This window comes from Pseudomonas sp. TAE6080 (assembly GCF_018732265.1).
Lineage (GTDB): Bacteria > Pseudomonadota > Gammaproteobacteria > Pseudomonadales > Pseudomonadaceae > Aquipseudomonas > Aquipseudomonas brenneri.
Map to the genome: position 1 here is coordinate 1 of NZ_JAHIDY010000044.1, position 51326 is coordinate 51326.

Annotated in this window: 47 protein-coding genes; 16 read left to right on the forward strand and 31 right to left on the reverse strand. The window is 60.7% G+C overall.

Going from position 1 to position 51326, the window contains the following annotated elements; genetic code table 11:
- Positions 1–115: 115 nt before the first annotated feature.
- The 3 genes from KL786_RS24670 to KL786_RS24680 are packed head-to-tail and all read right to left on the reverse strand — an operon-like array spanning position 116 to position 2621.
- On the reverse strand, positions 116–889 hold the full coding sequence (locus KL786_RS24670; RefSeq protein WP_215519287.1) for a MetQ/NlpA family ABC transporter substrate-binding protein: 774 nt from the start codon (positions 887–889) through the stop codon (positions 116–118).
- A gap of 50 nt (positions 890–939) precedes the next feature.
- A complete protein-coding gene (locus KL786_RS24675) occupies positions 940–1614 on the reverse strand; it encodes a methionine ABC transporter permease (RefSeq protein ID WP_029290333.1) in 675 nt (224 codons plus the stop codon).
- Complete coding sequence (locus KL786_RS24680) at positions 1614–2621, reverse strand: methionine ABC transporter ATP-binding protein (RefSeq protein WP_032862641.1); 1008 nt, start codon at positions 2619–2621, stop codon at positions 1614–1616. Before KL786_RS24680 ends, KL786_RS24675 begins: the two co-directional genes overlap by 1 nt.
- A gap of 193 nt (positions 2622–2814) precedes the next feature.
- Here KL786_RS24680 and katE point away from each other — a divergent pair, with 193 nt between their 5' ends.
- Positions 2815–5028, forward strand: a complete 2214-nt coding sequence (gene katE, locus KL786_RS24685) for a catalase HPII (protein ID WP_353844684.1) — start codon at positions 2815–2817, stop codon at positions 5026–5028.
- Positions 5029–5123: 95 nt separating this feature from the next.
- Here katE and KL786_RS24690 read toward each other — a convergent pair whose 3' ends face one another.
- The 4 genes from KL786_RS24690 to zur are packed head-to-tail and all read right to left on the reverse strand — an operon-like array spanning position 5124 to position 7929.
- Positions 5124–5843, reverse strand: coding sequence for a PA5502 family lipoprotein (locus tag KL786_RS24690; RefSeq protein WP_215519288.1), 720 nt, complete (start codon positions 5841–5843; stop codon positions 5124–5126).
- 37 nt (positions 5844–5880) lie between these two features.
- The gene (gene znuB, locus KL786_RS24695; protein ID WP_215519289.1) at positions 5881–6669 is read right to left on the reverse strand and encodes a zinc ABC transporter permease subunit ZnuB; all 789 of its coding nucleotides are present in this window, start codon (positions 6667–6669) and stop codon (positions 5881–5883) included.
- A complete protein-coding gene (gene znuC / locus KL786_RS24700; RefSeq protein WP_065942455.1) occupies positions 6662–7447 on the reverse strand; it encodes a zinc ABC transporter ATP-binding protein ZnuC in 786 nt (261 codons plus the stop codon). Before znuC ends, znuB begins: the two co-directional genes overlap by 8 nt.
- Positions 7447–7929, reverse strand: a complete 483-nt coding sequence (gene zur / locus KL786_RS24705; RefSeq protein ID WP_373347638.1) for a zinc uptake transcriptional repressor Zur — start codon at positions 7927–7929, stop codon at positions 7447–7449. The genes znuC and zur overlap by 1 nt, the downstream gene beginning before the upstream one ends.
- Positions 7930–7987: 58 nt before the next feature.
- Between zur and KL786_RS24710 the strand changes: the two genes are divergently transcribed.
- Positions 7988–8917 carry a zinc ABC transporter substrate-binding protein gene (locus KL786_RS24710; RefSeq protein ID WP_215519290.1) on the forward strand — a complete coding sequence of 310 codons (930 nt, stop codon included), beginning with the start codon at positions 7988–7990 and terminating at the stop codon, positions 8915–8917.
- Positions 8918–9024: 107 nt separating this feature from the next.
- On the opposite strand, the gene KL786_RS24715 is transcribed toward KL786_RS24710, so the two are convergent.
- Positions 9025–9978: a homoserine kinase gene (locus tag KL786_RS24715; protein ID WP_215519291.1), complete on the reverse strand. Its 954-nt coding sequence runs from the start codon at positions 9976–9978 to the stop codon at positions 9025–9027.
- A 56-nt stretch (positions 9979–10034) separates the two neighbouring features.
- Positions 10035–10325: a DUF2782 domain-containing protein gene (locus KL786_RS24720; RefSeq protein ID WP_104911281.1), complete on the reverse strand. Its 291-nt coding sequence runs from the start codon at positions 10323–10325 to the stop codon at positions 10035–10037.
- A gap of 74 nt (positions 10326–10399) precedes the next feature.
- On the opposite strand from KL786_RS24720, the gene polA reads away from it, so the two are divergent.
- Complete coding sequence (gene polA / locus KL786_RS24725; protein ID WP_215519292.1) at positions 10400–13201, forward strand: DNA polymerase I; 2802 nt, start codon at positions 10400–10402, stop codon at positions 13199–13201.
- Between the two features lie 270 nt (positions 13202–13471).
- On the opposite strand, the gene yihA is transcribed toward polA, so the two are convergent.
- Positions 13472–14113: a ribosome biogenesis GTP-binding protein YihA/YsxC gene (yihA, locus tag KL786_RS24730; RefSeq protein WP_065891259.1), complete on the reverse strand. Its 642-nt coding sequence runs from the start codon at positions 14111–14113 to the stop codon at positions 13472–13474.
- Positions 14114–14305: 192 nt separating this feature from the next.
- Between yihA and KL786_RS24735 the strand changes: the two genes are divergently transcribed.
- The 6 genes from KL786_RS24735 (at position 14306) to KL786_RS24760 (ending at position 19904) form a co-directional block, all read left to right on the forward strand.
- The gene (locus KL786_RS24735; protein WP_032862651.1) at positions 14306–14596 is read left to right on the forward strand and encodes a c-type cytochrome; all 291 of its coding nucleotides are present in this window, start codon (positions 14306–14308) and stop codon (positions 14594–14596) included.
- 46 nt (positions 14597–14642) lie between these two features.
- Positions 14643–15257, forward strand: coding sequence for a c-type cytochrome (locus KL786_RS24740; protein WP_032862652.1), 615 nt, complete (start codon positions 14643–14645; stop codon positions 15255–15257).
- Between the two features lie 187 nt (positions 15258–15444).
- Entirely contained in the window at positions 15445–16080 is a 636-nt protein-coding gene (gene dsbA, locus KL786_RS24745) for a thiol:disulfide interchange protein DsbA (RefSeq protein WP_038444850.1), read from the forward strand.
- Positions 16081–16090: 10 nt separating this feature from the next.
- Positions 16091–16969 carry an endonuclease/exonuclease/phosphatase family protein gene (locus KL786_RS24750; RefSeq protein WP_032862654.1) on the forward strand — a complete coding sequence of 293 codons (879 nt, stop codon included), beginning with the start codon at positions 16091–16093 and terminating at the stop codon, positions 16967–16969.
- The gene (locus KL786_RS24755; protein ID WP_215519293.1) at positions 16966–19038 is read left to right on the forward strand and encodes a GGDEF domain-containing protein; all 2073 of its coding nucleotides are present in this window, start codon (positions 16966–16968) and stop codon (positions 19036–19038) included. Before KL786_RS24750 ends, KL786_RS24755 begins: the two co-directional genes overlap by 4 nt.
- 89 nt (positions 19039–19127) lie before the next feature.
- Positions 19128–19904 (forward strand): N-acetylmuramoyl-L-alanine amidase, encoded by a 777-nt coding sequence (locus tag KL786_RS24760; RefSeq protein WP_215519294.1) that lies wholly within the window; start codon positions 19128–19130, stop codon positions 19902–19904.
- A 177-nt stretch (positions 19905–20081) separates the two neighbouring features.
- On the opposite strand, the gene KL786_RS24765 is transcribed toward KL786_RS24760, so the two are convergent.
- Together KL786_RS24765 and algB are read right to left on the reverse strand one after the other, a co-directional pair.
- Complete coding sequence (locus tag KL786_RS24765) at positions 20082–21869, reverse strand: KinB sensor domain-containing domain (protein WP_215519295.1); 1788 nt, start codon at positions 21867–21869, stop codon at positions 20082–20084.
- Positions 21870–21879: 10 nt separating this feature from the next.
- The gene (gene algB, locus KL786_RS24770) at positions 21880–23226 is read right to left on the reverse strand and encodes a sigma-54-dependent response regulator transcription factor AlgB (RefSeq protein ID WP_032862658.1); all 1347 of its coding nucleotides are present in this window, start codon (positions 23224–23226) and stop codon (positions 21880–21882) included.
- Positions 23227–23625: 399 nt separating this feature from the next.
- Between algB and KL786_RS24775 the strand changes: the two genes are divergently transcribed.
- The 5 genes from KL786_RS24775 (at position 23626) to KL786_RS24795 (ending at position 27986) form a co-directional block, all read left to right on the forward strand.
- A complete protein-coding gene (locus KL786_RS24775) occupies positions 23626–23910 on the forward strand; it encodes a hypothetical protein (protein WP_215519296.1) in 285 nt (94 codons plus the stop codon).
- A 78-nt stretch (positions 23911–23988) separates the two neighbouring features.
- Positions 23989–24153 (forward strand): DUF1328 domain-containing protein, encoded by a 165-nt coding sequence (locus tag KL786_RS24780; protein ID WP_003170804.1) that lies wholly within the window; start codon positions 23989–23991, stop codon positions 24151–24153.
- A 2-nt stretch (positions 24154–24155) separates the two neighbouring features.
- Positions 24156–24623, forward strand: a complete 468-nt coding sequence (locus KL786_RS24785; RefSeq protein ID WP_032862660.1) for an inhibitor of vertebrate lysozyme family protein — start codon at positions 24156–24158, stop codon at positions 24621–24623.
- 706 nt (positions 24624–25329) lie between these two features.
- Entirely contained in the window at positions 25330–26661 is a 1332-nt protein-coding gene (gene gltP / locus KL786_RS24790) for a glutamate/aspartate:proton symporter GltP (protein ID WP_032862661.1), read from the forward strand.
- Between the two features lie 95 nt (positions 26662–26756).
- Positions 26757–27986 (forward strand): spore maturation protein, encoded by a 1230-nt coding sequence (locus KL786_RS24795; protein ID WP_032862662.1) that lies wholly within the window; start codon positions 26757–26759, stop codon positions 27984–27986.
- Positions 27987–28078: 92 nt separating this feature from the next.
- On the opposite strand, the gene KL786_RS24800 is transcribed toward KL786_RS24795, so the two are convergent.
- The 19 genes from KL786_RS24800 to KL786_RS24890 form a co-directional block, all read right to left on the reverse strand.
- Positions 28079–28690, reverse strand: coding sequence for an ABC-type transport auxiliary lipoprotein family protein (locus KL786_RS24800; RefSeq protein ID WP_215519297.1), 612 nt, complete (start codon positions 28688–28690; stop codon positions 28079–28081).
- Complete coding sequence (locus KL786_RS24805; RefSeq protein ID WP_032862666.1) at positions 28687–29625, reverse strand: MlaD family protein; 939 nt, start codon at positions 29623–29625, stop codon at positions 28687–28689. The genes KL786_RS24800 and KL786_RS24805 overlap by 4 nt, the downstream gene beginning before the upstream one ends.
- 1 nt (position 29626) lies before the next feature.
- A complete protein-coding gene (locus KL786_RS24810) occupies positions 29627–30430 on the reverse strand; it encodes an ABC transporter ATP-binding protein (RefSeq protein WP_154842572.1) in 804 nt (267 codons plus the stop codon).
- On the reverse strand, positions 30427–31575 hold the full coding sequence (locus KL786_RS24815; protein WP_032862668.1) for an ABC transporter permease: 1149 nt from the start codon (positions 31573–31575) through the stop codon (positions 30427–30429). Before KL786_RS24815 ends, KL786_RS24810 begins: the two co-directional genes overlap by 4 nt.
- Positions 31576–31630: 55 nt before the next feature.
- A complete protein-coding gene (locus tag KL786_RS24820) occupies positions 31631–32662 on the reverse strand; it encodes a DUF5924 family protein (RefSeq protein WP_215519298.1) in 1032 nt (343 codons plus the stop codon).
- Between the two features lie 72 nt (positions 32663–32734).
- Positions 32735–34117 (reverse strand): M16 family metallopeptidase, encoded by a 1383-nt coding sequence (locus KL786_RS24825; RefSeq protein ID WP_215519299.1) that lies wholly within the window; start codon positions 34115–34117, stop codon positions 32735–32737.
- A 91-nt stretch (positions 34118–34208) separates the two neighbouring features.
- A complete protein-coding gene (locus tag KL786_RS24830; protein WP_215519300.1) occupies positions 34209–35867 on the reverse strand; it encodes a Na/Pi cotransporter family protein in 1659 nt (552 codons plus the stop codon).
- A gap of 291 nt (positions 35868–36158) precedes the next feature.
- Complete coding sequence (locus tag KL786_RS24835; RefSeq protein WP_215519301.1) at positions 36159–36926, reverse strand: TerC family protein; 768 nt, start codon at positions 36924–36926, stop codon at positions 36159–36161.
- 65 nt (positions 36927–36991) lie between these two features.
- A complete protein-coding gene (locus KL786_RS24840) occupies positions 36992–38299 on the reverse strand; it encodes a CitMHS family transporter (RefSeq protein ID WP_215519302.1) in 1308 nt (435 codons plus the stop codon).
- Between the two features lie 377 nt (positions 38300–38676).
- On the reverse strand, positions 38677–40638 hold the full coding sequence (locus tag KL786_RS24845) for a DUF7844 domain-containing protein (RefSeq protein ID WP_215519303.1): 1962 nt from the start codon (positions 40636–40638) through the stop codon (positions 38677–38679).
- A complete protein-coding gene (locus tag KL786_RS24850; RefSeq protein WP_032862675.1) occupies positions 40635–40955 on the reverse strand; it encodes a DUF2388 domain-containing protein in 321 nt (106 codons plus the stop codon). The genes KL786_RS24845 and KL786_RS24850 overlap by 4 nt, the downstream gene beginning before the upstream one ends.
- Before the next feature lie 26 nt (positions 40956–40981).
- Positions 40982–41290, reverse strand: coding sequence for a DUF2388 domain-containing protein (locus KL786_RS24855; RefSeq protein WP_032862676.1), 309 nt, complete (start codon positions 41288–41290; stop codon positions 40982–40984).
- 186 nt (positions 41291–41476) lie between these two features.
- Entirely contained in the window at positions 41477–41797 is a 321-nt protein-coding gene (locus KL786_RS24860; RefSeq protein ID WP_215519304.1) for a DUF2388 domain-containing protein, read from the reverse strand.
- Between the two features lie 330 nt (positions 41798–42127).
- Positions 42128–42343, reverse strand: coding sequence for a DUF1127 domain-containing protein (locus KL786_RS24865; protein ID WP_007911656.1), 216 nt, complete (start codon positions 42341–42343; stop codon positions 42128–42130).
- A 318-nt stretch (positions 42344–42661) separates the two neighbouring features.
- Positions 42662–44155 (reverse strand): succinyl-CoA:acetate CoA-transferase ScpC, encoded by a 1494-nt coding sequence (gene scpC, locus KL786_RS24870; protein WP_215519305.1) that lies wholly within the window; start codon positions 44153–44155, stop codon positions 42662–42664.
- Positions 44156–44335: 180 nt separating this feature from the next.
- A complete protein-coding gene (locus KL786_RS24875; RefSeq protein WP_215519306.1) occupies positions 44336–45772 on the reverse strand; it encodes an NAD(P)(+) transhydrogenase (Re/Si-specific) subunit beta in 1437 nt (478 codons plus the stop codon).
- The gene (locus tag KL786_RS24880; RefSeq protein ID WP_003233786.1) at positions 45772–46092 is read right to left on the reverse strand and encodes an NAD(P) transhydrogenase subunit alpha part 2; all 321 of its coding nucleotides are present in this window, start codon (positions 46090–46092) and stop codon (positions 45772–45774) included. The genes KL786_RS24875 and KL786_RS24880 overlap by 1 nt, the downstream gene beginning before the upstream one ends.
- A gap of 15 nt (positions 46093–46107) precedes the next feature.
- Positions 46108–47229: a Re/Si-specific NAD(P)(+) transhydrogenase subunit alpha gene (locus tag KL786_RS24885; RefSeq protein ID WP_065942441.1), complete on the reverse strand. Its 1122-nt coding sequence runs from the start codon at positions 47227–47229 to the stop codon at positions 46108–46110.
- A gap of 449 nt (positions 47230–47678) precedes the next feature.
- Positions 47679–48578 carry a LysR family transcriptional regulator gene (locus tag KL786_RS24890; RefSeq protein ID WP_215519307.1) on the reverse strand — a complete coding sequence of 300 codons (900 nt, stop codon included), beginning with the start codon at positions 48576–48578 and terminating at the stop codon, positions 47679–47681.
- 157 nt (positions 48579–48735) lie between these two features.
- On the opposite strand from KL786_RS24890, the gene KL786_RS24895 reads away from it, so the two are divergent.
- A complete protein-coding gene (locus KL786_RS24895) occupies positions 48736–49917 on the forward strand; it encodes an acyl-CoA dehydrogenase (protein WP_215519308.1) in 1182 nt (393 codons plus the stop codon).
- A gap of 13 nt (positions 49918–49930) precedes the next feature.
- The gene (locus tag KL786_RS24900; RefSeq protein ID WP_032862682.1) at positions 49931–51151 is read left to right on the forward strand and encodes a CaiB/BaiF CoA transferase family protein; all 1221 of its coding nucleotides are present in this window, start codon (positions 49931–49933) and stop codon (positions 51149–51151) included.
- The last annotated feature ends 175 nt before the right edge of the window (positions 51152–51326 follow it).

A 51326-nucleotide genomic window follows, 5' to 3' on the forward strand; every position in this document is an offset into this window, starting at 1 on the left:
TGAGTTTGAATTGATCTGAATACTTGCTCATGTGAACACCCCAAGAAATTGGATTTGTGTCCAACTTCTTGGGGGCAGTCCATTCGATCTCCAGTGTTTTGGAGATAGTGCTCGATCAGAACGCCGGCAGAATCGCGCCTTTGTACTTCTCGTTGATGAATTTCTTCACTTCTGGGGTGTGCAGGGCTTTGACCAGCTTCTGCACCGCGTCCGAATCCTTGTTGTCCTCGCGGGTCACCAGGATGTTGACGTAAGGCGAGTCGTTGCCTTCGATCGCCAGGGCATCCTTGGCAGGATCCAGCTTGGCTTCCAGGGCGTAGTTGGTGTTGATCAGCGCCAGGTCGACCTGGGTCAGCACGCGCGGCAGGGTGGCGGCTTCCAGTTCGCGGAATTTCAGGCCTTTTTCGTTGCCGGTGATGTCCTTGATGGTCGACAGGATATCGGTCGGGTTCTTCAAGGTGATCAGGCCCTTGCTGGCCAGCAGCAACAGCGCGCGGCCGCCGTTGGTGGCGTCGTTGGGGATGACCACGTTGGCGCCGTTTGGCAGCTCGGCCAGGGTCTTGTACTTGCTGGAGTACGCGCCCAGGGGTTCCAGGTGCACGCCGGCCACACTCACAAGGTGAGTGCCCTTGGCCTTGTTGAACTCATCCAGGTACGGCTGGTGCTGGAAGAAGTTGGCGTCCAGGCGCTTCTCGGCCACTTGTACGTTCGGCTGCACGTAGTCGGTGAACACTTTGACCTTCAGGTCCACGCCTTGCGCGGCCAGGGCCGGCTTCACGAATTCAAGGATCTCGGCATGCGGCACCGGTGTGGCGGCGACCGTCAGGGTCTCGGCGGCATGGGCGGAAAACGCGGCAACCGCGGCGAAAGCAACCAGTAGTTTTTTCATCCAACAAGCTCCTTGTTCGGGCATCTGCCGGCGGGGGCCGGCAATGGCCGTTATTTTCGAGAGTAGTGTGTCACCAGCTTATCGCCGATGGTTTGCAGAATCTGCACCAGTACAATCAACATCACCACGGTGACGACCATCACGTCATCCTGGAAACGCTGGTACCCATAACGGATCGCCAGGTCGCCCAGGCCACCGGCACCCACCACACCCGCCATGGCGGTGTAGCCCACCAGGGCAATGGCGGTCACGGTGATTGCCGCAATGATGCCGGGCTTTGCCTCGGGCAGTAGCGCCTTGGTGATGATCTGCCGGGTGGTCGCGCCCATGGCCTGGGTCGCTTCGATGATGCCGCGATCGACCTCGCGCAGGGCGGTTTCCACCAGCCGGGCGAAGAACGTCGAAGCGCCTACCACCAGCGGTGGAATGGCGCCGGCGACACCCAGCGAGGTGCCGGTGAGGAACACCGTCGTCGGGATCATCACAATCAGCAGGATGATAAACGGCAGGGAGCGGATGGCGTTGACCACGAAGGCCAGGGCGGCATAGGTGGTTTTCTGCTCCAGCAACTGGCGTGGGCTGAACAGAAACAGCAGGATGCCCAGCGGCAGGCCCACCAGTACGGTGAAAAACAGCGAGGTGCTGAGCATCAGCATGGTGTCGCTGGTGGCCACCCAGATATCAGCCCAGTCGACGTTGTCGAAATAATGCAGTAGCACGTCCATTAACGCAGGACCTCCATGTGCACATCGGCTGCGGTAAAGCGTGCGAATGCCGCTTCCATGTCACCGCCGGTGATGGCCAGGGTCAGTTGCCCGTAAGGGGTATCTTTTATGTGGTCGATGCGACCGGCAAGGATGCTGTAGTCCACGCCTGTTTCGCGGGCGACGGTACCCAGCAGGGGCGCGTAGGTCGCTTCGCCCTGGAACGTCAGGCGCACGATGCGCCCTGGTACATGGGCGAAGACATCGCGCTGCTCGCCTTCATCGACCTGCTCGGCTTCTTGCACGAACCGTTTGGTGGTCGCGTGCGTGGGGTGCAGGAACACCTGGGCCACCGGGCCTTGCTCGACGATCACACCGGCATCCATCACCGCGACCTGGTCGCAGACACGGCGGATCACGTCCATTTCATGGGTGATCAACACGATCGTCAGGTTCAGCTCGCGGTTGATCTCGGCCAGCAGTTGCAGGACCGAGGCGGTGGTCTGCGGGTCAAGGGCGCTGGTGGCCTCGTCGCACAGCAGGATCTTGGGTTTGGTGGCCAGGGCGCGGGCGATGCCGACGCGCTGCTTCTGGCCGCCGGACAACTGCGCCGGGTACTTCTTGGCGTGGTCGGCCAGGCCGACACGGTCCAGCAGTTCGGCCACGCGTGCATCGATTTCGCGGCGCGACAACTCGCCCGCCAGGGTCAGCGGCAGCGCGACGTTGTCGGCGACGGTCTTGGAGGCCAGCAGGTTGAAGTGCTGGAAGATCATCCCGACCTGTTGCCGGAAACGGCGCAGGCCGTTGGCATCCAGGGCGGTGACTTCTTCGCCGTCGACCTTGATCTGGCCGCCCGAAGGTTCTTCCAGACGGTTTATCAGGCGCAGCAGAGTACTTTTTCCCGCACCAGAGTGGCCAATCAGGCCGAACACCTGGCCGTTCTCGACGCGCAGGCTGGTGGGGTGCAGTGCGGGGATATCCTTGCCGGCGACCCGGTAGGTTTTATGGACGTTATGAAACTCGATCACGTAGCGAACCTTGTGGGGCGCATTGAAAAGGGATCAGCGGTTAGCCGGGCGCGCATTTTAGCCTGTCCATCTAGTGTTTCTTAGCATTTATTTCGTATTCAACCAGCGATTTGGCAATAACGCGATCAAAGGTCATAAAAAAGGAACGGTCAAAAACCGTGTCAGTCACTACTTAGGCAACTCGATTTCCCAGGTGCCGTGCCTGGGGTTTTGCTCAAACGAGCCAGGGACCGCTCTGGCCTACGCAAACGAGGAGTTTTGTCTGATGAGTACCAAGAAACCCGCAAGGGCGGCCAAGAGCGAGCTTGCCGGCACCGATACCCTGGACCGTGGCAACACCAATGCCAAGCTGCAAAGCCTGGAAAAACTCCGTTCCGACGCCACTGGCCAGGCGCTGCGCACCAATCAGGGGGTGAAAATCTCCGATAACCAGAACAGCCTGAAGGCCGGCGCTCGCGGGCCTTCGCTGCTGGAAGATTTCATCATGCGTGAAAAGATCACGCACTTTGACCATGAGCGTATTCCGGAGCGCATCGTGCACGCCCGCGGCACTGGCGCCCATGGCTACTTCCAGACCTATGAAAACCACTCGGCGCTGACCAAGGCGGGTTTTTTGCGTGACCCTGGCCATAAAACCCCGGTGTTCACGCGTTTTTCCACGGTGCAGGGCCCACGTGGTTCGGGCGATACGGTGCGTGACGTGCGTGGTTTTGCCGTGAAGTTCTTCACCGAAGAAGGCAACTTCGACCTAGTGGGCAACAACATGCCGGTATTTTTCATTCAGGACGCGATTAAGTTTCCTGACTTCGTGCATGCGGTAAAACCTGAGCCGCACAACGAAATTCCTACCGGCGGCTCGGCCCACGACACGTTCTGGGATTTTGTCTCGCTGCAGCCGGAATCGGCGCACATGGTGATCTGGGCGATGTCCGACCGCGCCATCCCAAAGAGCCTGCGCAGCATGCAGGGTTTTGGTGTTCATACGTTCCGCCTGGTCAATGCCGAGGGTAAGTCCAAATTCGTCAAATTCCACTGGCGGCCGACGGCGGGCACCTGTTCCCTGGTGTGGGACGAAGCGCAGAAACTGGCGGGCAAAGATACCGATTTCCACCGTCGCGACCTGTGGGACGCCATCGAGATGGGCGATTACCCGGAGTGGGAACTGGGGGTGCAGATTATTCCCGAGGATAAAGAGCATGCCTTCGACTTCGATATCCTCGACCCGACCAAGCTGATTCCCGAAGAATTGGTGCCCATCACCCCGTTGGGCAAGATGGTGCTCAACCGCAACCCGGATAACTTCTTCGCGGAAGTCGAGCAGGTCGCCTTCTGCCCAGGCCATATCGTGCCGGGTATCGACTTCTCCAATGACCCACTGCTGCAAGGTCGGTTGTTTTCCTACACCGACACGCAGATCAGCCGTCTAGGTGGGCCGAACTTTCACCAGTTGCCGATCAACCAGCCGGTGACGCCACTGCATAACAACCAGCGCGATGCCATGCACCGCAGCACCATCGACAAAGGCCGTGCGGCTTACGAGCCGAACTCCATTGACGGCGGCTGGCCGAAGGAAACGCCTCCGGCCGCGCAGGACGGCGGTTTCGAATCTTACCCGGAGCGCATCGACGCGCACAAAATCCGTGAGCGCAGTGAGTCGTTCAGCGATCACTTCTCCCAGGCGCGCCTGTTTTTCAACAGCATGAGCAAGCACGAGCAGGAGCACATCATCGCGGCCTACAGCTTTGAGCTGGGCAAGGTCGAGCGTGAGTTTATCCGGGCGCGCCAGGTCAACGAGATCTTGGCCAACATCGACCTGGAGCTGGCCAAGCGCGTGGCGCAGAACCTGGGCCTGTCGGCGCCGAAAAAAGGCACCGTGCCGGTGCGCAAGACTGCGCCAGAGCGCTCGCCGGCCTTGAGCCAGGCCAACCTGCTGCCAGGGGGCATCAAGACGCGCAAGGTGGCGATCCTGGCGGCCAATGGTGTTGATGGTGCAGCCATCGCAGCGTTGAAAAAGGCGCTGGCCGCGCAAGGTGCCCATGCCAAATTGCTGGGGCCGACCTCGGCGCCGGTGACCACCGCAGATGGCAAGAGCCTGGCGGTGGATGCTTCGATGGAAGGCTTGCCGTCGGTCGCGTTCGACGCAGTGTTTGTGCCGGGTGGGGCGAAGTCGATCCAGACGTTGAGCGGTGATGGTGTGGCGTTGCACTACCTGCTGGAGGCCTACAAGCATTTGAAGGCGATTGCCTTGGCCGGTGAGGCGAAGCAGTTGTTGGCGGTGTTGAAGCTGGAGGCGGATGCGGGCTTGATTGTTGGCGGGGATGCCAAGGCGTTGAAGGCGTTTATTGCGGCAATTGCCCAGCATCGGGTTTGGGAACGCGAGCCTCGGGCCAAGGCGGTTCCGGCTTAAGTTTTTGGTTGTTTGATAGGGCGCCATCGCGGGCAAGCCCGCTCCCACATTTGAAATGTATTCCAATGTGGGAGCGGGCTTGCCCGCGATTGGCGTCAGTCGGCTTTACGCGGAATCAGTACAACCTGCGCCGGAATATGCTTGAGGATCTGCCGGTGAATCTTCAGGTCATACCCTGAATCTATCCGCTTCACTCGTTTGCTCAGCAGCGTGTTCAGCCACGGGTAATCCTGGGTGCGCGGCACCTGGATGCTCACATCACACTGGTAATTCACCACATCGGTGGCGATGGCATCCAGTTGATGGCGCAACTCCTGAATATCCGTGAGGTTCAGCGCAACCGTGGTGCTCTCGGCAGTGGGGTCGATGACCTTGGCCGGTGGCTTGGCTTCGGCGGCCTTGAGGGCGGCTTCGGCTTTATCCAGCTCGGCCTTGCGTGCGTGGGCGATGGCGCTGTTGACCCCACCCGTCAGCGCTGGCGCCTTGGGCATCAAGGCGCGGGCGCGGCTCAGGGCGGTGGCGGCGGCGTTGACATCACCTTTTTGCAGGACGATCTGGCTGCGCTGCAAATAGGCTTCGGCCAACTGACGCTGATAAGGCTCCAGGGCCGGGTCGTCGGGCGACTGGGCCTGCAACGCAGCCAGTTGGTCCTCGGCGGTGGCCAGCTCGCTGCTGGCCAGGTTTTGTTCCAGTTGTGCAATGGCCGCAGCGCGCGCATCCGGAACCTCGGGGGCGACGGGCGGGGTGCTTTGGCAGGCGCCCAGCAGCAGGGAAAATGCGGCAAGGAGCAGATAACGGGAGGTGAACGGCTTCATTCCTGCGACTCTCTAATTGCGCAAAAAGCGAGCAAGTCTACACCCCTCGACGGGGCAGGACAAAACTCAGCAGAAACAGTGCGGCGGCCGTGACCACAATCGACGGCCCGGCCGGGGTGTCCTTGAACCAGGACAGCGCCAGGCCGCCACACACGGCAAGCATCCCCAGCAGACTGGCGCCGACCGCCATCTGTTCCGGCGAGCGTGCATGACGCTGGGCGGCGGCGGCGGGGATGATCAATAGCGACGTGATCAACAATACGCCGACAATCTTCATTGCGACAGCAATCACCACGGCAATCAGCAGCATCAGGGTCATGCGCAGTGCTGGCACGGGCAAGCCTTCGACGGTGGCCAGTTGTTCGTGGACGGTAATTGCCAGCAGCGGGCGCCACAGGGCCACCAGTAGGATCAATACCGCTGTGCTGCCGCCGAGAATCCAGGCCAGGTCTGTGGGGCTGATCGCCAGCAGGTCGCCGAACAGATAGGCCATCAGGTCGATACGCACTTCGTGCATAAAGCTCAGGACTACCAGGCCCAGGGACAGCGTGCTGGGCGCGAGGATCCCCAGCAGGGTGTCCGAAGCCAGGGGCTGGCGCTGTTGCAGGGTCACCAACAGCACGGCGAGCAGCAGGCAGCCAACGGTCACGGCGATGGTCGGGCTGACGTCCAGCAAGAAGCCCAGGGCTACGCCGAGCAGGGCCGCGTGGGACAAGGTGTCGCCAAAGTAGGCCATGCGCCGCCAGACCACGAACGAACCCAGCGGGCCCGCCACCAGCGCCAAAGCCAAGCCTGCAAGCAGGGCGTAGAGCAGAAAATCAGCCATGCTTGCAGCTATCTCCGTGGACGTGGGTATGAGGGGCGGTCGGATCGGCAACCACGGCGCCATGCAGGTCATGGGCATGGTCGTGATGGTGGTGATAAATCGCCAGGCTCTGGGCATTCTTGCCAAACAGCTCGACGAAGGCCGGGTCGCCGCTGACCTGCTCCGGGTGGCCGGAGCAGCAGACGTGGCGATTGAGGCACACCACCTGGTCAGTGGTGCTCATTACCAGGTGCAAGTCGTGGGACACCATCAGCACGCCGCAGCCATGACGGTCGCGCAGGCGGGTGATCAGGCTGTACAGCTCGGCCTGGCCGGCGACGTCGACGCCCTGCACGGGTTCGTCGAGTACCAGCAGCTCAGGTTCGCGCAACAGGGCGCGCGCCAGCAGGACACGCTGCATTTCACCGCCGGAGATGCTTTGCACCGGGCTGTCGATTACCTGTTCGGCGCCGACTTCCTTGAGCGCGGCCAGGGCCCGGGCGCGATCCACGCCAGGCACCAGGCGCAGGAAGCGCAGCACCGACAACGGTAAAGTCGGGTCGACGTGCAGTTTTTGCGGCATGTAGCCGATGCGCAGCCTGGGCTTGCGCCAGACACTGCCGCTGTCGGGCTTGAGCAGGCCCAATACCGCACGCACCAGAGTGGTCTTGCCGGCGCCATTGGGGCCGATCAGGGTCACGATCTGCCCTGGCTCGACGCTCAGGTGAATGTTGTCCAGCACGTTCTGGCCGGCGAACGAGACCCCGACCTGCTCCAGGCGGATTAGCGCAGTGCTCATCAAGCCCCCTGGCAGCCCGAGCAGATACCCACCACTTCGACGGTCTGCCCTTCGACCCGAAAGCCCACATCGCTGGCGCTCTTGATAATCGCGTCGCTGATGCTTTTTTGTTCAAGCTCGATGGCGGCGTGGCATTCACGGCAGATCAGGAACTGGCCCTGGTGCGCATGCTCCGGGTGATTGCAGCCGACAAAGGCGTTCAACGAGGCGATGCGGTGCACCAGGCCGTTTTCCAGCAGGAAGTCCAGCGCACGGTACACCGTCGGCGGCGCGGCGCGGCGGCCGTCCTGCTCGCTGAGCACGCCGAGAATGTCGTAGGCACCCAGCGGTTTGTGGCTCTGCCACACCAGCTCCAGCACCCGCCGGCGCAGGGCCGTCAGGCGCAGGCCTTGGCGTGCGCACAGGGCGTCGGCCTCTGACAGTGCGTTGTGGACGCAGTGAGAGTGGTCGTGGGGACGGCTGGCAAGCGGTGTTTTAGGCATGAGCGGCGACAGATATTTGTGAGAGACGTTATTATGTTACCCGTTCCTGCCGCCTTGAGTGCTCATCGTGTCCCGACTTTTTCCCGTTTTTGTCGTATTTGTCACCAGTTTGTTCGTCATCGGTGCTGCTCAGGCTGAGGTTCGGGTGCTGACCAGCATCAAGCCATTGCAGTTGATTGCCGCCGCAGTGCAGGACGGCGTGGCGGTTCCAGAGGTTTTGCTGCCGCCGGGAGCGTCGCCGCATAACTATGCGCTGCGCCCTTCCGACGTACGGCGTGTGCAATCGGTGGAACTGCTGTATTGGATCGGGCCCGACATGGAAGGCTTTCTGCCACGCGTGCTCAAGGGCCGCAGCTTGCCGACCGTTGCGGTGCAGGAGCTGCCGGGTCTGAAATTGCGGCATTTCGCCGAAGATAACCACTCCCACGCCGAAGAAGCCGACGAGCATGATCACGACCATCGCCCGGGCAGCCTGGATGCTCACTTGTGGTTGTCGCCGGTCAATGCGCGGGTGATTGCGGCGAAAATGGCGGCGGACTTGAGCGTGGCCGATCCGGCCAACGCAGCGCGCTACCAGAGCAACCTGCAAGCCTTCGACGGCCGCCTGGATGCCTTGGATATGCGTCTCAAGGCGCGCCTGGCGGGGATCGCCGGCAAGCCTTACTTCGTGTTCCACGAAGCCTTCGATTACTTTGAAGACACCTATGGCCTCAAGCACACCGGTGTATTCAGCGTGGCCGCCGAGGTGCAACCCGGCGCCCAGCATGTGGCGGCGATGCGCACGCGCCTGCAGGAAGTAGGCAAGACTTGTGTGTTCAGCGAGCCGCCATTGCGCCCGCGCCTGGCTGAGACCCTGGTGGCGGGCCTGCCGGTGAAACTGGCGGAGTTGGATGCGTTGGGCGGCTACACCCCGGCCACCGCTCAAGGCTATGAGCAGTTGCTGGAGAAGCTGGGCAATGATTTGGCAGGGTGCCTGGAGTCACTGTAGGCACAGCGCCAAACCAATGTGGGAGCGGGCTTGCTCGCGAATGCGGTGTGTCAGTCACCCGCTACTTGGCTGACACACCGCATTCGCGAGCAAGCCCGCTCCCACATTTAGAGGGCGAGCGGCAGTTGGAGCGTGACCTGCTGGCGCTGCTCCAACCGCTGCTGGAGCTCCCGTGGGTCGTGAATCAACACGTCCTGCCCGGCAAACGACTCTGCCGCAATCAGGCGTGACAGCCAGAACCGCACACACGCGACCCGCAACATTGTCGGCCACAGCTCGGCTTCCCTGGCGCTGAACGGTCGCAGTGCTGCATACGCCCCCAGCAGCGCGCGGGCGCGGTGGCCATCAATCACGCCGTCAGCGTCCGAGCACCAGTCATTCAGGGCGATTGCCACGTCGTACAGCATCGGCCCGGAACAGGCGTTGTAGAAGTCGATCAACCCGGTCAGGTGAGTGCCTTCGAACATCGCGTTGTCACGAAACAGGTCAGCGTGGATGTTGGCGCGGGGCAGCGTGAGGATGTGTGCCTTGTGTTGCTGGATTTCATCCAGGGCCGCTTGCAGCAGGTGCTGTTGCTCTGCGTCGAGGTGCGAGATCAGTTGCGCGCCTTCATTGAGCATCCAATCGAGCCCGCGATCGGTCTTGCGTTCCAGCACCTTGTCGCCCTGGGTGGCCAGGTGCAGGTGAGCGAGCAGTTCACCCACTTGCACGCAATGCTGGGCGTTGGCGTCCTGGATGTGCTTGCCCGCCAGGCGCGGTTGCAGCAGCGCCGGCTTGCCTGCCAATTCGCGCAGGGCCACGCCGTCGGTGGTGCGCAGGGCGTAAGGCACCGGCAGGTCGGCGTCGTGGAGTACGTCCAGCAGTTCGATGAAGAACGGCATTTCGTCCACGGGGCCGCGCTCAACCAGGGTCAGGACAAATTCGCCCTGCTCCAGGCTGATAAAGAAGTTGGTGTTTTCGCTACCCGCGGCAATCCCCTGGAAATCGAGCAGGCGGCCGAGCCCATAAGGGGCGAGAAAGGTTTCCAGCTCGGGCCGAGCCAGGGGGGTGAACACAGACATGGTTAAAACTGCCAGTACGGGCGCCGCGGGCCGCGGCGCCGATTAAAATTAAGAAATCATTTCCATTCGAAGATCTTCCATGACGGGATCAGCATATCCGGCTGGTCCGAGCGGATGAAGTTCGCATCGGTTCCGTCCGCGCGCACCAGGAAATACGGGGGCGCGCCTTTCGGGGTTACCTTGATTGCATACAGGAAGCCATTTTGGCGGTATTCCTGGATGGTCTTGTCGCCTTCCGTGCGAATGGTGACTTGCGGATCCCCCGAGGGAGCGTCGTCTGCCGCCATGGCAGCCATCGGAGCGAGTGCAATCAAGCCGGTCAACAGCAGGCGATTGAATGTACGCATGATAACCTTGTCCCTTTGTTGTCATTGGTCCGGCTATTCTAGCGCCTGACCCGCCGAAAAGGTTGATCCTGCTCATGAGCCAAGCCCCCCTCGTCCTGGTGGACGGTTCTTCATATCTGTACCGTGCCTTCCACGCGCTGCCGCCGCTGACCACGTCCAAAGGCCTGCCGACCGGCGCGGTCAAGGGCGTGTTGAACATGCTCAAAAGCCTGCGCAAGCAGTACCCGGGCAGCCCGTTCGCAGTGGTGTTCGACGCCAAGGGCGGGACATTTCGCGATGACATGTACGCCGAATACAAGGCCAACCGCCCGAGCATGCCCGATGACATGCGCGTGCAGATCGAGCCGCTGCACCAGAGCGTGATCGCCCTGGGCTTCCCGCTGCTGTGCGTCGAAGGCGTTGAAGCGGACGACGTGATCGGCACCCTGGCCCGCAGCAGCGCGGCCGCTGACCGCCCGGTGGTGATCTCTACCGGCGACAAGGACATGGCGCAACTGGTCGACGGGCACATTACCTTGGTCAACACCATGACCGGTAGTGCGATGGACATCGAAGGCGTTAAGGAGAAATTCGGCGTCGCTCCCGAGCAGATCATCGATTATCTGGCGCTGATGGGCGATTCCTCCGACAACATTCCGGGCGTTCCGGGGATTGGTCCTAAGACTGCTTCGGGCTTGCTGGTGGGTGTGAACGGCGGCCTGAAAGAGCTTTACGAGCAGCTCGACATTGTCCCGACCTTGCCGATCCGTGGGGCCAAGACCCTGCCGGCCAAGTTGGAAGAACACAAAGAGATGGCATTCCTGTCCTACCAGTTGGCGACCATCAAGGTCGACGTGCCACTGGAGGTTGGCCTGGAAGACTTGCACTTGATCGAGCCTGATCGTGAAAAGCTGCTGGAGCTGTACACCCTGCTGGAGTTCAAGAGCTGGATCGATGAGATTCAGCGCGATGCCAAGCGGGTCGAGCTTAAAGCGGCTGCCGACGTAGCGCCGGTGCAGCCTTCGACTGAGCCTGAGGCCGCAGAGACGCAGGCCCCGGTCGAAGCGCAGTACGAAACCATCCTCGACCAGGCCCGCTTTGACGTCTGGCTGAAGAAGCTCAATGACGCGAAGCTGTTTGCCTTCGATACCGAAACCACTGGCGTCGATGCCCAGCAGGCGCAACTGGTAGGGGTTTCGTTCGCCGTACAGGCCAATGAAGCGGCCTACATCCCGCTGACCCACTCCTACATCGGCGTACCCGAGCAACTGGACCGCGATACAGTACTGCTGGCCTTGAAGCCGCTGCTGGAAGACCCGCAAAAGCTCAAGGTGGGCCAGCACGCCAAGTTCGACATGAACATCCTGGCCAATTGCGCCATCGGCGGCGACCCGGCGCAGGGCATCACCGTGCGCGGCATCGCCTTCGACACCATGCTCGAATCCTACGTGCTGAACTCCACCGCGACCCGCCACGACATGGACAGCCTGGCCAAGAAGTACCTGGAGCATGACACCGTCAGCTTCCAGGACATTGCCGGCAAAGGCGCCAAGCAACTGACCTTTGACCAGATTCCCCTGGAACAGGCAGGCCCCTACGCTGCCGAAGATGCCGATGTGACCCTGCGCCTGCACCTGGCATTGCACGCACAACTTGCGGCGCTGCCGAGCCTGGCCAATGTACTGACGGATATCGAGATGCCGTTGGTGCCGGTGCTGGCGCGGATCGAGCGCCAGGGCGCCCTGGTGGATGCCGCGCTGCTGGGCGTGCAAAGCATCGAGCTGGGCAACAAGATGGTGGAACTGGAGCGCCAGGCATACGAGATCGCCGGCGAGGAGTTCAACCTTGGTTCACCCAAGCAGTTGGGGGCGATCCTCTACGAAAAACTCGGGCTGCCGGTGTTGAAGAAAACCGGCAAGGGCCAGGCCTCGACCGCCGAGGAAGTCTTGGCCAAGTTGGCTGAAGATGACTTCCCGCTGCCTAAGGTACTGATGCAGTACCGCAGCATGAGCAAGCTCAAAAGCACCTACACCGACCGCTTGCCAGAGCAGATCAACCCACGTACCGGGCGCATCCACACCTCTTACCACCAGGCCGTGGCGGCCACCGGGCGTTTGTCGTCCAGTGATCCGAACTTGCAGAACATCCCGGTGCGCACCGCTGAAGGCCGGCGGATCCGCCAGGCATTCGTCGCGCCCAAGGGCTACAAGCTGCTGGCGGCAGACTATTCGCAGATCGAACTGCGGATCATGGCGCACCTGTCCAAGGACGAGGGCTTGCTGAACGCGTTCCGCGACAACCTGGATGTGCACACGGCCACGGCGGCCGAAGTGTTCAAGGTCGAGTTGGGTGAGGTCACGTCCGACCAGCGCCGCAGCGCCAAGGCGATCAACTTCGGCCTGATCTACGGCATGGGCGCGCAGAAGCTGGGCAAGGATATCGGCGTCGATACCAAGACGGCCAAGGCCTATATCGATGTGTACTTCGCCCGCTACCCGGGGGTGCGCGAGTACATGGAGCGCACCCGCGCCCAGGCTTCCGACCAGGGCTATGTAGAAACCCTGTTCGGGCGTCGCCTGTACCTGCCGGACATCCACTCCAACAAGCCGCAGGAGCGCGCGGGCGCAGAACGTACCGCGATCAACGCGCCGATGCAGGGCACTGCCGCTGACATCATCAAGAAGGCGATGGTCAAGGTCGACAACTGGCTGACGGAGTCGGGGCTGGACGCCAAGGTCATCCTGCAGGTGCACGATGAATTGGTGGTCGAGGTCCGTGAAGACCTGGTGGATGAGGTCAGCGAGAAGATTCGTGAGCACATGAGCGGTGCGGCGAAGCTGGATGTGCCGCTGCTGGTTGAGGTCGGGGTGGGTGATAACTGGGACGAAGCGCACTGATCATTTGGTATTGCTGCGGCATGAGGTCGCAGCAATGCCTATAGATCGGAAACGGCTGAAGGTTATTTCCAATAGTTTTTCCGTGGCGCCGGAACTTAACCCATGAAACGTCACTCAGAGTTACTGAATGGGTGGTGAAGCCCTTCAATGCTCCTATGTTGTGTTAAGTGTTGGCAGATATCTGGACCCCGCCCTAGCGGTCCGGAGTACTTAGATCCCGAACTTCCCCTCCCCATACGAAGTTCGGGATTTTTTTTGCCCGCTACAAAGTCACTCAGCGATTTCTGCACCTTTGTCCGCCAGCTCCATCCAGCCTGCCAGCACGGTATAGGCGTCTTCCAGGCCCAGGCGCTTGGGCGCCGAGAACAGCTGGATCGTAATCGCGTCACCCCAGCCTTTACGGATTTCGGCCTGCACTTTGAGCAACGTGTTCTTGGCGGCACCGTAGGTCAGCTTGTCGGCCTTGGTCAGCAAAATGTGCATCGGCATGCCGCTGGCAACCGCCCAATCGAGCATCAACAGGTCGAAATCGGTCATTGGATGACGGATATCCATCATCAGGATCAACCCTTTCAAACTCTCGCGACCACCCAGGTAGGCTTCCAGGTGACGCTGCCAGTGCAGCTTCAATGGGATAGGTACTTTTGCGTAACCGTAGCCCGGCAGGTCGACCAGACGCCGATCATCGTCTAGCTTGAAGAAGTTGAGGAGCTGTGTGCGGCCCGGGGTTTTCGAGGTGCGAGCCAGGCTGGCATGGGTCAGGGTGTTGAGCGCGCTGGATTTGCCGGCGTTGGAGCGCCCGGCGAAGGCCACTTCAAAGCCTTCGTCGTCGGGGCATTGGTCGACTTTGGCAGCGCTGAGCATGAAGGTGGACTGTTGGCACAGACCGAGGATGGGGTTCTTGAGTTGCATGGGATTTCCGATGTGGGCGGTGCCGGGAATGGGTGCGGCAAGTAGTGTCGTTCCCGTTTCAGTAGCGCCAGTATATAATGCCGCAGATTTTGTGTGTGCTTTGTCCCAGCGAAGGATGAAGTTCACGGGAGCGATAGACCTTTATTGCGCATTAGAACGCAAAACGCTTCCAAACCCTGAAAAGGTCGACGTATGACCAGGTGGCTGCTAGCTGTCGGTGTCCTGATACCACTTTACAGTGCTCAGGCTACACAGGATCCGGAAGCTGTGTACAACCGCGTTTGTGCGGCTTGCCATGCCGGACAGTTGCCAACGGCCCCCAAGCGGGGTGACCAGGCAGCCTGGGCGCCGAGACTGGCGCAAGGCATGGAGACGCTGGTGCAGCACGTGACCGAGGGTTTCAAGGCGATGCCGCCGCGTGGTTTGTGCATGGAATGCCGTGCCGAGGATTACCAGGCCATCATTCTTTTGATGAGCGAGTAGACCCGGTCCATAACTCTATAACCTTTAGCCGTAATTGGATTAGCTGATGAACAAATTGATCGTGAGTCTGCTGTTGACCTTGGGCATCACTGGTGTTGCCCATGCTGCAGGTGACGCTACTGCTGGCCAGACAAAGGCCGCCGTATGTGGTGCCTGCCATGGACCGGATGGCAACAGCCCGGCACCCAACTTTCCAAAACTGGCGGGCCAGGGTGAACGTTACCTGACCAAGCAGATGCACGACATCAAGGACGGCAAGCGCACGGTTCTGGAAATGACCGGCTTGCTGACCAATCTCAGTGATCAGGACCTGGCGGATATCGCGGCGTATTACGCCAGCCAGGCCGGCAGTGTCGGTGCGGCGGATCCAAAAATCGTTGCCCGTGGTGAAGCACTGTTCCGTGGCGGCAACCTCGAAAAAGGCCTGCCAGCCTGTACCGGTTGCCATTCCCCGGATGGTTCGGGTAACGCGGCTGCCGGTTTCCCGCACCTGGGTGGCCAGCACGCCCAGTACATCGCCAAGCAACTGACTGATTTTCGCAAGGAAGAGGCCGGTCGTGCCAACGATGGCGATGCCATGACCATGCGTACCATCGCCCGTAAGCTGAGCGACGAAGACATTGCGGCGGTGTCCAGCTACATCCAGGGCCTGCATAAGTAAGGCGCGGATGACCTGACGTTGCCTGCGCAACGTTAACGCTCGATTAATCCGTCGATGCAAGCATAAAAAGGGTGGCTCAGGCCGCCCTTTTTTGTGGCCGCTACCGTTACACTAACGAACTCATGCCCGTGTAGACCTGTCATAAAAAAGGTCGCGCGAGGCGACTTTATTTGTCCAGGAGTAAAGCATGCGTAATCTGATCCTCAGCGCCGCTCTCGTCACTGCCAGCCTGTTCGGCATGACCGCACAAGCTGCCGACGTGCCGCTTGAAGCGGGTAAGACCTATGTTGAATTGGCCAATCCTGTGCCGGTTTCCGTGCCAGGCAAGATCGAAGTCGTAGAGCTGTTCTGGTATGGCTGCCCGCATTGCTATTCCTTTGAGCCAACCATCAATCCCTGGGCCGAGAAGCTGCCGTCGGATGTGAACTTCAAGCGTATCCCTGCCATGTTCGGCGGTCCTTGGGATGCCCACGGCCAGATGTTCCTGACCCTGGAAGCCATGGGCGTGGAGCATAAGGTCCACAACGCAGTGTTCGAAGCGATCCAGAAGGATCGCAAGCCGCTGACCAAGCCTGATCAAATGGCCGATTTCCTCGCCACCCAAGGCGTGGACAAGGACAAGTTCCTCGCCACTTTCAACTCCTTTGCCATCCAGGGCCAGATCAAGCAGGCCAAGGAACTTGCGCAAAAATATGGCGTGCAAGGCGTTCCAACCCTGATCGTCAACGGCAAATACCGCTTTGACCTGGGCTCCACCGGCGGTCCTGAAGCGACCCTGAACGTTGCCGACCAGTTGATCGCCAAAGAGCGCGCAGCCAAGTAAGGGGCTCGCCATGCGTCGCTGGGGTACCGAACGCGTCGTTGGCCGGCATGATCCGCAGGTCAACGAACATCACCTCGCGTCCACCGGCCTGCCGGCGGACAGCCGGCTGCGCTTGCTGAGCTTCAATATCCAGGTTGGCATCAGTACCGAGAAATACCGTCATTACCTGACCCGTGGCTGGCAGCATTTGTTGCCCCACAACGGTCGGGCCGGCAACCTGCAAAAGATCGGCGACCTGCTGGGTGACTTCGATCTGGTGGCCCTGCAGGAAGCCGATGGTGGCAGCCTGCGTTCGGGCTACGTCAATCAGGTCGAGCACCTGGCTCAGTTGGGTGCTTTTCCCTACTGGTACCAGCAACTCAATCGCAACCTCGGACGCCTGGGCCAGCACAGCAATGGTGTGCTCAGCCGCCTCAAGCCCTGGGTGATCGAAGACCATCCCCTGCCGGGCCCGAAAGGGCGCGGGGCGATCCTTGTGCGTTTCGGCGAGGGCCCCGAGGCGCTGGTAGTGGTCATGATGCACCTGGCGCTGGGTGCACGTACCCGGACCCTGCAACTGGCCTACATCCGTGAGCTGATTGGCGGATACAAACACCAGGTGCTGATGGGGGACATGAACACCCATGCCAGCGACCTGCTGCAAAATTCTCCGTTGCGCGATTTGGGGCTGCTGGCGCCGCAGGTCGAAGCCACTTTCCCCAGTTGGCGCCCGCAACGCTGTCTAGATCACATTTTGTTAAGCCCGACCCTGACGCTGGAACGCGTGCAGGTGCTGGCGCAACCCATTTCCGATCACCTGCCGGTCGCGGTAGAGATTCGTCTGCCGGGTTCGCTCACGGCTGATGCATTACCCGCGCTGAGCCCCGGCCTTCGCGGACCCCTTGCATGAGCGACGACGCGCAGCGCTGGAAAGAAAAATACCTGTTAAGCATCGAGCAACAAGAAAAGCTCGAACGCCGTTGGGCTGCGCGCCTCGACTTGCTGCGCCGTGGGCTGGTGCGCAGCACGCTGGCGGCCGAGGGCACGGACCGGGCCGTCGACCAGTGCATGAAAGAGATGCGCGATGTGGTGCGCACCGATGACATGGACGCTGCGCTCGCTGCGTTGTTGCCGCGCCTGGAAAAGGCCGTGCTGGACTCCGAGCAGCGCCGGGAGACACGGGTTGATCAAATCAGTACCGCGCTGACCGCGCTGGTCGCGCAATTGCAGGCGCTGCCGTTGCCCCGGGAAGTCAGCCGCCCGTTGAAGAGCTTTGCCAAGCAGTTGGACAGCCGCGTCGGCCAGGCACGGGAGATTCCCCTGCTGCTCAGTGAGTTGAGCAGCCTTCAAGGGCAGGCCCTGAGCAATCTTGAGTCCGATGATGAGCCTGCTCGCCCGGGGCTGTTGCAGCGCCTGTTTGGCGGCAAGGAGCCGGATGCAGAAGTCGCGCCGGTCGGGTCCACGGTTTCTCCGCCCTCGCGGCCAACCCCGGCGGTAGCCGCAAGTCCGGTTGCCCAGGCGGTTGAGGATGCTCCCGAGCTGGCCCAGGCCCTGCGAGCCTTTGCACCACCAGCCCAGGCCTCGCAGCCGGCAGTGCTTGAGGCGGCACCTGCGTCTATTGCCATTGCGTCCCGGGTCGTCGATGTCGATGAGCGCGTGGTACCACAGCCTCAGGTTTACGCTCCCCGCTTATCGCCGGTCGAAATGCCTGCTGTCGCGGCCCTGGCCCCGGAACTGTCTCAGCCTGTGGAGGTGAGCGTTGCGCCGGTGTCTGAAGGTGCGGTCGCTACGGCGGTAGTTGTACCCCAGGTTCCGCCGCAGGCGCCGCAACCGACAGCGATCGGCAGTCTGTCGTTGCCGCCGGTGATGGATGACGAGCCGACTGAAGTCGATCCCGAGGCGCTGTACGCCCTGCCCGACTCGCCTGAGCCGTCCTACAGCTCCGTAGCCAAACATATCGAAGACACTCTGCTCGGCCTGCTGGGCGACCTCGACCTGCCCGAGCATCACCGGCCCCAGGCGCAAGCCATGCGCGAACGCCTGGCCCACGGGCTGAACTGGTACGAGTTGCTGCCGATCCTCGATGATCTGGCGGTATTGATGCTGGCCATCACCGACAGTGGCCAGCATGAGTTTGAAGCCTACTTAAAGCGCCTAAACGAGCGGCTGGAAGCCTTCCAGAGCAATTTGCAGGCGGCCAGCGACGGGCACGCCGACAGCCGCAGCGCCGCGCGCGAGATGGATACGCAAATCCGTGAGCAGATGGATGGCTTGCAAAGCAGTGTCCAGGAGGCGGCCGATCTTGATGACCTCAAGCAAGTGCTGGAAAGCCATCTTGAGGGGCTGCTGGGCGCCATGGACGAGCATCAAAAGCAGCGTGACCAGCGCGAACATGAAGTGGCCGAGCGGTTGCAGGGGTTGGCCGAACGCGTGGCGAGCATGGAGCAGGAGGCCCAGGGCTATCGCGACCACCTTGAGGTCCAGCGCCAGAAAGCGCTGATCGACCCGCTCACCGGCCTGCCCAATCGTGCGGCCTGGAGTGAACGCCTGGAATACGAGGTCAATGCGTGGCATCAACAGGGCAACAACCTGTCACTGGCGATGTTGGACCTGGATCACTTCAAGCGCATCAACGACAGCTACGGCCATCTGGCGGGCGACAAGGTGCTGAAGATCATCGCCAATGTGTTGAGCAAGCGCTTGCGAGCGACAGATTTCATCGCGCGGTTTGGCGGTGAGGAGTTTGTCCTGCTGATGCCGGATTCGGCGTTGGGCGATGCGCTGGAGCTCGGCGAGCGCCTGCGGGCGGCCATTGAGGCGTGCCCGTTTCACTTCAAGGGCGAACGGGTGACCATCACCATGTCCATTGGCATGGCGCAGTTTCAGCCCGGCGAGCGCAGCGACCTGGCCCTCAAGCGCGCGGACGAAGCCTTGTACCGGGCCAAGGCGGCGGGGCGCAATCAGGTGCAGGCGGCCTGAAAAGTTGTTCCATTTTGTAAGCCGGCCGCTGATCGGCAAACGATACGTTACACTGTTGCATTATCGTCTTTAGCGTACCGTCTGTTGCCATGAAATTTCTCGTTGCTGCTCTTCTGTTCCTCACACTCGCTGGCTGTGCAAGTGGCCCGCGGCTGAATACCAGCCACCCGTCGGTGAACTTCGATAATCGTGTCCAGTTCGTCGTCCTGCACTACACCGCTACCAGCCTTGAAGGTTCGCTGGCGCTGTTGACCAAAGGCCAGGTCAGCAGCCACTACCTGATTGGCGATGACGCGCGCGCGACCATCTATAAGCTGGTGGATGAAGACAAGCGTTCCTGGCATGCCGGGGAAAGTGAATGGATGGGGCGTACCTGGCTCAACTCCAGCTCCATCGGTATAGAGATCGTCAACCCGGGCTACCGTGATACGCCCACCGGGCGGGTCTGGTATCCGTACTCCGAAGCGCAAGTCCAGTCCCTGGTGACCTTGCTCAAGGACATCAGCCAGCGCAACCGGATCAACCCGAAGTTCATTATCGGTCATAGCGATATCGCCCCCGGTCGCAAACTTGATCCGGGCCCGCTGTTCCCGTGGAAGCGCCTGGCGGATGAAGGCCTGGGGATCTGGCCCGAGGCCCAGGCGGTCGCGCGGTATCAGGCGCAGTACGCTGCACAGCTACCGAGCATCACCTGGTTCCAGGAAGAATTGGCACGCTTGGGGTATGCCACGCCGCAGACCGGTGAGCTGGATGTGGCAACGCGGCGTGTGCTGGCCGCCTTCCAGATGCGCTTCCGGCCGGCACTGTTCGATGGCACGCCGGATGCGCAAAGCGCAGCGATCCTGAGGGTATTAAACCACCGCTAAGGTATTTAAGAGCTGCGAGCAATTCATGTGGGAGCTGTCGAGCCCCGGCGAGGCTGCGATAGCGGTGTGTCAGGCAACATAAGTAGTGACAGTCGCGCCGTCATCGCAGCCTCGCCGGGGCTCGACAGCTCCCACCTTTGATCTTTGCTGCCCTTGAGTGGCGTGCCTGACTGATAGTTACAGCGGCAACGCCATATAGAACTGCGTGCCCTGCCCTGGCCGGGAATAGACCCCCATGCGGCCGCCGTGCAACTGCACGATCTCCTTGCACAGCGCCAGCCCCAGGCCGGCGCCACCTTTCTTGCGGCCTACCTGGACAAAAGGTTCGAAAATCCTGCCCTGCTGGCCGTAGGCGATGCCTTCGCCATTGTCCTCGACACTGATGATCAGCCGTTCGCCATGGCGACGTGCTTGCAGGCGAATCTGCCCGCCGTCACTGGTGTGGCGCAGGGCATTGCCGAGCAGATTGTCGAGCACCCGCTCCAATTGCGCCTGGTCGGCATGCAGCCTGGGCAGTTGCGCCTGCGCTTCTACCACCAGTTCGATGTTTTGCGCATTCGCCAGCTCGGCAAAACGCGTGCGGGCCTGTTCAAGCAGCTCGTTGATGTCGCAAGGCGCCAGAGTGAGTTTTTGCAGGCCGTTCTGGTAGCGGGAAAAGTTCAGCAAGTCATTGATCAGTTGCATCAAGCGCTGCATTTCTTCGTTGACCGTATTCAACAGGTCGGCTTCGCGGGACTCAGGGGGGAATTTCGCCCGTTCCTGGAACAGGCCGAATGCCATATGCATGCCCGTGACTGGCGTACGCAGTTCGTGGGAGGCACGCAACACGAATTCACTGCGCACTCGTTCGAAGGCCCGTTGTTCGGTCACGTCATGCAACACCATCACCGCGCCGAGGATATGCCCCTCGTGGTGGCTGACGGGCGTCATGCTGTAGGTCAGCAGGCGCGATTCGCCCTCTACCTCCACTTCCAGGTCGTCAGGTGCGCGTTCCAGGTTGCCGCCGCGCAGCACCAGATGCAGTTGCTCATCCAGTTCCGGGCGTTGCAGCGCTTCGCCCAGGCCCTCGCCCAGGCGGCTTTCGTCCCAGCCCAATTGGCGCTGGGCGACCGGGTTGAGGTGTTCCAGGCGGCCTTGGCGGTCGATCATCAGCAGGCCGTCGTCGATACTGTCGAGCACTGCCTGCAAGCGCTGCTGGCCGGCGAGCAATTCGTCGACATTCGTGGCCTGATGCTGGCGCAACGCTTCAGCCATGATGCCAAAACGTTTGGTCAACTGGTTCATTTCGGCTGCCGAAGAAATCGGCAAGGTGACATCAAAATTGCCCTGGCCGATTTTATCGGCCGCCTTGGCCAGGGCTTCGATCGGCCCGCCAAAGCGCCGGGCGATGCCATGGGCGGTGATGAAACCGATGATCAGCACCGCCAGGCCCACCAGCCCCAGCAGCCCGGCGATCCACAGCGCGCGCTCGCGCGACAGGCGTTCGGTCTCGTTGATGTTTTCCAGTGCGTTTTTATGCTCGCTGATCAGCCCGTTGCGCAGCACGTTGAAACTGGCGGTCAGTTTTTGGTTATTGCGCAGGGAAGGCGGCGTATTTTCATTTTCCTCGAACGCGTCCAAAAACGTCAGGTAGTCGGCCTTGGCCTGAGTGAAGCCACCGACCCTGGCGACACTCATTTCATGGGCGATGCCTTCGTCCAACAACTTGAAATACTGTTGGCGCGACGTATTCAGGGCGACCGGGTCCGGCCGGTCGTTGAGCATCAAGATCAACTGGTCGCCCAGGGTCTGGCGCAGCTTGAGCCCCAGATCCAGGGTAATGAAGTTGCTGCGGATCAGGGATTCCTGGGCCTTGGCCATTTGCATGACACTCACCAGCCCCAGCAGCAGCCCAAGCAGGGCCACGGTGATCAGCGCAGAAATGCTCAGGAACAGCCGCGTGCGCAGTTTCATCGCCAGCTTCATAAGGTGCAGCTCACAGGTTGTATTGCTTGCGTTTGCGATACAGCGTCGAGGCATCGATGCCCAGGGTCTTGGCCGCCTGGTCCAGGGTATCGCTGGTGGCCAGCACGGCGCCGATATGGGCTTTTTCCAGTTCGTCCAGGCTCAACGCCGCGCCGATACGCGGTGAGTTGTTGGTCGGTTGCTCGGCCATCCCCAAATGGCTGATTTCGACCTTCTCCTGGGCACAGATGATGCTGGCGCGTTCCACGACGTTGCGCAGTTCACGGATATTGCCCGGCCAGCGGTAGTTGAGCAGTGCTTCACGGGCCTCATCGCTGAAGCCGCGGGCTGGCCGCGCGTACTCTTTGACGAAGCGCGCCAGGAAACGGTCAGCGAGGGCGAGGATATCCTCGCTGCGTTCGCGCAGGGGCGGCAGGTGCAAGGTGATGACGTTCAGGCGATACAGCAAGTCTTCGCGAAAACGGCCGTCGCGCACCATGTCTTCCAGGTTCAGGTTGGTCGCCGCCAGGATACGCACATCGGCGCGGCGGGTGACCGGGTCGCCGACCCGTTCATATTCCTTGTCCTGGATAAAGCGCAACAACTTGGGTTGCAATGTCAGGGGGAAATCGCCGATCTCGTCTAGAAACAGGGTGCCGCCGTCCGCCTGGTTGACCCGGCCGAGGGTGCTTTCGCTGGCGCCGGTAAAGGCGCCGCGACTATGGCCGAACAGCTCGCTTTCCATCAGCTCTGCGGTCAAGGACGGGCAGTTGATGGTGACGCAGGATTTCTTCGCCCTTTTACTCCAGCCATGAATCGCCCGGGCCAGTTCACCTTTACCGGTGCCGGACTCGCCCAGAATCAGGATATTGGCATCGGTGCCGGCCACTTGGCGGGCGGTCTCCAGTACCACCATCATCGAGGGGCTATGGGAGTCGAGGCCATCCTTGGGCTGGCGTACTTCACCTTCCAGCGCTTCCAGGCGTGCTGACAACTGGCGCACTTCCAGCTGCTTGGCGGTGGCCAGGCGCAATTGGTCCGGGCTGCAGGGCTTGACCAGGTAATCGGCCGCGCCAGCCTGGATCGCATCCACTGCCGTATCGACGGCCGAGTGCGCGGTGACAATCACCACGCGCATCCAGGGGGCCTGGATACGCATTTGTGCCAGCACATCCAGGCCGTTGTCTTCGCCCAGGCGCAGGTCCAAAAAGCACAGGTCGAACACCTGGCGTTGCAACAGGGCATCGGCCTGGGCCGCGCTGTTGGCAGTGGCTACGGTATAGCCTTCATCTTCCAGGCAGTAGCGGAAGGTGCGCAGGATTGCGGACTCGTCGTCCACTAAAAGAATGCGGCCTTGAAGCTCCTTGGCTGATTCCATCTGTCCCGCGCTCCTTAACATACGAATGAGTGATCTTGTTTAGTCCCAGAATAATCGGGCAAGTTGCATGGTTTATTCTGATTGATTCAAAGCCTTATCGCGCAGCTATCTGAGACCCTTCCTACTTATAGCCACGGGCAGCGCGTTTTTGACCCTTCTTGATGCTTCGGCAGTCCTGCCGGCCCTTTTGATCCCTTGATCCGACCACTGACCATCGTGCATTTCGCACGGTGAGGATAGGCGCATCGTGCAGGATGCTGTTAGGAAGAAACCAGGTGCTCTTATAACCTACTGATTTTATTAGTTTTTATTCGTCATAAAAACTGGCATGCACTCTGCAATACCTCTCCTACAAGCGTGATCAACGAACAAGACAACATGATGCGGGAGAGATTCAGGATGACTCGCCAAAGCCTCAAGCCATTGCGTGTATCGCCACTGCGCCTTCAACAGGGGCTGTTTGCCAGCCTCGCCTTGATGGTGACCTTGATCGGTGCTCAGCAGCTGCAGCATTGGCAGCAGAGCCCGCAGTCCGCCCCGCAGTTCGAGCGCACACCCATGACACAGACCCATTTTCGTTCGGTTGGCAGCAGCACCGCCGACGTGACAGCCCCGCGCATGATGGCGGTTGAACAGGACATTGCCCTGTACGACGAGCCTGTCCAGGAACGCTGGGTGTTCTAGGCATGAACCTGCCGTCCATTGGGTGCGGCAGGGTGGCGACACAGCAGTCCTCTTAATAGATGTAAAAGGAGAATCACCATGTTGAGTTGGGCAATCACATTTCTGATCATTGCCATTGTCGCTGCAGTCCTGGGCTTCGGTGGTATCGCGGGCACCGCCACGGGTATCGCCAAGATTCTCTTTGTCGTCTTCCTGGTGATGTTCATCGCTTCCTTCTTCTTTGGCCGTCGTGGTCGAGGCTGAACATGGTCAACTTGTCTCTCAAAACCCTGGCTGCCGCCCTGCTGTTGGGCGGTAGTGGCTTGGTCATGGCCGCCAATGACGGTCAGGCGCGTGCCAATGAACTGCTCAATGCCGATCCGCAGTACCGCGAAACCTGGCAGGGTGTGGTCAAGAAGGAAGAGCGCCTGCCTGAGTGGGTGATCAACCTGTCGGGCACGTCTGAGCAAATGAATGCCGTGACGGAAGACGGTGACGGGTATTTGGTCGGGCCGCTGTGTGAAACGGCCGATACCTGCCTGAATAAACGTTTGATCGTTGCGTTCAGCATGGATAAGGAAGATGCCTACGCGATGTTGGTCGAAGTCCCTGCCGGGCTTCCGGCGGACAAGTCGCCAACACGGCATGCGGACTATCGTTTCATCGGCAAGCCCGATGAAGGCATGCAGAAGTTGCTGATGGAGCAACTCAAGAAAGATCCGAATTGGTACTAGGCCCGTCTGTGGGCCTGCCCAACAGGGGAACAGGCCAACTGTCTGTTTCTGTTTGCACCGCCGCCTGACGGCGATGCATGACCAGGGGGCCGGGTTGCTCTGATCAAGGGATCGGCGCGACCTACGGGTACAGGGAGTACCTGCGCAAGGGCCAGGTCGGGAGAAAAGCTGCGACGCAAGTCCGCAGGCCGTTATGGCCTGACGGGCTTGCGACGGGCTTGTGAGTCATCACACGGCACTTATGCCGCATGTAGCTGCAAATTTCCTTTCTGCTTCATCACAACCGTTTCGTGGTGTTACGGCGCGACCATCTATCGAGAAAGTTTGCCCTCGGCCAGACGTGTTTTTCGACGGTATGCGTAGGAATTTTCAAGAGTTTTTCCCGCCTGGCAAAAAAACCGAAAATCCCTGAGCGAGCCTGAAATGGCCGGTTCACGGCATGTATGCCTGACAAAATGTCGCATTCGAACTGACCAAACAGACAGTTTTATTTAAAAAAACCCATGCCGATTCGGCATAGGGTAGGCGTTTACGGCATTAGACTATGCCCCCCCGCATCGGAATAGTTGCGCCTTTTTTCGCTTGCCAGTAAGCCATATCGGCCATCTGCGGTGACCTTCTACGGAGGCTGATGCTCACACTTTTTCGCTTCCGGGCGTTCCAGCTGGCGCATCTGCCTGAGTCCACTTGAAACAAGGGTAATGACATGAAGAAGGCAAAACTAAGCCTCGCCTGGCAGATCCTCATCGGTCTGGTGCTAGGGATTGCAATCGGTGCTGTACTCAACCACTTCAGTGCCGAAAAAGCCTGGTGGATCAGCAACGTGTTGCAACCGGCGGGCGATATCTTTATCCGCCTGATCAAGATGATCGTGATCCCGATCGTGATTTCGTCGCTGATTGTCGGAATTGCCGGTGTAGGGGATGCGAAAAAGCTCGGTCGAATCGGCGTAAAGACCATCGTTTACTTCGAAGTGGTCACTACCATTGCGATTGTGGTCGGTCTGCTGCTGGCCAACCTGTTCCATCCAGGTGCCGGTATCGACATGAGCACCCTGGGTACCGTGGATATCTCCAAGTACCAGGCGACTGCCGCCGAGGTGCAGCATGAGCATGCGTTCATCGAGACCATCCTCAACCTGATCCCGTCGAACATCTTTGCCGCCGTGGCCCGTGGCGAGATGCTGCCGATCATCTTCTTCTCCGTGTTGTTCGGCCTGGGCTTGTCGAGCCTCAAGCCAGACTTGCGCGAACCCCTGGTGACCATGTTCCAGGGCGTGTCCGAGAGCATGTTCAAAGTCACCCACATGATCATGAAGTACGCCCCTATCGGTGTATTCGCCCTGATCGCCGTGACCGTGGCCAACTTCGGCTTCGCCTCGCTGCTGCCATTGGCCAAGCTGGTGATCCTGGTTTACGTCGCCATCCTGTTCTTCGCCTTTGTGATTCTCGGCCTGATCGCCCGCCTGTTTGGCTTCTCGGTGATCAAGCTGATGCGCATCTTCAAGGATGAACTGGTACTGGCCTACTCCACCGCCAGCTCCGAAACCGTGCTGCCGCGCGTGATCGAGAAGATGGAAGCCTACGGTGCGCCGAAAGCCATCTGCAGCTTCGTGGTGCCGACCGGTTACTCGTTCAACCTCGACGGTTCGACCCTGTACCAGAGCATCGCGGCGATCTTTATCGCCCAGCTGTATGGCATCGACCTGTCGGTTGGCCAACAACTGATGCTGGTACTGACCCTGATGGTCACCTCCAAAGGTATTGCCGGCGTGCCGGGCGTGTCCTTCGTGGTGCTGTTGGCGACCCTGGGCAGCGTGGGCATCCCGCTGGAAGGCCTGGCGTTCATCGCCGGTGTCGACCGCATCATGGACATGGCGCGTACTGCGCTGAACGTGATCGGCAACGCCCTGGCCGTGTTGGTCATCGCGCGTTGGGAAGGCATGTACGACGATGCCAAGGGCGAGCGCTACTGGAACTCCCTGCCGCACTGGCGGACCAAGACTGTGCAGCCAGTGGGCGAGACCAGCCAGGGCTGATCGCGGCTTGAAGTGAACAAACCCCGGTAAATCCGGGGTTTGTCGTTTCTGCCAGCCCCGCTATCATTCGCCACATATTTAAAGGGGTGTGACTGATGCTCAATGGCCTGTGGCTTGGCTTCTTTGTCGTGGCAATGGTATCGGCGCTGGCGCAATGGCTGGTGGGGGGGAACGCCGGGATCTTTGCGGCGATGGTGGAGAGTATCTTCGCCATGGCCAAGCTGTCGGTGGAAGTGATGGTGTTGCTGTTCGGCACCCTGACCTTGTGGCTGGGCTTCCTGCGCATCGCCGAGAAGGCCGGGATTGTCGAATGGCTGGCCAAGGCCCTTGGCCCGCTGTTCCTGCGGCTGATGCCGGAAGTCCCGGCCGGTCACCCGGCCATCGGCTTGATCACCCTCAACTTTGCCGCCAACGGCCTGGGCCTGGACAACGCGGCCACGCCCATCGGCCTCAAGGCCATGAAGGCGCTGCAAGAGCTCAACCCCATCCCCAACACCGCGACCAACGCGCAGATCCTGTTCCTGGTGCTCAACGCGTCTTCCCTGACCCTGTTGCCGGTGACGATCTTCATGTATCGCGCCCAGCAAGGCGCGCCGGACCCGACGCTGGTGTTCCTGCCAATCCTGCTGGCCACCAGCGCCTCGACCCTGGTGGGCCTGCTGTCGGTGGCGCTGATGCAGCGCCTGCGCCTGTGGGACCCGGTGGTGCTGGCATACCTGATTCCCGGGGCGTTGGTGCTGGGCGGCTTCATGGCCTTGCTCGCGACCCTGTCGGCCACGGCCCTGGCGGGACTGTCCTCGATCCTGGGCAACCTCACGTTGTTTGGCCTGATCATGCTGTTCCTGCTGATTGGCGCGTTGCGCAAGGTCAAGGTCTACGAGGCGTTTGTCGAAGGCGCCAAAGAGGGCTTTGATGTCGCCAAGAACCTGCTGCCGTATCTGGTGGCGATGTTGTGTGCGGTCGGCGTGCTGCGTGCGTCCGGCGCGCTGGAGTTTGGCCTGGAAGGGATTCGCCATCTGGTGGCCTGGACCGGCATGGACACGCGTTTTGTCGACGCCTTGCCCACGGCGATGGTCAAGCCATTCTCCGGCAGCGCGGCGCGGGCGATGCTGATCGAGACCATGCAGACCCAGGGTGTGGACAGCTTCGCGGCCCTGGTGGCGGCGACGATCCAGGGCAGCACCGAGACCACGTTCTATGTGCTGGCGGTGTACTTTGGCTCGGTGGGCATCCAGCGCGCGCGGCATGCGGTGGGGTGTGCGTTGTTGGCGGAGTTTGCGGGTGTGGTGGCGGCGATTGCGGTCTGCTACTGGTTCTTTGGCTAAGCTTTAGACCGCTATTGCAGGCAAGCCAGCTCCCACATTTGACTGTGTTCACAAATCAAAATGTGGGCGCTGGCTTGCCTGCGATGAGGCCCTCAGCGTTTAGGTGCTGTATTGCCCTGCGCCACCACCCAATCCACTACCTGCCTGTTCAACTGGTCCCCGGCCACACCAAACCCGGCCACCACCGCTGGCACCTGGGTATCGCTGACCGGCTGGCGCACCTCAAAGCGCTTGGCCGCCACGATCCGCTGGTCGCTGCCGCGCACCAGTCGCGCATCCAACCGAATCACCACCTCCACCGCGCTGCCCCGGTATTCGCTCTGGAAGGCCTGCAACTGTCCCCCCAGCTCGAAGTCCGCCTGCAGGTTGCTGTCATCGGTGCTCAGCAGTGCCACCCGGCCATCGCGCTGGAAACCATCCAGCAGGCGATTGCGCAACAGCACCGGCGCCGGATCGCTCCAGCGCGACAGGGCATAGCTGCTGATCAAGTCGCCTTGGGGCACCACGGCAATGCGTGGGCTGTCGAGGAACTCACTGGCTTGCGGCTTGGTCAGCCGCAACGACCAGGCCACCGGGCTGCCCGGCGTAGTCGCCTGGGCCGCCGGCAGTCGGTAGACGTTGGACGGGTCGGCCTTGGGCAGAATCGAGCAAGCGCTGACCAGAGCCAGGGCTATTGGGGCGATCATTTGGTAAGCACGCTTCATGGCGTGAACTCCTTGTTCTTGTCACTGCCCAGCAGATACCCGCTGGGGTTGGCCTCCAGGCGGCGGGAGATGGCACGCAACGATCCGAGGGTATCGCGCAGTTCACGCACGGCCGGAGCCAGTCCATTGAGACCCTGCATGCCACTGTTCAGGGAGTCCTTGTTGTCGTTCAACAAGCTGTTGATGGTTGCAGTGCTCTGTTCCAGGGAGCGCATGGCCCCTTCGGCGCTGCCGAACATCTGCTTGCCCTGGTCGTTGAGCAGGCCGTTGGCGTTGCGCATCAGCGCGGTGGTCTGTTCCAGGGTGGCGCCAGCCTGTTTGCTGACTTGAGTCAGTTGCTGCATCACCACCTTGATATCGCCACGTTGCTCGGCGATGGCCCCGGTGGTCTGTTCCAGGTGTGCCAGGGTGTTGCTCAGGCGCTCGACGTTGTCCGGCGAGAACAGGCGGTTGGCGTTGTGCAGCAGCAGGTTGATGCTGGTCATCAGGTCATTGCTGTTATTGAGCAGCCGGGCAATGGGCGATGGCGAGGCGGTGATCTGCGGCAGGTTGCCGTTCTTGCCCTTGAGTTCGGGGCTTTGCGGGGTGCCGCCGCTGAGTTGGATGATCGAGGTGCCGGTGATGCCGGTCAGCGCCAGCTTGGCCTGGGTGTCTTCCTTGATTGGCGTCTGGCCGGCCAGGCGGATGCGGGCTAGCACGCGGCGCGGGTCTTTCGGGTCCAGGCGCAGGCTGGTGACGTCACCCACCTTGATCCCGCTGTATTGCACCGCGCTGCCCTGGGACAGGCCGCTGACCGCTTCGTTGAAGATCACTTCGTAATCCTGGAACGCGCTGTCGACGCTGGACTTGGCCAGCCACAGGCCGAACAGCATGGCGCCGACCACGACTATCACGCTGAACAGACCGATCATCACATGATGGGCTCGGGTTTCCATGTCATACCTCGTTGAGCTGTTGAGCGGCATCCAGTGCCGCACGGCCCCGAGGGCCATGAAAGTATTCGTGAATCCAGGCGTCGTCCGTTTCCGAGACGACATCAATGGCATCCGCCACCAGCACCTTTTTCTGTGCCAGCACCGCTACGCGGTCGGTGATGGTGTAGAGCGTGTCGAGGTCGTGGGTGATCAGCAGCACGCTCAGGCCCAAGGCATCGCGCAGGGTCAGGATCAACTGGTCGAATGCCGCCGCGCCGATGGGGTCGAGGCCAGCGGTCGGTTCATCGAGAAACAGAATGTCCGGGTCCAGGGCCAGCGCCCGCGCCAGGGCCGCCCGCTTGATCATTCCGCCCGACAGCGAAGACGGGTACTTGTCGGCCGCTGACAAGGGCAACCCGGCCAGGGCCAGTTTCACCGCTGCCAGGTGCTCGGCGTCGGCGCGGCTCAGGCCGGCGTGCTCAATCAGCGGCAGGGCGACGTTTTCCGTGACCGTCAGCGAGGAAAACAGCGCGCCCTTCTGGAACAGCACGCCGAAACGCCGTTCCACCAGGGAGCGTTCATGCTCCGACAGGCTCGGCAGGTTCTGCCCAAATACCCGCACCTGGCCTTCACTGGGCTGGCGCAGGCCGATGATGCTGCGCAGCAGCACCGACTTGCCACTGCCCGAGCCGCCGACCACGGCGAGGATCTCGCCCTTGTACAAGTCCAGGTCGAGGTTCTCATGCACGCTCTGCGGGCCAAAGCGGTTGCACAGGCCACGGACCTCAATCACCGCCTCGGCGGGCGCACGCGGTAAACGGCTCACCAGCCCATCTCCATGAAGAACAGTGCGGCCACCGCGTCGAGCACGATCACCACGAAAATTGATTGCACCACCGCCGAGGTGGTGTGGGCGCCGACCGATTCGGCGCTGCCGCTGACCTTGAAGCCTTCCAGGCAGCCAATGGCGGCGATCAGGAACGCAAAGAACGGTGCCTTGACCAGGCCCACCAGCAAATGCTGGACGCCAATGTCCGATTGCAGCAGCGACAGGAACATCGCCGGCGAGATATCCAGGGCCACGGCGCACACCACGCCACCGCCGATAATCCCCGAGATCATGGCGAGGAAGGTCAGCATCGGCAGCGCCACCAGCAGCGCGAGGACACGCGGCAGGACCAGCAACTCCATGGGGTCGAGGCCCATGGTGCGGATCGCGTCGATTTCTTCGTTGGCCTTCATCGAGCCGATTTGCGCGGTGAAGGCGCTGGCAGTACGGCCGGCCATCAGGATCGCCGTGAGCAGGACACCGAACTCACGCAGGAAGGAAAACGCCACCAGGTCCACGGTAAAAATACTCGCGCCGAAACTTTCCAGCACGGTGGCGCCGAGGAATGCCACGACGGCGCCCACCAGGAAGGTCAGCAAGGCTACGATGGGCGCGGCGTCGAGCCCGGTCTGTTCGATGTGCGCGACCATGGGCGTCAAGCGCCAGCGCTTGGGCCGGAACACGCCGCGGGCAAAGGTTGCGAGGATCAGGCCGATAAAGCCGAGCAGCGTCATCGCGTCCTTCCAGACGGTGTCGACGGCACAGCCGATACGCGACAGCAGTTGGATGCCGACGCTCACTTGCGGTTCTTTGACCGGCACGCAGAAGTCGTTCAGGGAGCAATAGACGGTCTTGAGCAGCGCCCGGTCGGCGGCAGACAGGTTGCAGTCGGGGTGCTCGGCAGAGTGTTCGAGGCGCTCGGGCCCCAGTAACTCGACCAGCAACGATGCCCCGGCGGTGTCCAGCGCGCCCAGGCCGTTGAGGTCGACGTGGGTGCTGGCGTCGTACTGGCCGCCGAGGCTCGCCGACAGTTGTTTCAGGGCGCTGTAGTGGGCCAGCGTCCAATCCCCGCTGACCCGCAGTTGGGGCGGTTGGGTGGACGCGTCCAGGTGGGCATTGCCTGCCGTTGTGCTACTGGTCATAAGCTCCGAGCTTGTTTGGCTATTCCACAATTGCTATGTAATAGCACGATCTGTCCTACTTTGGGGTGTCCGTTTGTGCGGTGTCGGTGACTTTAAAGCGCAACACGCCGATTACCTGGCCATCTTCGGTCAGCACCCGCACTTGCCAGCGGCCTACGGCATTCGCCGGGAAGTTCTGCTTGTGCGTCCAGGCCCGGTAGCCTTCCTTGCGTCCGCCATGGATATCCAGGGCGATGCGGTCGACCTCTTTACCGTTGAACTGCCACACATGATAGATGCGTTCGTCCAGCCCACGCGGTGCGTTGATCGCGGTGTAGGCATACAGGCCACTGCTGCGCAGTTGGCTGGCGCTGACCTCCTTGAGGTCGTCGCCTGGAGTGCGGTCCTGCAATTGGGTGCTGATCGCCACTTCGGTCATCCACAAGGTTGCCGGCGGCACCCAACTGCGCAGGAACCACCCCGCGCAGCCAATCACCGCTGTGACGCCCAGCAGCATCAGCCAACCCTTGAGGCTGCGCAGTGGCAGGCTGACCGCCAGGCTTGGGATCGACAAGAGCATCGCCACGCCCAGCGCCAGCTTGTAACTCTGGGCGGTGGTCAGGTGCAGGATAATCGGCAGTGCGGTGAGCAAGGCGGCAAACAGGGTCAGGGTGTGCAGCGCCAGGAACAGCCAGCGTTTGGGCGCCAGCCATTTGTAGTACAGCGGGTCGGTAATCGACACCAGTGCGGCGGCGCCCAGCAAGCCGGTGAAGATCGACTGGCTGCTGTTCCAGGTGGTGGTGACAAAAAAGAACGGCAGGACAAAGAACAGGCTTTCCTGGTGGATCATCTGCGTGGCGTAACGCAGCAGCGGTTCGGGGATTTCGCGCTTGAACACCTTGCTGAACAACTGGGTGAAGCTGTTTTCCAGCATCAGCCACAGCCAGCTCACCAGCATGATGATTGCGATCCAGCTGGCCATGCCTTGCTGGCGGTCCACCAGAATAAAACTGGCCACGCCGGAGATAAAACCGCCGAGTGCAATCACCCCTGGATAGCGCTTCATCAGTTCGAGGAGGCGCTGTATGAAATGGGTCAGATATGGCATTCGGCGGTTCGCAGTCTTTGTAGGAAAAAATCCCAGACAGAATAACGTCTTAGCTCTCTGAGTGGCGTGTGATTACGCAATTGCTTTGCGATAACGGCGCACGCCAACTGCCACAAGCGCGATCAACCCCAACAGGCCCGCCGCGATCCAGCTCAAGGCGTCATAACTGAGCAGCGGTTTTTCGATGCGCCAGTAGCCGGGCTGGTTGAGCAACTGGCGCATGGCCTGGTTGGTTTGCTCCAGGCTGACGGCCTTGATGCGTTTGGCCGGATCGCTGAAGTGGCCGTCGCTGTAGTCACCCGCTGCGCCCCAGTAATAGTCGGCCAGGGCGCTGTTGCCTTGCACTGCCCAGGCCTGGCGGTCGATGGCGGCCTGTTTCAGGCGGGCGAAGGTGGTGGGGTCGAGCCCGTCTTCAAGCAATCGCGCCTTGAGCGAGGCCAGCACCTGCTCGGCTTCAGCCAGGTTGTCGCGTTCAAGGTCGGCATTCAGGCTCATGAAACCGACGCCGCCCAGCACTTCGCGTTCGCTCCATGGGCCGTAGGACAAACCATGCTGGAGCCGTAGTTGGCGATACAGCGCCCAATCCAGATAGTCCTTGAGCAGGTCGTAGGTGGCATCGTGCTGCTCGTCCAGCACCGGTTCGGGGAACAGCAGGTGCAGCTTGGCGCCATTGCCGACCCAGCCACGGATCAGGTCGCGGTGGGTCGCCGCCGTGCCCTGGACTTGCGGTAATGGGCGATGCTCGCTGGGGTCTACCGGGTCGAGTTGGCCGTAGGTGCGTTCCAGATAGGCGGGCAGCAGTTTGTCGAGGTCGCCGACGATGATCAGCGTCATGTTGTTGGGGGCGTACCAGTCCTGGCGCACTTTTTCCAGTTGGGCGCGGGTCAGTGGGTTGACCTCGGCTCGCTCGGCACACTTGAGGCCCAGTTCCACCGCCAGTTGATGACTGGCGTTATGGCCCAGGTCCTGGCGATCCAGCAGGCGTTGCAGGTGCGAGTAGTGGCCACCATCCTCGCGCTCCACCACCTGTTTGGCGGCGTTGATGGCGGCATCGCTCAGTTGGGTGCGGGTCAGGATGGCCAGCAACAGGTCCAGCACCTTGCGCTGGTTGCGCGCCGGGGCCTCGATGACGAAGGTGGTATCGGCATTGCTGGTGTAGGCGTTCCACTCTCCGCCCAGGGCCTGCATCTGTTCTTCCAACTCGCCTTCGCCGCCGCCGTCGATCCCGCTGAACAGCAGGTGCTCCAACAGGTGTGGCAGCTCCTTGTCTGCGCAACTGAAGTCGTCCAGGCCAACGCCGACGACCAGGCGGATCGCCACGTGCCCGCGCTCGGTGCCCGGCTTGAGCAGCAATTGCAGGCCGTTGGGCAACAGGTAGCCTTCGACTTGCAAGCGATCAAAGGCAAAGGCGTGGGCCGAGCCTATGAGCAGGCAGGCGAATAGCAGGCGACGCATAACGGGGTTCCTGGCGAGTAATAACGGTTGGAGCCCGCTCCCACATTGGTCAGGCGATGTTTTTAACTGACTCCCGGGGTGTGCGGATCGTTCAAGGCGAATGGGTAATGTCGGCAATATTGTCCGCCGCTAACGCACCGGTCTCGGAGGTTTCCAACACTACATAAGCACTGCTGCAAAACAACGAGTTCAGTCGTTTCATATCGGCAATCAGTTCCAGATGCAGGGAGCTGGTCTCGATGCTTTGTACGATCTTGCGTTGCAGGCGGCTGACGTGGGCGTGGGCCAGGCGCCGTTCCTGGGCGCGGAAGCGGCGCTTCTCGCGCAACAATTGCCGGGCGCTTTCCGGGTCGGCACTGAGGAACACCGACAGGCCCAGGCGCAGGTTGGCGATCAACTGGCTATGCAGGCCGGCCAGTTCTTCGAGCCCGACTTCGGAAAACGAGCGGCGCTGCGAGGTTTTCTGCTGCTGGACCTTGCGCAGCATGCGCTCGATCAAGTCGCCGGCCAGCTTGAGGTTGATCGACAGTTCGATGATCTCGGCCCAGCGCCGGCTGTCGTGCTCGCTGAGGTCTTCCCGGGGCATTTGCGCCAGGTAGAGCTTGATCGCACTGTAAAGCGCTTCGACATCATCGCTGAGGCTGCGCATTTCCTGGGTGATGGCCGTTTGTTTGCCGCGCAACACTTCGAGCATCGCGGTCAGCATGTTGTCGATCAAGTCCCCCAGGCGCAGGGTTTCCCGCGCGGCGTTGGCCAGGGCCAGGCTCGGGGTGGTCAGCGCCGTCGGGTCCAGATGGCGGGGTTTGGCCAGGCCGTTGGCCTCCGGACGTTCCGGCAGCAGCCAGGCACACAGGCGGGCCATGGGGCCGATGGTGGGCAGCAGGATCAGGCAGCGGGTGACGTTGTAGAGCAGGTGAAAGGTAATCACCATGCCCTGGGCGCTGTAGTCCAGGGTGTCCATCCACTGCACCAGCGGGTCCAGGACGGGAATGATCAGCAGCAGGCCGATCAGCTTGTACAGCAGGCTGCCGAGGGCCACTTGGCGGCCAGCGGCGTTTTGCATACTGGTGCTGAGGAATGCCAGTACGCCGCTGCCGATATTGGCACCGATCACCAGGCCGATGGCTACATGCAGGCCAATCACGCCGGCGCCGGCCAGGGTCGCCGTCAGCAGTACGGCGGCCAGGCTGGAGTAGGAAATCATCGCAAACAGTGCGCCTACCAAGGCATCGAGCAGGATGTCGCCGGTCAGCGAGGCGAACAGGACTTTGACGCCCTGGGCTTGGGTAATCGGTCCTGCCGCTTCGACGATCAGTTGCAGGGCAAGGATGATCAAGCCCAGGCCGATACCGACCCGACCCATCTGCCCGGCGCGTGTTTGTTTGCGCGACAGGAAGAAGATCACCCCGAGAAAAATCAGCAGCGGCGACAGCCAGGAAAGATCCAGGGTCAGCACCCGCGCCATCAGGGCGGTACCGACGTCGGCGCCGAGCATGGTCGCCAGGGCGGGCGTCAGACCCATCAGGCCCTGGCCGACAAACGACGTCACTAGCATCGCCGTGGCGTTGCTGCTTTGCACCATGGCGGTGACGAGGATCCCGGCAATGAACGCCAGCCAGCGCCTGGCCATGTTCTGCCCGATGACCTGGCGCAGGTTGGAACCGTAGACCCGCAGGATGCCGGTACGGACGATGTGCGTGCCCCAGATCAGCAGGGTCACGGCGGAAAGAAGATTGAGCAGGGTCAGCATGCTCGGCCCCCTGTGTTGAGTCGTGCTCCAGCGGAGCAAAAAGTGCCGTGTGCCGTTTTGAGTTGTGTACTTAAGCTGTAGTTGGCGAACGGGCTGAGCGCCAGCATCGCATAGCTAAACTTGGCTTTGAAATAAAACTGTCATGAAATCAGCTTTTTGCAGGCGCCTGAAACGACTGTAGGAGCGAGCGTGCTCGCGAAGAACTCAAGGGCAGCGCGTGAAATCAGGCAGCACGCGTTACCGTTGACGTTTTTCGCGAGCACGCTCGCTCCTACAGGTGTAGCCCGCGGGTTATTGGCCCGGGATGTCCTTGCGCAGTTTCACCGGATCCTGCTGCTTTTTCTTTTTCGCGATAGCGCTACGCATCTTGATGTTGATCGCTTCTACCGCCAGCGAGAACGCCATGGCGAAGTACACGTAGCCTTTTGGCACATGCACGTCGAAGGATTCGGCGATCAGCACGGTACCCACGATCAGCAGGAACGACAGCGCGAGCATTTTCAGCGACGGGTGCTTGTCGATGAACTCGCTGATGGTGCCTGCGGCGAGCATCATCACCAGGACCGCAACGATAATCGCAGCAACCATGACCGGTACGTGGGAAACCATACCCACGGCGGTAATCACCGAGTCCAGGGAGAACACGATGTCGATGATGGCGATCTGGATGATGGTGTAGATGAACTTGCCACCCTTGCCTTTCGGCTCGTCATGGGTTTCGTCTTCACCTTCCAGGGCGTGGTACATCTCCTGGGAGCTTTTCCACAGCAGGAACAGGCCGCCGAAGAACAGGATCATGTCGCGACCGGAAATACCCTGGCCGAACACCACGAACAGGTCGGCGGTCAGTTGCATGACCCAGGTGATCGACAGCAGCAGCAGGATCCGGGTGATCATGGCCAGGGCCAGGCCGAAGATCCGGGTGCGCGCTTGCATATGCTTGGGCATACGGCTGACCAGGATCGAAATCATGATGATGTTATCGATGCCCAGAACGATCTCAAGAGCCGTCAGGGTGAAGAAGGCAATCCAGATCTCCGGATTGGTCAGCCATTCCATATGTGTTCCTTTGCGCGAGTGTTAGACCGCGCCGGCAGGAGGGCCGGCGCAGTGGGTTGTTACGATTATAGAGTGCTGAACAGCGGGAATGTGCCCAACAGCAATGCGGCGACCATTATGCACAGGCACACGAGCACTGCCCACTTCAGGGTGAAGCGCTGGTGATCGCCAAATTCGATACCGGCCAGGGCCACCAGCAGGTAAGTCGAAGGCACCAGCGGGCTGAGCAAGTGTACCGGCTGGCCAACAATCGAGGCGCGGCCCATTTCTGCGGCGGTGATGCCGTAGTGGCTGGCGGCTTCGGCCAGTACTGGCAATACGCCGTAGTAGAACGCATCGTTGGACATGAAGAAGGTGAACGGCATGCTCACCAGCGCGGTGATCACCGCCAGGTACGGGCCCATGGCTTCAGGGATGACCGCCAGCAGGCTCTTGGACATGGCATCGACCATGCCGGTGCCCGACAGAATGCCGGTGAAAATACCTGCAGCGAAGATCAGGCCCACCACCGCCAGTACGCTACCGGCGTGGGCGGCAACGCGGTCTTTCTGCTGTTGCAGGCACGGGTAGTTGACGATCATCGCGATACTGAAGGCCACCATGAACAGCACGGGCAGCGGCAGCAGGCCGGCGATCAGGGTGCACATCAGGGCCAGGGTCAGGGCGCCGTTGAACCAGATCAGTTTCGGGCGACGAGCATCCGGGAATTGCGAGACGCTGATTTCGCTGTGGTCGATCTCATCGCCTTGCAGATGCATGACGCCAAGCCGAGCACGTTCGCGCAGGCCGTACATATAGGCAATCACCAGGATTGCCACCACGCCGGCAGCCATGGCCGGGATCATCGGTACGAAGATATCCGATGGGTCGACGTGCAGCGCACTGGCGGCACGCGCGGTCGGGCCGCCCCAGGGGGTCATGTTCATCACGCCACCGGCGAGGATGATCAGGCCGGCCATGATTCGCGGGCTCATGCCGATGCGCTTGTACAGCGGCAGCATGGCGGCCACGCAGATCATGTAGGTGGTGGCGCCGTCACCGTCCAGGGACACCACCAGCGCCAGCACGGCAGTACCGACCGAGACTTTCAGCGGGTCGCCCTTGACCAGTTTGAGGATCTTGCGCACGGCCGGGTCAAACAGGCCGGAGTCGATCATCAAGGCAAAGTAGAGGATGGCGAACATCAGCATCACGCCGGTGGGTGCCAGCTTGGTGATGCCTTCGAGCATCATCGGACCGATCTTCGGCGCAAAGCCACCGAACAGCGCGAACAGGATAGGCACGATGATCAGGGCGATCAGCGCCGAGAGGCGCTTGGTCATGATCAGGAACATGAACGTGATGACCATGGCAAAGCCAAGGAAAGTCAGCATAGGAATACTCCAGGCGTAGCGCGGCTAGGGAATGGCGAACCGGGTTGGGGTCAGCGCAGAACGAAAAGCGCGAGGCGTACGGGGGGAGTCGAGAAAAACAGGCGGGTACGAGCGGACATCAGAATCACCATTGTTGTTGTTAATTGGGCCCCTGGGCATAAAAGCGCTCAGGTTGGCCAACCGGTCTATTGCCGGTAGTGAGGGCGATCCTAATCGTGAAAGCTTTCAGCCAGCTTTCGTTGGGAAAACAGGTCATCAGGTGGATGAGGTTCACTGTAGGAGCGAGGTTGCTCGCGAAGGTCGTGAACGATAAGGCGCGTTTGCGGGGCAAACGCAGTGTTCTCGGGTTTTTCGCGAGCAAGCTCGCTCCTACAGTTTCAAGGCAGTTGCAGCCCGCCAGCGGCCTTGTGCAGCGCGCGCAGATGTTCGCCGACCTGCTTGAGATTGGCCTCGCACGCTGCAATTTCCGCCGCCCGCGCGGGCTCCAGCAGCGCCCTCACCTCTTTATCCAGGTCGCCGGTCAACGATTGCAGCTGTTTCTGGCGCAAGGCGCTTTCCGATTCCAGGCGTTGCCATTCCTTGGGTTGGGGCAATCCATAACCGCTGCTGCCGAGCAACTCCGCCGGGCGGCTGAGGAAGCCACTGTTGGCGAGGATCTGCTGCAAGGTGGCATCGGCCTTGGCCATGCCGCCGTTCTTCAGCTCGCGGGCACCGAGGTAGCGTTGCTTGACCTCGTCCTGGGCAAGCATCAGTTGCTTGCGAAAGCTGGCCTGTTCCAGCAGCAGCAATGCAGCGCTGGTGCGCAAGTCGGCCTTGTCGAACCACGCCCTGCGTTGCTCGGCGCTCAAAGCCAGCCAGTCTTCGACCTGGGTCTGCGGGATCGGCAGATGCTTTTTCAGCACCTCGAACATCGCCTGGTAGCGCTCGCGGAAGGAGTCGAAGTGATAGCCCAGGCGCAAGGCCTCGCGGCGGTCGTCCAGCACGCTGGTGTCGGCCAGCCCACGGGCCTTGAGGACTTCCAGCAAACCGTTGGGGGTGATGTTGTCCAGGGCTGTCAGTTGCGGGTTGGCGCTGCCGCTGCGCAGCAGTTTCAGGCCTTCTACTGCACAGTTGTTGGAGAGGAAGTAGTAATTGCCGTCGTAGCTCCAGTGCATTTCGGCGGCGTGTTCGACCGTGTCGTTGATCTCCTGGCGCGTGAGAATCAGGGGCACGGAAGCCAGGCCGCGCAGTTCGGTCTTGGTGTATTCGTCGATCACCTGGGCCAGGGGCAGTACAAACAGGCGCGAAGGGTACTTGCCCACCAGGCCGTCCCAACTCGACAGCTGTACGTCACCGACGAATGCGCGGTAGGACAACACCAGGTGCTGGTCCAGGTCCAGGCGGCAATCCGGGCCACGGGGGCGGCCCGGCGCACAGATCACCAGGCGCAGCATGCTGTGGCCCCAGCGGCTCACCAGGTTCTGGTTGGCTTCGGCCAGCAGGTAGTCGATGGCGTATACGCGTTCGGGATCGACCTGGCCCAAGGGCGTCTTGGCAAAATCGTTACCGGCGTTGAGGAAGGCGAAGGTGTTGGCGCAGGTGTCCTTGGCTGGCGGTGCCCAGCCGAAGTGTTGCTGGTAGTAACGGTACAGCGCGGGACGGCGGCACGCGTAGCTCGGGTCAAGGAGGAAGTACTCCATGTTGACCGCGACGAATTCCTTGGGGTTGGTGATTTCGTACAGGTCCGGGCTGCGGGCCACTTGCCGGTTGTGTTGCTCGCGCTCGCCACGGCGGCCGACGTATTGCGGCCAGCCGGCGAGGTCGAGCAGGCGCGGGTCGTCGCTGAGGGTGAAGCGCCGGTCATTCTGGCCACGGCATTGATCGGGCAGGCCAATCAGGCCGGTGATGTTGTTCTGGCGGCTGCAGCGCTGGATCAACGAGCGCTGGTCCCTGGGCCACAGGCGCGCGCGATCATAGATATGGGTCAGCTCATGCAGCACGGTGGCGAGCAATTCCCGGCGCACGGTGCCGTGGGGGCGCTGGGTCTGCTGGGCGGCGGCGGTGCCGTCAGTGAGGCTGGCCAGCAGCTTGCGATTGAGGTCCAGTTCGGACACCAGTGACGCCTGGCCATAGGCATTGGCGGGCATGTCGTCGGTCCAGCCGACGTCGATGCGCCGATCCAGTTGCTCGATGAAGCGCGGCGGCAGTGCCTGCATGGCTTCATCCAGCAATGCCTGGCTGGCCTGCTGTTGGGCGGGGCTCAAACCATCGGTCTTGAGCCGTAGCTGCAGGCTGGCCTGGGCGGCGCTGCTAGCCAGCAGCACCGTCGCAGCCAAGAGCCAGGCGGTGAAGCGCCTCACAATGCGAGGATGGCTTCGGCGAGGACCTGGTCGCTGGCGTCGCGGGCTTCTGGCACGCGGGTGCGCAGGGTATCGAAGGCGGCTTCCAGTTGCGCGCCACGGATATCGCCATTGCTGGCGACAAAGCTGGCGGCGTCATCGTGGGCTTCGCGCACGACTTTGGAGTCACGGATGGAGGTCGTGGTATCCGAAGTGAAATCAATGGTGCGGCCGAAGGCACGAACAATGATGTTACTGGTGGCCACCAGGGTTTGTGCCTGGGCGATATCTGCCAGCAAGAACAGGCCGAGAGCAGCTGCGATCAACGGGCGACGCATGGAATGACTCCAAAAGGTAAAGATGGTTATTGGACGAGAATTGCCTGGGCCAGTTCAAGGTCACTGGACTTAAGTTTTGGCTGGGCGCGACGCAGGTAATCCAGTGCGCTCTCCAACCGGGCGCCCCGCCATTGGCCATCAGTGGCAATGAACGCGGCAGCGTCATCCTGGGCCGCCAGTATCAGTTTCTGGTCGAACGGTGCCGACGTCACTTTACTGGTGGCATAGGCGCTGGCTACGAGGCCTTGGGTGGACAGGTCAAAGGCCTGGGCCGAGTTGGCCCCGCACATGGCCAGCACAGTGGGAACAATCAACAAACGGTATGAAAAAACCATGGGACTCGACAACTGAAAACGAGCGCCAAGGCTAGCGCAATGCCCGGGCGAGAGCCAGCGAGCAGGCAGACTACTGTAGGAGCGAGCTTGCTCGCGAAGAACCTGAGAGCGCAGTGTTTTAGCAGTGAGCCCCGCGTTATTGTTCGCGATCTTCGCGAGCAAGCTCGCTCCTACAGTGAGTCAAGGTCAGATGGCCAGGATCGCCTGGGCCAGTTGCGTGTCGGTGGCGGTATTGAGTTGTGGGGCCTGCTGGCGGATCTGCGCCAGGGCGCTTTCCAGCTTCACGCCACGGATGGCGCCTTCGCTGGCGACAAAGCTGGCGGCGTCATCACGGGCGGCGCGCACGACCTTGTTGTCGCGCAGGGACGATGTGGCATCGGAGGTAGCGTCGGAAGTGGCTTTCAGCGCGCCGACAATCGAGTCGGTGGTCACGATCAAGCTGGTAGCGCTGGCGTTGGCAGCGACGGCAAACAAAGCGGCAGCGCTCAACAAACGAAGACGGGACATAGGGTGACTCCTGTGTATGAAACGAAGAAGGTGACGCACGACTGATGACGCGATAGTAGCTGGCGCCCATCTGTTCGGGTAGTGCGTGATGGGAAGTCGTTGCTCGGCAGGGCAATTTAACCGGTACAAATTGGGAGTATCTTTATTGTACCTATTAACTGTTATGTTTTTTAAACTGTACTGGTTTGCATGGCAAGGAAGGCTGCCCTGCCGATTTTTCAGTCGCCCAGAAACAACAAAACCCGCCTCCGGTTACCCGGGGCGGGCTCTGCTACAACAATTCGGGGTGCTGGCGGTGGACCCTACAGGTCAGGGCCAGCGGGCGCTAAATCAGCGCCAGAACGGCTTGCTCAGCTCTTCGTAGCGTTGAGCTTCGCTGATCCCGGCATCGGCCAGCAAGCGCGAGTCCAGGCGAGCCAGTTGATGGCGGCTGGAGATGCGGCGCTGCCACAACATCAGGTTGGCGATAACGCGCAGAGGCAGGGAAGCCTGGGTGTTTACAGCTTTATCTTCGAAGAACAGTTCGGAACTGAGTGTACGTTCCATGATGACATCCTTCCGCTTGTGGCGGGATTAGGTAGTGGTTTAACTGATGCCAATGATCCTCCTCCGGCGCAAGACTCTCTAGATACAGTTCACCTGTATTGTGAGGGGCCAGTTAACTGTTTATAGCGGCTGTACTGTACGGAAATGGGGCAACTGTACCTGTCAGCACTTTATTGGTGCGTTTTAGGTGTTTTTGAGAAGGGATGTAGGGTTTTACGGTAGGAAATGACCGGTACAGTAGTACAGTTTTTTTCAAAAGTGCGGTAATCAGATCCGGGCGAATGAAACTGTATTTGCATCAGCCCGGATCTGTATCAATCAGCCTTTGAGCATATGCCCGGTTTCTTCCAGATTGATGTGCCAGCTCAGGGCATCACGCAGGATATGTGGCGTGTGTCCACCGATGGCGCAGGCGGCGGTGAAGTAGTTGTTCAGCGCCTCGCGGTAGTCAGGGTGCACACAATTGTCGATGATCACCCGTGCGCGCTCCCGTGGCGCCAGGCCGCGCAGGTCGGCCAGGCCGATCTCGGTCACAAGGATGTCGACGTCATGCTCGGTATGGTCGACATGGCTGACCATCGGCACCACGCTGGAAATCGCCCCGCCCTTGGCAATGGACTTGGTGACGAAGATCGCCAGGTGCGCGTTGCGGGCGAAGTCCCCCGAACCGCCAATGCCGTTCATCATCCGCGTGCCGCAGACGTGAGTGGAGTTGACGTTGCCGTAGATGTCGAACTCCAGCGCGGTGTTAATGCCGATGATGCCCAGGCGGCGCACCACTTCCGGGTGGTTGGAGATTTCCTGCGGGCGCAGCACCAACTTGTCCTTGTAGTGCTCCAGGTTGCCGAACACGTCGGCATTGCGCCGCTCCGACAAGGTGATCGAGCTGCCAGAGGCAAAGCTCAGCTTGCCAGCATCGATCAGGTCAAAGGTCGAATCCTGCAGCACTTCGGAGTACATGGTCAGGTCTTCGAACGGCGACTCGATCAGGCCGCACATCACCGCGTTGGCAATGTTGCCGATCCCGGCTTGCAGCGGGCCGAGCTTGTTGGTCATGCGCCCGGCATCGACTTCCTGCTTGAGAAAGTTGATCAGGTGATTGGCGATCCACTGGGTGTCGCTGTCAGGCGGCGTCACCGTGGAAGCGGAGTCGGCCTGGTTGGTGATGACGATGGCGACGATCTTTTCGGGCGGGATCGGGATGGCGGTGCTGCCGATGCGATCATCCACCTTGACCAGCGGGATCGGTGTGCGAGTCGGGCGGTAGGTCGGGATATAGATGTCGTGCAGGCCTTCCAGGTTCGGGTTGTGCGCCAGGTTGATCTCGATGATCACCTGTTTGGCAAAAATCGCGAAGCTGGCCGAGTTGCCCACGGACGTGGTCGGCACGATATGCCCTTGTTCGGTGATGGCCACCGCTTCGATCACGGCAATGTCCGGCAGCTTGAGCTGGTTGTTGCGCAGCTGTTCGACGGTCTCCGACAGGTGCTGGTCGATAAACATCACTTCGCCGGCGTTGATGGCCTTGCGCAGGGTGCTATCGACCTGGAATGGCATGCGGCGCGACAACACGCCGGCTTCGGTCAGTTGCTTGTCCAGGTCGTTGCCCAGGCTGGCGCCGGTCATCAAGGTGATTTTCAGGGGCGAGGTCTTGGCACGTTCGGCCAGGGCGTGGGGCACAGCCTTGGCTTCACCGGCGCGGGTAAAGCCGCTCATGCCGACGGTCATGCCGTCCTCGATCAGGGCGGCAGCATCGGCGGCGCTCATGACCTTGTTCAACAGCGAAGGCAAGCGGATACGATCACGGTACATGGATTGTTATCTCGGGCAACGGAGGCAAGGTGGGCAGTCTAGTGATTTCAAAGGCGTTCGTCCCGCTACCATGGTCGAATGCCAGGTCGCGATTTAGAGCCTTTGGTCGGGTTTTTCCCGTTAATAAAAAACCCCAGCCTACGGGAGGCCGGGGTTTCGGGTATTGCGCTGGAGCAGTGTTTATTCGACGGCCTTGACCATGTCTTCGATGACCTTCTTGGCATCGCCGAAGACCATCATGGTCTTGTCCAGGTAGAACAACTCGTTATCCAGGCCGGCGTAACCGCTGGCCATCGAGCGCTTGTTGACGATGATCGTCTTGGCCTTGAAGGCTTCGAGAATCGGCATGCCGGCGATCGGCGATTTCGGATCGTTCTTGGCGGCCGGGTTGACCACGTCGTTGGCGCCGAGCACCAGCACCACGTCGGCCTGGCCGAACTCGGAGTTGATGTCTTCCATCTCGAACACCTGGTCGTAAGGCACTTCGGCCTCGGCCAGCAGTACGTTCATGTGGCCAGGCATACGACCGGCGACCGGGTGGATCGCATACTTCACGGTGACACCGCGATGGGTCAGCTTCTCGGTCAGCTCTTTAAGTGCATGCTGCGCCCGTGCTACCGCCAGGCCGTAGCCTGGGACGATGATCACGGTGTCGGCGTTGGTCAGCAGGAAGGTGGCGTCGTCAGCCGAGCCAGACTTCACCGGGCGCGCTTCTTTCGAGCCCGCTGGCCCTGCCGCATCCGGCGCGTTGCCGAAACCGCCGAGCAGTACGTTGAAGAAGGAGCGGTTCATCGCCTTGCACATGATGTACGAGAGGATCGCGCCGCTCGAACCGACCAGGGAGCCGGCGATGATCAGCATCGAGTTGTTCAGCGAGAAGCCGATACCTGCCGCAGCCCAGCCGGAGTAGCTGTTGAGCATCGACACGACTACCGGCATGTCGGCGCCGCCAATCGGGATGATGATCAGCACACCCAGCACAAAGGCCAGGGCCAGCATCGCGGCGAAGGCGCTGAGGTTGCCGGTGAACATGAACACCAGGCCCAGGCCCAGCGTGGCCAGGCCCAGCACCAGGTTCAGCTTGTGCTGGCCGCCGAACTGTACCGGTGCGCCCTGGAACAGGCGGAACTTGTACTTGCCCGACAGCTTGCCGAAGGCGATGACCGAACCGGAGAAGGTAATGGCACCGATGGCAGCACCGAGGAACAGTTCCAGACGGTTGCCCGCAGGAATCGCATCGCCCAGTTGCTTGACGATGCCCAGCGATTGCGGCTCGACCACTGCGGCAATGGCAATGAACACCGCGGCCAGGCCGATCATGCTGTGCATAAAGGCGACCAGTTCAGGCATCTTGGTCATTTCTACACGCTTGGCCATGATCGAACCGGCGGTGCCGCCGACCAGCAGGCCGACAATCACGTAGCCGATGCCGGCAGTGGCAAGCTCTGCACCGAGCTTATAGATGAGGCCAACGGTGGTGAGTACCGCCAGCGCCATGCCGAGCATGCCGAACAGGTTGCCGCGGCGTGACGTGGTCGGGTGCGACAGGCCTTTGAGGGCCTGGATGAAACAGATCGACGCGATCAGGTAGAGCGTCGTTACCAGATTCATGCTCATTACTTTTGCACCTCTTCTTTAGCCTTGGGCGCTTTCTTCTTGAACATCTCAAGCATCCTACGGGTAACCAGGAAGCCGCCGAACACGTTTACCGCGGCCAGGGCCACGGCCAGGGTGCCCATGGTCTTGCCCAGCGGCGTGACGGTGAGCGCGGCCGCAAGCATGGCGCCAACGATCACGATCGCCGAGATTGCGTTGGTCACCGCCATCAGTGGCGTGTGCAGCGCGGGGGTGACGTTCCAGACCACGTGATAACCGACATAAATCGCCAGCACGAAGATGATCAGGTTGTAGATACCGGGGGAGATAAGCTCTTCCATCGTCTGAATCCCTGCTTAGGCGTTTTTGCGGATGACTTGGCCGTCGCGGCACATCAGGCACGCGGCGACGATGTCGTCTTCGAGGTTGATTTCAAACTGCCCTTCCTTGGTGAAGACCAGCTTCAGGAAGTCCAGCAGGTTGCGCGCATACAGGGCCGAGGCATCGGCAGCGACGGCACCGGCAAGGTTGGTCGGGCCGCAAATGGTCACGCCGTTTTCCACCACCACCTGGTCGGCGACGGTCAGCGGGCAGTTGCCGCCTTGGGCGGCGGCCAGGTCGATTACCACAGAGCCTGGCTTCATCTGGGCGACGGTTTCGGCGCTCAGCAAAGTCGGGGCCTTGCGACCCGGAATCAGGGCGGTGGTGATGACGATATCGGCTTGCTTGGCGCGCTCATGCACGGCCAGGGCCTGACGCTGCATCCAGCTGGTGGGCATGGGGCGTGCGTAACCGCCGACGCCAACAGCGCATTCGCGCTCTTCATCGGTCTCATAAGGCACATCGACGAACTTGGCGCCGAGGGACTCGATCTGCTCCTTCACGGCCGGTCGTACGTCGGACGCTTCGATGACGGCACCCAGGCGTTTCGCTGTAGCGATAGCCTGCAGGCCAGCCACGCCGGCGCCGAGGATCAGCACGCGAGCGGCTTTCACCGTACCGGCGGCGGTCATCAGCATGGGCATGAAGCGCGGGTAGTGATGAGCCGCCAGCAACACGGCCTTGTAACCGGCAATGTTGGCCTGGGACGACAGCACATCCAGGCTCTGCGCACGGGAGGTACGCGGGGCGGCCTCCAGGGCGAAGGCGGTGATGCCATGTTCGGCCAGTTGGGTGATGGTTTCGTTGCTGAACGGATTGAGCATGCCCACCAACACGGTGCCGCTTTTAATCAGCGTCAGTTCGCTGTCGCTGGGGGCGACCACCTTGAGAATCAGCTCGGCGCCAAACGCGTCGCTGGCACTGCCAATGGTTGCGCCTGCCGTTTCATAGGCACTGTCCACGACACTGGCTTTGATGCCTGCACCGCTTTGTACAGTGACCTTATGGCCCTGGCCGATCAGCTTCTTGATGGTTTCCGGGGTTGCAGCAACCCGCGTTTCACCGGTCTGGGTTTCGAGAGGAACACCAATGTGCACGTCAAATCTCCTGCATGATCTTTTTGCTTTTGATTTTTGTAAAAAGGCCAGTGCACCGCGAGTGGCGCAACTGGGGCGGCCGATCAGCACGACCCCGCTGAAATGACAGCAGGGCGCGGCATTTTGCAGGCGAACTTTACGGCCTTCAAGGGATTATGACGGGTGACGAAAAATTAACTACAAGTCACCCTGTGACTGATTGTCGCAATGTGCCGGAATAACCTCTTTAAATACAGGTGTTTAAAGGGTTGTGGCGAGAAAAGTCGATTTTTGCAATCGCCAACATGAATAGTGGGTCATGGGTGCTGAATAACCGCTGAAGAGCTGACAGCCATTGGCGTGCAGGCGTTTTAAGATGCCATCGGTACAGTCTGTCAAAAGGCGACATATACTTATATCTGTAGGGTTGTTAATTATCTGACTACAAGGTCAATAAAATGCGAGGCCCTCTAGAACTGGTGGCTGTAGCGCTGCGCCTGATCAATCAGCCAGTCTCGAAAGGCGTGTAATGACGCAGACTCTACCTTTTTCTCCGGAATCATCAGGTAATAAGCCTTGGTGCTGGTCAGCGCCTGCGGGTTGGCAATCACCAACTGTTTCTCGCTCAGCTCCCGTTGAATAAGGAAAGGCGGGATCAACGCAATCCCCATGTCATGCATGGCTGCCTGGGACAGCATGGAGAATAGCTCGTAGCGCGGGCCTGTCATGTCCCGAGGGATGTTCATCTGCTGGGCGTTGAACCACTGGCGCCAGGCATAGGGGCGAGTGGTTTGCTGCAGCAGCGCCAGTTCGGCGATCTCTTCTGCGCTGAAGTGCGAGCGGTTTTCCAGTAAGCGTGGGCTGCATACGGGGACCGGGTTTTCGCCCATCAGGCGGTGGGATTCGGTACCGGACCAGTCGGCATCGCCGAAATAGATCGCGGCGTCGAAGTCCGTGTCGGCGAACAGGAACGGACGGGTACGGTTAGTCAGGTTGACCGTGACTTCAGGGTGTTGCTGCTGGAAGTCCTTGAGGCGCGGGATCAGCCACTGGGTGCCGAACGTAGGCACCACCGCCAGTTCGATCACATTGGCGCCTTGCTGGCCCATCACTGACAGGGTGTCGCGCTCCACGGCGTCCAGTTGCATGGCCACCCGCCGACTGTAGGAAAGCCCCGCTTCCGTGAGCTTTACCCCGCGTCGCGAGCGGCGAAACAGTTCGACACTCAAAAACTCCTCAAGGCCGGCGATCTGCCGGCATATCGCGCCCTGAGTGATGGAAAGCTCGTGCGCAGCCTTGGTAAAGCTCTCGTGGCGGGCAGCCGCTTCAAAACTGACGAGGGCTGTGGTGCTGGGGATTTTCCTGCGCATGTACCGTACCCTCACAAATAAAAGGCAGTTTTGCCCTTCTCAATCGTTACGGAGTGAGAAATTAGCACAAGCCTATGCAAAAACCTCGTTTGCCCTCCTCGCCTGCTCGGCCTAGGCTCCATGCACGACTTTTGATTTACTTCGCGAGGACTCACTCATGGGCGCTAAGGCAAGCTTCAACTGGATCGATCCCCTGCTGCTGGATCAACAGCTCACCGAAGAAGAGCGCATGGTGCGCGACAGCGCTGAGCAATTTGCCCAGGACAAGCTGGCGCCGCGTGTGCTTGAAGCCTTCCGCCATGAAAAGACCGATCCCGCGATTTTTCGTGAAATGGGCGAGACCGGCCTGCTGGGTGCGATGATTCCCGAGCAGTACGGCGGCAGTGGCTTGAATTACGTCAGCTACGGCTTGATTGCCCGTGAAGTGGAGCGCGTCGATTCCGGTTACCGTTCGATGATGAGCGTGCAGTCTTCCCTGGTGATGGTGCCCATCAATGAGTTCGGCACTGAAGCACAAAAACAGAAGTACTTGCCCAAGTTGGCCTCGGGTGAGTGGATTGGTTGCTTCGGCTTGACCGAACCCAACCATGGTTCGGACCCGGGCGCGATGATTACCCGTGCGCGCAAGGTGGATGGTGGCTACAGCCTGACCGGCAGCAAGATGTGGATCACCAACAGCCCGATTGCCGATGTGTTTGTGGTCTGGGGCAAGGACGACGCCGGCGACATTCGTGGTTTTGTCCTGGAGAAAGGTTGGAAGGGGCTGAGTGCGCCGGCGATTCACGGCAAGGTCGGCCTGCGAGCTTCGATTACTGGCGAAATCGTCATGGATAACGTGTTTGTTCCTGAGGAGAACATCTTCCCGGATGTGCGCGGCTTGAAAGGTCCGTTCACTTGCTTGAACTCAGCGCGCTACGGCATCTCCTGGGGCGCTTTGGGGGCGGCGGAGTTCTGCTGGCACACCGCGCGCCAGTACACCCTTGATCGCCAGCAGTTCGGGCGCCCATTGGCGGCTACCCAACTTATCCAGAAAAAGCTGGCCGATATGCAGACCGAGATCACCCTCGCCCTGCAAGGTTGCTTGCGTCTGGGGCGCATGAAAGATGAAGGCACGGCGGCGGTCGAGATCACCTCGATCATGAAGCGCAATTCCTGCGGCAAGTCCCTGGATATTGCCCGTATGGCTCGCGACATGCTCGGTGGCAACGGCATCTCCGATGAGTTCGGGATCGCCCGGCACCTGGTCAACCTGGAAGTGGTGAATACCTACGAAGGCACGCATGACGTTCATGCGCTCATCCTCGGGCGCGCCCAGACTGGTATCCAGGCGTTCTATTAATAGGAGTGTGACCATGGGCGCGCTATCGCATCTGCGGGTACTGGATTTGTCACGGGTGCTGGCGGGGCCTTGGGCCGGGCAGATTCTTGCCGACCTTGGCGCTGAGGTGATCAAGGTCGAGCGGCCCGGCAGTGGTGACGATACTCGCGCCTGGGGGCCGCCCTTCCTGAAGGATGCGTATGGTGAGAACACCAGCGAAGCGTCCTACTACTTATCGGCCAATCGTAATAAGGAGTCGGTGACGATCGACTTCACCCGGCCGGAGGGGCAAAAGCTGGTCCGGGACCTGGCGGCGAAGTCGGATATCTTGATCGAGAATTTCAAGGTGGGCGGCTTGGCGGCATATGGCCTGGACTATGAGTCGCTCAAGGAGCTCAACCCTGAGCTGATTTATTGCTCTATCACCGGGTTTGGCCAGACGGGGCCTTATGCGGCGCGAGCGGGCTACGACTTCATGATCCAGGGATTGGGCGGGTTGATGAGCCTGACGGGGCGGCCCGAGGGTGATGAGGGGGAAGGCCCGGTCAAGGTGGGTGTGGCGCTCACCGATATTCTGACCGGGCTTTACTCTACGGTGGCGATTCTGGCGGCTATGGCGCACCGCGATCATGACGGTGGTGGCCAGCACATTGATATGGCGTTGCTGGACGTGCAGGTTGCCTGCCTGGCCAATCAGGCGATGAATTACCTGACGACAGGGGTATCTCCCAAGCGGTTGGGTAATGCGCATCCGAATATCGTGCCGTATCAGGATTTCCCTACGGCTGATGGCGACTTCATCCTCACCGTGGGCAATGACAGCCAGTTTCGCAAGTTTGCCCAGGTCGCCGGGCAGCCACAGTGGGCTGATGACTCGCGGTTTTCCACCAATAAGTTGCGGGTGGCCAACCGGGCGGTGCTTATTCCATTGATTCGCCAGGCAACGGTCTTCAAGACCACCGCCGAGTGGGTGGCCCAGCTTGAGCAGGTCGGTGTGCCCTGTGGGCCGATCAATGATTTGGCGCAGGTGTTTGCCGATCCTCAGGTGCAGGCACGTGGGCTGGCTATAGAGTTGCCTCACCCGCTGGCAGGCAAGGTGCCTCAGGTGGGGAGCCCCATACGGTTGTCCAAGACACCGGTGGAGTATCGCAGTGCGCCTCCTCTATTAGGTGAACATACGGATCAGGTGCTCCGGCAGGTGCTGGGATTGAGTGCGACCAATGTGGCTGCTTTGAAAGAGGCAGGCGTCATTTGAGGTGCTTCTTCTATATAGAGGGGGTTCGGCGGGTTGGTATATGAAAAGCTGGGTGTTTTTTAATCGATTCTAAGTAATTGATAGAAAAGCAAAATCAGGGGTTGACGGCAGATTCTGGAAGTCTATAATTCGCCCCACTTCCGGCGCAGTCGAAACGGAAAACTCCTTGGTAAAC

Bases quoted from the DNA above. Each gene is read 5' to 3' on its own strand.
- polA (WP_215519292.1), top strand. From the start codon at position 10,400: ATGAGCCAAGCCCCCCTCGTCCTGGTGGACGGTTCTTCATATCTGTAC.
- KL786_RS24890 (WP_215519307.1), bottom strand. From the start codon at position 48,578: ATGCGCAGGAAAATCCCCAGCACCACAGCCCTCGTCAGTTTTGAAGCG.
- KL786_RS24755 (WP_215519293.1), top strand. From the start codon at position 16,966: ATGAGCGACGACGCGCAGCGCTGGAAAGAAAAATACCTGTTAAGCATC.
- KL786_RS24850 (WP_032862675.1), bottom strand. From the start codon at position 40,955: ATGCGTCGCCCGTTGATCGCAGCTGCTCTCGGCCTGTTCTTGCTGGCA.
- KL786_RS24795 (WP_032862662.1), top strand. From the start codon at position 26,757: ATGCTCAATGGCCTGTGGCTTGGCTTCTTTGTCGTGGCAATGGTATCG.
- gltP (WP_032862661.1), top strand. From the start codon at position 25,330: ATGAAGAAGGCAAAACTAAGCCTCGCCTGGCAGATCCTCATCGGTCTG.
- dsbA (WP_038444850.1), top strand. From the start codon at position 15,445: ATGCGTAATCTGATCCTCAGCGCCGCTCTCGTCACTGCCAGCCTGTTC.
- KL786_RS24820 (WP_215519298.1), bottom strand. From the start codon at position 32,662: ATGCCATATCTGACCCATTTCATACAGCGCCTCCTCGAACTGATGAAG.
- KL786_RS24880 (WP_003233786.1), bottom strand. From the start codon at position 46,092: ATGGAAGAGCTTATCTCCCCCGGTATCTACAACCTGATCATCTTCGTG.
- KL786_RS24835 (WP_215519301.1), bottom strand. From the start codon at position 36,926: ATGGAATGGCTGACCAATCCGGAGATCTGGATTGCCTTCTTCACCCTG.
- KL786_RS24815 (WP_032862668.1), bottom strand. From the start codon at position 31,575: ATGACCAGTAGCACAACGGCAGGCAATGCCCACCTGGACGCGTCCACC.
- KL786_RS24775 (WP_215519296.1), top strand. From the start codon at position 23,626: ATGACTCGCCAAAGCCTCAAGCCATTGCGTGTATCGCCACTGCGCCTT.
- yihA (WP_065891259.1), bottom strand. From the start codon at position 14,113: ATGCAACTCAAGAACCCCATCCTCGGTCTGTGCCAACAGTCCACCTTC.
- znuB (WP_215519289.1), bottom strand. From the start codon at position 6,669: ATGGCTGATTTTCTGCTCTACGCCCTGCTTGCAGGCTTGGCTTTGGCG.
- algB (WP_032862658.1), bottom strand. From the start codon at position 23,226: ATGGAATCAGCCAAGGAGCTTCAAGGCCGCATTCTTTTAGTGGACGAC.
- KL786_RS24690 (WP_215519288.1), bottom strand. From the start codon at position 5,843: ATGAAGCCGTTCACCTCCCGTTATCTGCTCCTTGCCGCATTTTCCCTG.
- KL786_RS24840 (WP_215519302.1), bottom strand. From the start codon at position 38,299: ATGCTGACTTTCCTTGGCTTTGCCATGGTCATCACGTTCATGTTCCTG.
- KL786_RS24735 (WP_032862651.1), top strand. From the start codon at position 14,306: ATGACCAGGTGGCTGCTAGCTGTCGGTGTCCTGATACCACTTTACAGT.
- KL786_RS24765 (WP_215519295.1), bottom strand. From the start codon at position 21,869: ATGAAGCTGGCGATGAAACTGCGCACGCGGCTGTTCCTGAGCATTTCT.
- KL786_RS24750 (WP_032862654.1), top strand. From the start codon at position 16,091: ATGCGTCGCTGGGGTACCGAACGCGTCGTTGGCCGGCATGATCCGCAG.
- zur (WP_373347638.1), bottom strand. From the start codon at position 7,929: ATGCCTAAAACACCGCTTGCCAGCCGTCCCCACGACCACTCTCACTGC.
- KL786_RS24740 (WP_032862652.1), top strand. From the start codon at position 14,643: ATGAACAAATTGATCGTGAGTCTGCTGTTGACCTTGGGCATCACTGGT.
- KL786_RS24760 (WP_215519294.1), top strand. From the start codon at position 19,128: ATGAAATTTCTCGTTGCTGCTCTTCTGTTCCTCACACTCGCTGGCTGT.
- KL786_RS24860 (WP_215519304.1), bottom strand. From the start codon at position 41,797: ATGTCCCGTCTTCGTTTGTTGAGCGCTGCCGCTTTGTTTGCCGTCGCT.
- KL786_RS24785 (WP_032862660.1), top strand. From the start codon at position 24,156: ATGGTCAACTTGTCTCTCAAAACCCTGGCTGCCGCCCTGCTGTTGGGC.
- KL786_RS24875 (WP_215519306.1), bottom strand. From the start codon at position 45,772: ATGAGCATGAATCTGGTAACGACGCTCTACCTGATCGCGTCGATCTGT.
- KL786_RS24900 (WP_032862682.1), top strand. From the start codon at position 49,931: ATGGGCGCGCTATCGCATCTGCGGGTACTGGATTTGTCACGGGTGCTG.
- KL786_RS24715 (WP_215519291.1), bottom strand. From the start codon at position 9,978: ATGTCTGTGTTCACCCCCCTGGCTCGGCCCGAGCTGGAAACCTTTCTC.
- znuC (WP_065942455.1), bottom strand. From the start codon at position 7,447: ATGAGCACTGCGCTAATCCGCCTGGAGCAGGTCGGGGTCTCGTTCGCC.
- KL786_RS24780 (WP_003170804.1), top strand. From the start codon at position 23,989: ATGTTGAGTTGGGCAATCACATTTCTGATCATTGCCATTGTCGCTGCA.
- KL786_RS24825 (WP_215519299.1), bottom strand. From the start codon at position 34,117: ATGCGTCGCCTGCTATTCGCCTGCCTGCTCATAGGCTCGGCCCACGCC.
- KL786_RS24865 (WP_007911656.1), bottom strand. From the start codon at position 42,343: ATGGAACGTACACTCAGTTCCGAACTGTTCTTCGAAGATAAAGCTGTA.
- KL786_RS24895 (WP_215519308.1), top strand. From the start codon at position 48,736: ATGGGCGCTAAGGCAAGCTTCAACTGGATCGATCCCCTGCTGCTGGAT.
- KL786_RS24720 (WP_104911281.1), bottom strand. From the start codon at position 10,325: ATGCGTACATTCAATCGCCTGCTGTTGACCGGCTTGATTGCACTCGCT.
- KL786_RS24670 (WP_215519287.1), bottom strand. From the start codon at position 889: ATGAAAAAACTACTGGTTGCTTTCGCCGCGGTTGCCGCGTTTTCCGCC.
- KL786_RS24800 (WP_215519297.1), bottom strand. From the start codon at position 28,690: ATGAAGCGTGCTTACCAAATGATCGCCCCAATAGCCCTGGCTCTGGTC.
- KL786_RS24675 (WP_029290333.1), bottom strand. From the start codon at position 1,614: ATGGACGTGCTACTGCATTATTTCGACAACGTCGACTGGGCTGATATC.
- KL786_RS24830 (WP_215519300.1), bottom strand. From the start codon at position 35,867: ATGCTGACCCTGCTCAATCTTCTTTCCGCCGTGACCCTGCTGATCTGG.
- KL786_RS24805 (WP_032862666.1), bottom strand. From the start codon at position 29,625: ATGGAAACCCGAGCCCATCATGTGATGATCGGTCTGTTCAGCGTGATA.
- KL786_RS24855 (WP_032862676.1), bottom strand. From the start codon at position 41,290: ATGGTTTTTTCATACCGTTTGTTGATTGTTCCCACTGTGCTGGCCATG.
- scpC (WP_215519305.1), bottom strand. From the start codon at position 44,155: ATGTACCGTGATCGTATCCGCTTGCCTTCGCTGTTGAACAAGGTCATG.